Source organism: Roseateles sp. SL47 (assembly GCF_026625885.1).
GTDB lineage: Bacteria > Pseudomonadota > Gammaproteobacteria > Burkholderiales > Burkholderiaceae_C > Roseateles.
Genome location: NZ_CP113068.1, coordinates 457002 through 513835 on the forward strand (window position 1 = coordinate 457002; position 56834 = coordinate 513835).

Annotated in this window: 51 protein-coding genes, 1 pseudogene and 1 riboswitch (2 of these 53 cut by a window edge); of the genes and pseudogenes, 22 read left to right on the forward strand and 30 right to left on the reverse strand. The window is 65.1% G+C overall.

All coding sequences use genetic code 11. The features are described 5' to 3' along the window. From istA to OU995_RS01925, 5 genes and pseudogenes are all read left to right on the forward strand, one after another. A pseudogene (istA, locus tag OU995_RS01905) lies at positions 1-551 on the forward strand (IS21 family transposase); it begins 1001 nt to the left of the window's first position. Between the two features lie 14 nt (positions 552-565). After that, on the forward strand, positions 566-1303 hold the full coding sequence (istB, locus tag OU995_RS01910; protein WP_267830737.1) for an IS21-like element helper ATPase IstB: 738 nt from the start codon (positions 566-568) through the stop codon (positions 1301-1303). A 295-nt stretch (positions 1304-1598) separates the two neighbouring features. After that, complete coding sequence (locus tag OU995_RS01915; RefSeq protein ID WP_267833657.1) at positions 1599-2210, forward strand: PH domain-containing protein; 612 nt, start codon at positions 1599-1601, stop codon at positions 2208-2210. 934 nt (positions 2211-3144) lie between these two features. Further along, positions 3145-5688 (forward strand): P-loop NTPase fold protein, encoded by a 2544-nt coding sequence (locus OU995_RS01920; RefSeq protein ID WP_267833658.1) that lies wholly within the window; start codon positions 3145-3147, stop codon positions 5686-5688. Between the two features lie 37 nt (positions 5689-5725). Continuing rightward, entirely contained in the window at positions 5726-6055 is a 330-nt protein-coding gene (locus OU995_RS01925; RefSeq protein ID WP_267833659.1) for a hypothetical protein, read from the forward strand. Positions 6056-6281: 226 nt separating this feature from the next. Here the strand turns inward: OU995_RS01925 and OU995_RS01930 are convergent, their stop codons facing one another. The 11 genes from OU995_RS01930 to glmS all read right to left on the reverse strand — a co-directional run bounded on the left by OU995_RS01930 (position 6282) and on the right by glmS (position 19890). Next, complete coding sequence (locus tag OU995_RS01930) at positions 6282-6764, reverse strand: hypothetical protein (RefSeq protein WP_267833660.1); 483 nt, start codon at positions 6762-6764, stop codon at positions 6282-6284. 23 nt (positions 6765-6787) lie between these two features. Further along, the gene (gene tnpC, locus OU995_RS01935; RefSeq protein ID WP_267833661.1) at positions 6788-8422 is read right to left on the reverse strand and encodes an IS66 family transposase; all 1635 of its coding nucleotides are present in this window, start codon (positions 8420-8422) and stop codon (positions 6788-6790) included. Between the two features lie 80 nt (positions 8423-8502). Further along, positions 8503-8847, reverse strand: a complete 345-nt coding sequence (tnpB, locus tag OU995_RS01940) for an IS66 family insertion sequence element accessory protein TnpB (protein WP_267833662.1) — start codon at positions 8845-8847, stop codon at positions 8503-8505. 7 nt (positions 8848-8854) lie between these two features. Then, on the reverse strand, positions 8855-9286 hold the full coding sequence (gene tnpA / locus OU995_RS01945) for an IS66-like element accessory protein TnpA (RefSeq protein ID WP_267833663.1): 432 nt from the start codon (positions 9284-9286) through the stop codon (positions 8855-8857). Positions 9287-9342: 56 nt separating this feature from the next. Then, positions 9343-9504 (reverse strand): AbiH family protein, encoded by a 162-nt coding sequence (locus OU995_RS27530; RefSeq protein ID WP_420714795.1) that lies wholly within the window; start codon positions 9502-9504, stop codon positions 9343-9345. A 433-nt stretch (positions 9505-9937) separates the two neighbouring features. Next, a complete protein-coding gene (locus OU995_RS01950; protein ID WP_267833664.1) occupies positions 9938-12490 on the reverse strand; it encodes a S8 family peptidase in 2553 nt (850 codons plus the stop codon). Next, on the reverse strand, positions 12423-13685 hold the full coding sequence (locus OU995_RS01955; protein WP_267833665.1) for an AAA family ATPase: 1263 nt from the start codon (positions 13683-13685) through the stop codon (positions 12423-12425). The genes OU995_RS01950 and OU995_RS01955 overlap by 68 nt, the downstream gene beginning before the upstream one ends. 149 nt (positions 13686-13834) lie before the next feature. Next, a complete protein-coding gene (locus OU995_RS01960) occupies positions 13835-15253 on the reverse strand; it encodes a hypothetical protein (RefSeq protein WP_267833666.1) in 1419 nt (472 codons plus the stop codon). Further along, on the reverse strand, positions 15250-16419 hold the full coding sequence (locus tag OU995_RS01965; RefSeq protein WP_267833667.1) for a caspase family protein: 1170 nt from the start codon (positions 16417-16419) through the stop codon (positions 15250-15252). The genes OU995_RS01960 and OU995_RS01965 overlap by 4 nt, the downstream gene beginning before the upstream one ends. Before the next feature lies 1 nt (position 16420). Next, positions 16421-17500, reverse strand: a complete 1080-nt coding sequence (locus tag OU995_RS01970; RefSeq protein ID WP_267833668.1) for a ComEC/Rec2 family competence protein — start codon at positions 17498-17500, stop codon at positions 16421-16423. 515 nt (positions 17501-18015) lie between these two features. Continuing rightward, positions 18016-19890 (reverse strand): glutamine--fructose-6-phosphate transaminase (isomerizing), encoded by a 1875-nt coding sequence (glmS, locus tag OU995_RS01975; RefSeq protein ID WP_267833669.1) that lies wholly within the window; start codon positions 19888-19890, stop codon positions 18016-18018. Positions 19891-20027: 137 nt separating this feature from the next. On the opposite strand from glmS, the gene OU995_RS01980 reads away from it, so the two are divergent. Then, positions 20028-20507, forward strand: coding sequence for an Lrp/AsnC family transcriptional regulator (locus OU995_RS01980; protein ID WP_267833670.1), 480 nt, complete (start codon positions 20028-20030; stop codon positions 20505-20507). Positions 20508-20546: 39 nt separating this feature from the next. Here the strand turns inward: OU995_RS01980 and OU995_RS01985 are convergent, their stop codons facing one another. Beyond that, positions 20547-21728 carry a class I SAM-dependent rRNA methyltransferase gene (locus OU995_RS01985; RefSeq protein WP_267833671.1) on the reverse strand — a complete coding sequence of 394 codons (1182 nt, stop codon included), beginning with the start codon at positions 21726-21728 and terminating at the stop codon, positions 20547-20549. Positions 21729-21829: 101 nt separating this feature from the next. Here OU995_RS01985 and OU995_RS01990 point away from each other — a divergent pair, with 101 nt between their 5' ends. Then, positions 21830-22381: a cytochrome b gene (locus tag OU995_RS01990; RefSeq protein WP_267833672.1), complete on the forward strand. Its 552-nt coding sequence runs from the start codon at positions 21830-21832 to the stop codon at positions 22379-22381. Between the two features lie 223 nt (positions 22382-22604). Here the strand turns inward: OU995_RS01990 and OU995_RS01995 are convergent, their stop codons facing one another. From OU995_RS01995 to OU995_RS02015, 5 genes are read right to left on the reverse strand one after another with little or no spacing between them, the layout of a single operon-like run. After that, complete coding sequence (locus OU995_RS01995; protein WP_267833673.1) at positions 22605-24308, reverse strand: hypothetical protein; 1704 nt, start codon at positions 24306-24308, stop codon at positions 22605-22607. A gap of 23 nt (positions 24309-24331) precedes the next feature. Then, positions 24332-25261: a tyrosine recombinase XerC gene (locus OU995_RS02000; RefSeq protein ID WP_267833674.1), complete on the reverse strand. Its 930-nt coding sequence runs from the start codon at positions 25259-25261 to the stop codon at positions 24332-24334. Continuing rightward, positions 25239-25937 carry a DUF484 family protein gene (locus tag OU995_RS02005; RefSeq protein WP_267833675.1) on the reverse strand — a complete coding sequence of 233 codons (699 nt, stop codon included), beginning with the start codon at positions 25935-25937 and terminating at the stop codon, positions 25239-25241. Before OU995_RS02005 ends, OU995_RS02000 begins: the two co-directional genes overlap by 23 nt. After that, positions 25934-26800: a diaminopimelate epimerase gene (dapF, locus tag OU995_RS02010; protein WP_267833676.1), complete on the reverse strand. Its 867-nt coding sequence runs from the start codon at positions 26798-26800 to the stop codon at positions 25934-25936. The genes OU995_RS02005 and dapF overlap by 4 nt, the downstream gene beginning before the upstream one ends. A gap of 24 nt (positions 26801-26824) precedes the next feature. Further along, complete coding sequence (locus OU995_RS02015; protein ID WP_267833677.1) at positions 26825-27715, reverse strand: lipid A biosynthesis acyltransferase; 891 nt, start codon at positions 27713-27715, stop codon at positions 26825-26827. A 165-nt stretch (positions 27716-27880) separates the two neighbouring features. Here OU995_RS02015 and metK point away from each other — a divergent pair, with 165 nt between their 5' ends. The 4 genes from metK (at position 27881) to OU995_RS02035 (ending at position 31644) form a co-directional block, all read left to right on the forward strand. Continuing rightward, a complete protein-coding gene (gene metK, locus OU995_RS02020; RefSeq protein ID WP_267833678.1) occupies positions 27881-29059 on the forward strand; it encodes a methionine adenosyltransferase in 1179 nt (392 codons plus the stop codon). 141 nt (positions 29060-29200) lie between these two features. Then, positions 29201-30220: a diguanylate cyclase gene (locus OU995_RS02025; RefSeq protein ID WP_267833679.1), complete on the forward strand. Its 1020-nt coding sequence runs from the start codon at positions 29201-29203 to the stop codon at positions 30218-30220. A gap of 37 nt (positions 30221-30257) precedes the next feature. After that, positions 30258-30398: a hypothetical protein gene (locus OU995_RS02030; protein ID WP_267833680.1), complete on the forward strand. Its 141-nt coding sequence runs from the start codon at positions 30258-30260 to the stop codon at positions 30396-30398. Between the two features lie 136 nt (positions 30399-30534). Further along, the gene (locus OU995_RS02035; protein WP_267833681.1) at positions 30535-31644 is read left to right on the forward strand and encodes a DNA glycosylase AlkZ-like family protein; all 1110 of its coding nucleotides are present in this window, start codon (positions 30535-30537) and stop codon (positions 31642-31644) included. A gap of 33 nt (positions 31645-31677) precedes the next feature. Here the strand turns inward: OU995_RS02035 and OU995_RS02040 are convergent, their stop codons facing one another. Continuing rightward, the gene (locus tag OU995_RS02040) at positions 31678-32604 is read right to left on the reverse strand and encodes an AraC family transcriptional regulator (protein WP_267833682.1); all 927 of its coding nucleotides are present in this window, start codon (positions 32602-32604) and stop codon (positions 31678-31680) included. Positions 32605-32788: 184 nt separating this feature from the next. Between OU995_RS02040 and OU995_RS02045 the strand changes: the two genes are divergently transcribed. Then, positions 32789-33892 (forward strand): aldo/keto reductase, encoded by a 1104-nt coding sequence (locus OU995_RS02045; protein ID WP_267833683.1) that lies wholly within the window; start codon positions 32789-32791, stop codon positions 33890-33892. A 16-nt stretch (positions 33893-33908) separates the two neighbouring features. Here the strand turns inward: OU995_RS02045 and OU995_RS02050 are convergent, their stop codons facing one another. Then, positions 33909-34385, reverse strand: a complete 477-nt coding sequence (locus tag OU995_RS02050) for an Lrp/AsnC family transcriptional regulator (protein ID WP_267836144.1) — start codon at positions 34383-34385, stop codon at positions 33909-33911. A 247-nt stretch (positions 34386-34632) separates the two neighbouring features. On the opposite strand from OU995_RS02050, the gene OU995_RS02055 reads away from it, so the two are divergent. Continuing rightward, entirely contained in the window at positions 34633-36918 is a 2286-nt protein-coding gene (locus OU995_RS02055) for an aminotransferase class V-fold PLP-dependent enzyme (RefSeq protein WP_267833684.1), read from the forward strand. A gap of 141 nt (positions 36919-37059) precedes the next feature. Here the strand turns inward: OU995_RS02055 and OU995_RS02060 are convergent, their stop codons facing one another. Next, complete coding sequence (locus OU995_RS02060) at positions 37060-37929, reverse strand: HAD family hydrolase (RefSeq protein ID WP_267833685.1); 870 nt, start codon at positions 37927-37929, stop codon at positions 37060-37062. A 31-nt stretch (positions 37930-37960) separates the two neighbouring features. After that, positions 37961-38057: riboswitch (S-adenosyl-L-homocysteine riboswitch) on the forward strand. 76 nt (positions 38058-38133) lie between these two features. Here OU995_RS02060 and ahcY point away from each other — a divergent pair. The 4 genes from ahcY (at position 38134) to OU995_RS02080 (ending at position 41998) form a co-directional block, all read left to right on the forward strand. After that, a complete protein-coding gene (ahcY, locus tag OU995_RS02065; RefSeq protein ID WP_267833686.1) occupies positions 38134-39567 on the forward strand; it encodes an adenosylhomocysteinase in 1434 nt (477 codons plus the stop codon). A 42-nt stretch (positions 39568-39609) separates the two neighbouring features. Continuing rightward, positions 39610-40395, forward strand: a complete 786-nt coding sequence (locus OU995_RS02070; protein ID WP_267833687.1) for a TlyA family RNA methyltransferase — start codon at positions 39610-39612, stop codon at positions 40393-40395. Beyond that, positions 40392-41231 (forward strand): methylenetetrahydrofolate reductase [NAD(P)H], encoded by an 840-nt coding sequence (gene metF / locus OU995_RS02075; protein ID WP_267833688.1) that lies wholly within the window; start codon positions 40392-40394, stop codon positions 41229-41231. The genes OU995_RS02070 and metF overlap by 4 nt, the downstream gene beginning before the upstream one ends. A gap of 119 nt (positions 41232-41350) precedes the next feature. After that, a complete protein-coding gene (locus OU995_RS02080) occupies positions 41351-41998 on the forward strand; it encodes an OmpW/AlkL family protein (RefSeq protein WP_267833689.1) in 648 nt (215 codons plus the stop codon). 336 nt (positions 41999-42334) lie between these two features. Here OU995_RS02080 and pepQ read toward each other — a convergent pair whose 3' ends face one another. Next, positions 42335-43681 carry a Xaa-Pro dipeptidase gene (gene pepQ / locus OU995_RS02085; RefSeq protein ID WP_267833690.1) on the reverse strand — a complete coding sequence of 449 codons (1347 nt, stop codon included), beginning with the start codon at positions 43679-43681 and terminating at the stop codon, positions 42335-42337. Then, positions 43678-44241 carry a 5-formyltetrahydrofolate cyclo-ligase gene (locus OU995_RS02090; RefSeq protein ID WP_267836146.1) on the reverse strand — a complete coding sequence of 188 codons (564 nt, stop codon included), beginning with the start codon at positions 44239-44241 and terminating at the stop codon, positions 43678-43680. The genes pepQ and OU995_RS02090 overlap by 4 nt, the downstream gene beginning before the upstream one ends. A gap of 199 nt (positions 44242-44440) precedes the next feature. Here OU995_RS02090 and OU995_RS02095 point away from each other — a divergent pair, with 199 nt between their 5' ends. Next, positions 44441-44902, forward strand: a complete 462-nt coding sequence (locus tag OU995_RS02095; protein ID WP_267833691.1) for a TfoX/Sxy family protein — start codon at positions 44441-44443, stop codon at positions 44900-44902. Here OU995_RS02095 and OU995_RS02100 read toward each other — a convergent pair. Then, positions 44850-45209, reverse strand: coding sequence for a DUF2917 domain-containing protein (locus OU995_RS02100; RefSeq protein WP_267833692.1), 360 nt, complete (start codon positions 45207-45209; stop codon positions 44850-44852). The genes OU995_RS02095 and OU995_RS02100 overlap by 53 nt on opposite strands. A gap of 127 nt (positions 45210-45336) precedes the next feature. On the opposite strand from OU995_RS02100, the gene OU995_RS02105 reads away from it, so the two are divergent. Further along, positions 45337-46332 carry a LysR family transcriptional regulator gene (locus tag OU995_RS02105; RefSeq protein WP_267833693.1) on the forward strand — a complete coding sequence of 332 codons (996 nt, stop codon included), beginning with the start codon at positions 45337-45339 and terminating at the stop codon, positions 46330-46332. Between the two features lie 80 nt (positions 46333-46412). Here OU995_RS02105 and OU995_RS02110 read toward each other — a convergent pair whose 3' ends face one another. Beyond that, positions 46413-47009, reverse strand: coding sequence for a 5-formyltetrahydrofolate cyclo-ligase (locus OU995_RS02110; protein ID WP_267833694.1), 597 nt, complete (start codon positions 47007-47009; stop codon positions 46413-46415). A gap of 11 nt (positions 47010-47020) precedes the next feature. On the opposite strand from OU995_RS02110, the gene OU995_RS02115 reads away from it, so the two are divergent. Beyond that, positions 47021-49084, forward strand: coding sequence for a lytic transglycosylase domain-containing protein (locus tag OU995_RS02115; protein ID WP_267833695.1), 2064 nt, complete (start codon positions 47021-47023; stop codon positions 49082-49084). 41 nt (positions 49085-49125) lie between these two features. Next, positions 49126-49839, forward strand: coding sequence for a glutathione S-transferase family protein (locus OU995_RS02120; RefSeq protein WP_267833696.1), 714 nt, complete (start codon positions 49126-49128; stop codon positions 49837-49839). 271 nt (positions 49840-50110) lie between these two features. Here OU995_RS02120 and OU995_RS02125 read toward each other — a convergent pair whose 3' ends face one another. Continuing rightward, positions 50111-50419: an LPXTG cell wall anchor domain-containing protein gene (locus tag OU995_RS02125; protein ID WP_267833697.1), complete on the reverse strand. Its 309-nt coding sequence runs from the start codon at positions 50417-50419 to the stop codon at positions 50111-50113. A gap of 161 nt (positions 50420-50580) precedes the next feature. Here OU995_RS02125 and OU995_RS02130 point away from each other — a divergent pair, with 161 nt between their 5' ends. After that, complete coding sequence (locus tag OU995_RS02130) at positions 50581-51813, forward strand: multifunctional CCA addition/repair protein (protein ID WP_267836147.1); 1233 nt, start codon at positions 50581-50583, stop codon at positions 51811-51813. A 40-nt stretch (positions 51814-51853) separates the two neighbouring features. On the opposite strand, the gene OU995_RS02135 is transcribed toward OU995_RS02130, so the two are convergent. The 5 genes from OU995_RS02135 to tsaB form a co-directional block, all read right to left on the reverse strand. After that, positions 51854-52939, reverse strand: a complete 1086-nt coding sequence (locus OU995_RS02135) for a class I SAM-dependent methyltransferase (protein WP_267836148.1) — start codon at positions 52937-52939, stop codon at positions 51854-51856. A gap of 77 nt (positions 52940-53016) precedes the next feature. After that, entirely contained in the window at positions 53017-55221 is a 2205-nt protein-coding gene (locus OU995_RS02140; RefSeq protein WP_267833698.1) for a putative bifunctional diguanylate cyclase/phosphodiesterase, read from the reverse strand. Further along, a complete protein-coding gene (locus tag OU995_RS02145; protein ID WP_267833699.1) occupies positions 55222-56256 on the reverse strand; it encodes a uracil-DNA glycosylase in 1035 nt (344 codons plus the stop codon). Beyond that, complete coding sequence (gene rimI, locus OU995_RS02150; protein ID WP_267833700.1) at positions 56253-56750, reverse strand: ribosomal protein S18-alanine N-acetyltransferase; 498 nt, start codon at positions 56748-56750, stop codon at positions 56253-56255. The genes OU995_RS02145 and rimI overlap by 4 nt, the downstream gene beginning before the upstream one ends. A gap of 11 nt (positions 56751-56761) precedes the next feature. After that, a protein-coding gene (gene tsaB, locus OU995_RS02155; RefSeq protein ID WP_267833701.1) for a tRNA (adenosine(37)-N6)-threonylcarbamoyltransferase complex dimerization subunit type 1 TsaB crosses the window boundary here: on the reverse strand, positions 56762-56834 show its end. The gene runs 731 nt beyond the window's last position; the window shows 73 of its 804 coding nt (coding positions 732-804); its start codon lies beyond the right edge, outside the window; its stop codon occupies positions 56762-56764.

The following is a 56834-nucleotide window of genomic DNA, read 5'->3' on the forward strand; positions in this document are numbered from 1 at the left end:
GCTTCAAACGCGCCCGCGTCAATATCGACTACCACGTCGAGCTCGATGGCCATTACTACAGCGTGCCGCACCGGCTGGTGCGCGAGCAGGTCGAGTTGCGCGTCACCTCGACCACGGTGGAGATCCTCAGCCGTCAGCAACGCGTGGCCGTGCACGCCTACAGCGAGCGGCGTGGCGCCCACACGACGGCACCGGAGCACATGCCCGCTTCGCACCGCGCCCACCGGGAATGGACGCCGGCCAAGCTCCTGGCCTGGGGGGAGCGCATCGGCGAGGCCACTGCCGCCGTGGTGCGCTGGCAGATGGAGCACCGGCCGCACCCCGAGCAGGGCTACCGATCCTGCCTCGGCCTGCAGAGCTTGGCGCGCCGATTCGGCCATGAGCGGCTGGAAGCGGCCTGCGTTCGCGCCATGGCGATCCGCTCACCGACCTATCAGAGCATCAAGTCGATCCTCACCACCGGGCTGGACCGGCAAGCCGCGTCGGCTCCAGCCACACAAGCCGCCCTGCCGCTGCACGACAACGTGCGCGGCCCCGATTACTACCATTGAAGAAGGAGAAGCTCTTGCTCAACGAACATACCCTGGATCAACTGCGCGGCCTGCGCCTGGACGGCATGGTGAACGCGCTGGCCGATGACGCCATACGCACGGCGGCGGCCGAGTTGTCCTTCGAGGAGCGGCTGGCCATGTTGGTGCAGCGCGAGGTTGACTGGCGCGACGGCAAACGCCTGGCCCGGCTGCTCAAGGCCGCCAAACTCAAGGTCAGCAGCGCCTGCATCGAGGACATCAACTGGCGCGGTTCGCGCGGCCTGGATCGCAGCCTCATCACCCAACTGGCGGGCTGCGACTGGCTGCGCCACGGCCACAACGTGCTGCTCACCGGGGCCACCGGTTGCGGCAAGACCTGGCTGGCATGCGCACTGGCTCAGCAGGCGGCTCGCCAGGGATTCGCCGTGCTGTACACACGGGCGCCTCGCTTGCTGGAGGAACTCCGGGTCGCGCACGGCGATGGTTCCTTCAGCCGGCGCCTGGCGCAACTGGCGCGCATCGACTTGTTGGTCATTGATGACTTCGCCATTGCGCCGATCACGGCGGCCGACCGCAACGACCTGCTGGAGCTGCTCGACGACCGGGTCGGCAGCCGCTCGACTCTCATCACCAGCCAGTTGCCGGTCTCCAGCTGGCACGAGTGGCTGGACGATCCGACCCTGGCTGACGCCATCCTCGACCGCATCGTTCACTCGGCCCACAAGATCGCGCTCAAAGGCGAGTCGCTGCGCAAGAAACAGGACCCGGCATGAGCATCAAACCGACCAACCCAAGGCCGTCCACGCCAGCCCGGTTCAGGCTGATCGCGGACACCTGAGCTACCATCAACCCAGGCACTTGCGCGCGCCCAAACTGTCCGCGATCAGTTTGAAACGCTGTCCGCCATCACGCTGAAATGACTGTCCGGGATCGCTGAAATCCGCAATCTGACGGCTCGGATGCGTCTGCAGCCTCTGTCCAGCCCCCCTACGGGGGTGCGAAGCCCCGCAGACACCCATGCGAAGATGAAATCGTCAGCATTTGCTGGCGATTTCATGCGGAGTCTCCATGTTCAAGCGTCTCGCGTCCGAAGCCCTCGGCCTGAGTGATCTCGGCGTTATTGTCTCGCCGAAGGATTACGACAAGGTTGATGCCGACGACTACCTCTTCCACGAAGACAACGAAAAGATCTTCTTCCTGATCAAGTCGAAGAAGGACGAATACTGCTTCACCAACCTGGCACTGATCCACGTGGATGGCGACTCCGCCGTGTCGTCCAAGCGCAGCATCCGCCGCTACGACTTCGCCAGCCATCAGGTCAGCAACGTGTCCATCGAGACCGCCGGCACCATCGACCGGGACGTAGAACTGAAGTTCTCACTGGCCGACGGCCCCACCTTCAGTATCGACGTGCGCAAGAACCAGCTGGAGGCGCTGAAGGACATCTACAAGGCCCTGCACACCATCGGCCGTATCCAGCACCGCAATGACCGCTCGCAGGAGAATGTGTTGCCTTGCCTGCACGCGCTGGGGGCCATGCACAAGATCAGCGAGGTGGAAAGCGAAGCCACCATCGTCAAGCACTACCAGGCGCTGCTGCATGCGGTGAACACCATGCAGTTGGATCGCTATCTGAAGCGGGACTTTGGGGACGTGTTCGAAAAGTATCTGCGCAGCTGACACCACTGCGGGAAATCATGGCGGGGCGGGCATGGCCAGGTAAGGGTCTGCCGGCGAGCCGGTGCGGGAATGCGCGGGCAGAGCTCTGCCCTGGCCAAGCGCGTCAATGGCGCCCTCTTACTCACGCACATGCTGGAAAAAGGGCGCTGAGCAGCTCGGTCGTCTACTTGTGCGCAGGCTGATTGTTCCTGACAATTAAAGTCGTAAACGCTAGCCCAACAGCGACAACGACTTAGCGCCGCTTGCGCTCGGACAGCGCGACCACAAAGTCGTAAAAGCCTTTTCGCCCGTGTCTTAAGACGCGAAGTAGTCCTCCTGGGACCCCCACGAGACTGTCCAGCAGATTCAGAGCATACCCCGGCTCGCCTTCGCTAACGCTCGCACGCCCCGGAGAACGATGCGCGAAATTGCCCCTGACAACGCAGGGACGCTCGTCGTGCCCGCTCGCTCGTGAACGTCTCGGGGACACGAAGTGTGGGACATAGGAGCGCTCAGGCTCGGGGAGACATGAACCGCAGCTATCCTCGAAGTCAAAGAATGCCCCAAAGCACCAATAGGAAGGGAGGATGAGATGGCAGTTGCACCAAGCCCCGAGCCGCAGGCCCGAACAGACGCCTCGAAGCAGCCAGGCATCACTGGCGAAAGCCACATCCAACTTGACCCGTTCGTGTCAGGCGTAAGCGCAGCCCCTACGGATGGCGCAGCAACGGAGGGCGGCACAACAGCGCCGGCGACACCGGACGCCCCTCCAGTACCAGTTGCAGGCCCCGACGCTAAGCCCCGCGGCCGAAGGCACATTGAGGCGAGCGTGAGTTCGGGGTTCGGGTCCGCAGTCAAGCCGCCGGTTGGAGAGTCGGGGCCTGTTCCACCATCCCAGGTGCAGCCGGCCCCAGACCCGCCATCCTCTGCTTCCGCCTACCCGTTTCGAACAGGAGTGGCGACGCCAGAAGAAGAATTCGAGGAAGAAGAGTCCGAGGACGACCAGAACGCCGACGACGCATGGCGTCGCAGCGATCCGTTGAGCTCAATCTCTTCCGATAGCTCCCAGGCGGCTCTCGAGGAGGCCGGTCGTCGTATGGCGCAAACGCTTCTTGCGTCACCGCGGAACGACGATCCGATGGATGCAAACGCAATTGATCTGATGGGCTTCGAGGACGACGCCAAAGCCTTCGCGCGTCTCGTTGCGTCCACCGACGTGAAACCGCCTTTAGCAATCGCAATCTTCGGGAGCTGGGGTTCGGGCAAGTCCTTTTTCATGCGTCTAATCCAAGAGCATGTCCAACGGCTTTCGGACGGCAAGGTAGACCGAAAGGCACCCGAAGCAACATCCGGAAACTTCCACACTGAGATTGCTCAAATTCGTTTCAATGCCTGGCACTACAGCGAAACAAACCTCTGGGCTAGCCTCGTGGATCACCTGTTTACGCAGCTCGGAAACTTCGTCAAACCGAAGGATGCTGTCGGACAACCTGGTCCGGAAGAGCCGGCAACCGCGCGCGGCCGCTCCATTCTCGACAACCTCAGTACGACTCGGACACTTACCATCGAGTCCGCCGAAAGACTGGAGGCCCAGCGGAAAACTCAGACCGCTCTCACAGACAAGCTCGCCCAAGCCGAGGCAGACCGCAATAAGTGGGAACGGGAGGTCATGGCGCGCCCCACCACTTACCTAGACGTCGTGCAGGCGGTCATCTCGTCCGACTCGGGAGTTGAAGGGGGCTTGGCTGGAGCAGAGGCGAAGCTGAAAGAGCAGATCGCTGAGGCTGCTCACATGCTCGGTGTCGACGCAGTTGAAGGTGAGGCCCAACGGATTGCTGAAGAGCTGCGCGAGGCCGACACGCTATCCGGCGAGGCACGAGCCGCGTTCAATAGCGTGGCTAAAGTCGCCGGTAGCAAGTTGAGAGCCGCAATGCTGTTTGCCAGCATCCCCCTGGGCCTACTTTTGCTATGGATCGCGGCTCGCATTGCGCAGGCCCTTAACGTTCCTGATGTTTTCGCGCTGGTGGCGCAAGTCGGCACGAGCCTGCTTCTGGTGGGCGAGTCGATTCGCAGACTCAACAAGCTTGCAACTCCCGTCGTGGCGAAGATGAAGGCTGTGAAAAAAGCCGTCGACGAAAAGCTCGCTGCTGGCATCGCCGAACACAGAAAAAACATCGACGCCAATAGAGATGCGCTGCGCCAAGCGGAAGCTCGAGTAGCAGCTGCCAAGCAAGATTTGGCAGCGTCAGCTGCCAGCCTAGTCAGCGCCGTTGAAGACTTCCACGGATCCACAGGCACTGGGCGGCTACTGAAGTTCCTGCGGACTCGGGCCCAAGATGGCCACTACGCCAAACACCTTGGCCTCGTGGCGTCTGTACGCCGGGACTTCGAGGAGCTGTCCCTCGGCATGCAGAGCAGCGGCAAGCGCGTGGAGCTGCCACTCGAAGAGCTAGCCGCTTTGCGAGCACGGCTCTCTGCGCTCACTAGCGCTAGCAGCGCGCTCCTCCCAGAGGATCGAAAGATCCTCGAAGAACTTGAGAAGAGCATCTCCCGGATCTCGGTCGAGAACAGTCAGTTGAAGCCCCCCTTTAGCCGGCTGGTTCTCTACATTGACGATCTTGACCGCTGCCCTCATGAGAAAGTCATCGAGGTACTGCAGGCCGTTCACATGCTCATGGCATTTCCACTCTTCACGGTTTTTGTCGCAGTGGATGTCCGCTGGCTCATCCAAGCGCTCGCGTCGGAGTACGCCGGGATGCTCGCACCCATCGACGAACCAAGCGGCCGACACCGGGCAGCACCCCACGATTACTTGGAAAAAATCTTCCAGTTGCCTTACTGGATCGAAGAGGTCAACGAGAAGTCAGGGGCGCGGCTGCTCAAGGCGCTCCTTCCTGCCGACGATGATGACGATGACCTTCTAGGTTCACCTGCGCCGAACGGCTCGGACGACGAGAATCTCAGCGGGCACGAATTTACTGCGCCTCTGACGGTTCGCTCTTTGACGTTCACGCGAGATCACCGCACCCTTGTCGGACTATTCCTGCCCTTCTTCGTCACATCGCCGCGGAAGCTACTGTGGTTCGTCAACGCGTTCCGCCTGCTAAAGGCCACGTCGTTACCGCTAAGCCAGCAGGACGAAGAGCAGCATGACTTCATGATCATCTTGCAGCTCGCCCTGGCCAGCATCTCCCGAAAAGAGTTTCACAGGTGGCTTGCGTCGTTGGAAGGACTTGACATTCCCACGTCCCTCGTAACTTTTTTCGATGGGTGCGACGGGGTGCGTAGGTCACCACTCTTCTGGGATGCCGCCTATAAGGCTGCGGACGTGGCAGAGGCACGAGGCTTAGCAGTCTTTGACCCGCAGATGTTGAGGCACTACGGCCGGCGAGCTCACCGCTTCTGTTTCACATTCCCCGAAACGCTGAAAAAGCCGCTGTTGCAAATCGAGGCCGACGAGGAGGCCGACAGGTTGGCGAACGAAATGGCTGACGGATGAGAGCTTAGAAGCGGAGAGGGCTAAAGCGAAGATCTCGGTGCTGTCCGAGAACGACCTGAGTGACTTGTCATCGATGAAGGCTGTGCTGCTCACCTTGTTTGAAAGGCCACCAAGCCTGGTGCAGGCCCTTGAAGACGACGCCGTGTATCTCCTCGGGAAGAGTCGGCACCTGCTGGTCCATCGCGCTGGGCATGTGGACAGCAAGTTTGAGCGCGAGACCGCATCCCGCTGGAAGGCAGGGATGGTTTTGACCATCTCTGCGAACGAGTTGGCGGGGTACGCGAGGGCCGTCGTCGCCGTAGCTGAGGCTGCTGTTGATGCCTATTCGGGGAGTGCCCAGGCTGAGCAGAAAGCTCGTCCTGCTTGAACGACGCGCCGATTGCGCAACGCCTGCCGCAGACCGACGACGGCGGTTTGCACCCTCTCAAAGCCTGATAGCGATGCGCCATGCTGCTTTTTCGATGGCGAGGCGACCTGCGGGGCAACCAAGTTCGAAGCCGGCTGCTGCCAACGCAAGCAAAAGCTCTTCGAAGGCGATGCGTGCGGACTGTGAGCGTCTGGAGACGCAACCTTGACTAGGCCCGAAGGCGGGGCTATCTCGCCGCAGCGGTCGATCCGACGAAGGCGATGCACTCCACGAGGTTGAGCGTGGCAAGCACCAGGTACTTCTCAGCCTCGGTACGCACAGCCCAGAGGTCGTGGTCGCCGAGATAGCCGTAGACGAACGCAAGCAGGAAGCGCTCGGAATGCTCGTCACAGAACTGCTGCACGATCTGGGCAACCAACGCGGGCGGCAGCCCCTCGTTGAAGCGCATACGGGCCGTCAGGCGCTGCAGGCATCCTTCCTGGATCGCCTCCGTGACGACGGGCCACTTATGGTCGCTGCGCTTCATCGCCTGGAACGTGACCAGCAGTACGTGTATCGCCACATCCAACTGCTCCATGGCCACGCCCATGCGTGGCAACACCAGGATCGAGGCCAGCAAGGTGGGCTGCTCCTTGAAGATCTCGTCGGTCAGCGCCACCTTCTGCGCCAGGCTCATCCGCTGGACACCGACGTGGGCCTGCGCGATCACAGGGGCCGTGATCCTTCCCATCGTCACGCGGGCCGCCAGCGGTGCGGCAGCAGTTCTTCCAGGAGGTGGTTCGGGTGCGTGTGGATGCGCGCCAGCACGTCGCGCAGGTAGGCCCACGGATCCAGACCGTTGAGCTTGGCCGACTGCACCAGACTCATCACCACGGCCGCGCGCTGGCCCGCCAACGCGCTGCCGGCGAACAGCCAGTTCTTCGCCCCGAGTTTCCAGGGCTTGATCTGCCGCTCGATGAGGTTGTTGTCGATGACCACGGCCCCGTCGTCCAGGTGCAGCGTCAGCGAGTCCCAAGCGTTGAGGCTGTAGTCGATCGCCTCGGCGATCTTGCTGCCGTCCAGCACCTGCGTGCGCTGCAGCTTCAGCCACACCTTGAGCTCCTCCCACAACGGCCGGCTCACCGCCTGGCGGGCCTGGCGGCGTTCCTCGTGGCTCATCTCACTGAAGGCCGCTTCGCAGCGGTAGATCCGAGCCCAGCGCTGCATGGCCTCGGTCGCGACGGCGCTGGCGCTGTGGCCAGCTCTGCCGCCCCGGCTGAGCTCCTCGAAGCGACGACGGGCATGCGCGGCACAGGCCGCCGACTTGCGCTGCGGGTAGCGCTTGGCGTCCAGCACGGCGTTGTAGCCCCCGTACTGGTCCGTGATGAGCGTGCCCTGCCAGGCGGGCTCTCGTCCCGGTGGTCCGTGACCGCCGAGGAAGGCCAGCGGGTACTGCGATCCTCGACCCAGGCAGAACTCGTAGATCACGCCCGGGTGCGGGTCGTGATGGCTGCGCGCCCAGGCCCAGACGTAGGCCTTCTTCGTCTTGCCGGCGCCCGGGTCCAGCAGCGGCACCGGCGTCTCGTCGGTATGCAGCACTCGGCAGGCCAGGATGAAGGCCCGGTGCAGCTCATACAGCGGCTCTAGGCTCGCACCGCCCGCGCCACCCCAGCTGGCCAGCGTGGAGCGCGGCGTGTGCACACCCGAGCGCGCGTTGATCGGCTCCTGGCGGTAATACGGCAGATGGTCGACGAAGCGGCTGATCAGCGTGTGCGCCACCAGCCCGGCCGCCGGGATCCCGCCGTCGATGACGTCGGGCTCGGCGGGCTCCTGGTGCAATTGCTGGCAGCATCGGCAGGCCCACTTGCCGTAGATGTGCCGGTGCACGAAGAACTTGGCCGGGATGATGTCCAGCTTCTCGCTCACGTCCTGGCCGATGCGCTGCATGGGCTGGCGGCAGTTGGTGTTGGGGCAGTGGGTGTCCTCGGGCTCGTGGCGGTGCTCCACGCGCTCCAGATGTGCGGGCAGCGCCTGGCGACGCGGCTTGCGCGGCGGTGCCTTGGGCGCCCTGGGCGCCTCGGGCAGGCCGCGCTGCAGCTCGGCCAACTTCGCACGCAGGCTCGCCTCGTCTTCGGCCAAGGCGTCGGCGAACAGCAGGCGCTGGGCGGCAGTCATGGTCTCGGCCTTGGCGTCGAACTGCCAGCGGCGCAACCGGGCCAGCTCGAAGTTGAGCTTGTCGATCTTGGCTTGCGCCAAGGTGAGCTCACCGCCACGGCGGGCCAGTTCCTGCGCGTCGGCCTTGGCCTGCCGCTGCAGCCGCTCGATCAATGCCGCCACCTCGGCCGGGAGGCTCGTCAGATCAATGGTGCAGGCAGCTTCGCTGGACATGCGCAGCATGGTGCCGCATCGCACAGCGGTCGGCCATTGGCGATTGCGCTGTCAACCGCCGAGCGGGTCACCCGTGATGCTCAGGCGCGGCGGATCGTGGCCAACTCGCCCAGCCGCTGCCAGGGCAGCCCAAGGGTCAGGGCCTCGAACTGCTCGGCGCTGAGCTGCAGGGCTGGGGCCGCCGAGCCTGACTCGCCGGCATGCCAGACGAAGCGGCCGGCATGCAGCCGACGCGTGGCACACCACACGCCGAAACCGTCATGCACGAGCAGCTTGATGCGGTTGGCGCGCGCATTGGCGAACAGGTAGCCCTGGTGGGCGCGGGCCTCGCCGAGTGTGTTGACGACGGCCGTCAGCAACCGGTCGGCGCCGGCGCGCATGTCCTGGGGCTGGCTGCACAGCCACAGAGCGTCGATCCTGATCATGTGCCGATCATTCCTTGAGGGCCACGGCCGCCAACTCGCGCAGCAAGGCGGCGCACGCTGCAGCCTGGACTGACGGCCAGCGCACGCAAAGCTGCGTCGCCCCACGGCGGAGTTCGATATGGATGTCCGGGAGGCTGGCCGCTGCAGCCTCGGCGGGCGCCGCGCCAGCCGCAGCCACAGGCGCCACCTCAAGGGGGATGAACTGCAGCGGCGCAGCCGCCTGCACGACAGCGGCCCGCGGCTTGCGGGTCACCGTCCGGGGCGCAGCCAACCCGGTGCGCTTGATGCCGTGACCTACAAGCCACTTGCGCAGCAGGTTGACGTTGAGACCGTGCGCCAGCGCGATGGCCGCCACGGAATCTCCAGGCTGCTGGCACTCGGCCAGAACCTGCGCCTTGAACTCGGCGCCGTGCACGCGCCTCTGGGATCTGGGTTGCATAGGTGCCCACCTGTTCGTATTGGTGGGCACCATCGTCACGGGTGAATCGACGCCGTTCAAGATGGAATGGCTGGACGCTCACCCAACAACCGTTCAACTTCTCTGACCAAAGAAGGATGCCTGACCTGGGCGTAAGCCTTGAATTGTCGGTACGCAGAGGGGATCCCGTGGTACAGGTCGAAGCCATTGCCGATGATGTAAAGGCGCGAGGGGGTCATCTTTCAACCTATTGTGGGTCGATCGTTCACCGCTGATTCTGGCTGACCGCATTTAGGACGCACGCGATCGGTGGGCCGGAGGCTGGCATGAGTGTCCCTGCAACGCGCGCCAACGCCGTATTGCCAGCTACGTTGCGCTCAGTACCGCAAGAATCGACTCGCCCATGTGCGAGCCGCCTCACTTCCACACCCGCCATCGCGGAGCACAGCGGTTGGCATTCTGAGCAGACCTTCTGAGGCCTTGGACCGCGAACGACTCAGATCAGCCTGGTGCTGTCATTGCGGTAACGGCGGGCAGGTCCGCAGCGGCTGCCGCCCTGCGCCAGCCTGAATTCGACTCCTGCAACTGGTCGTCCAGCTTCAGGGTTCTTGCGCCGCCATTGAGCGCCGCCCACAGCTATCTATGACTTGCGGTGTGTGGTGGCCGCTTGGATCAGCTCTGAATCCGACCACGCAGCGCCGCCCGAATGTCACGCAGCTCAATGCCCGTGCGTCCCAGCGCCAGCCGCATCTCGTCGGCGACGGGAGCAGCACCTGTCGGGTCGCTGATCGTCACGACAACCGCGACCGGCACACCCTCTACCGGCATGTTGGCAAAGGTCTTGTCACGCTCGAGGTACTCCACGCCGAAGCGCCAATTCCTTGACACGCCCTCATTTTCGAGAACGCCTTGGTAAACCTTGATCGGGCTCCACTTCAGGGATTCGTTCATCAGGCTCGCTTCACGGGATTTCCCCTTCGGCGCGGCCTGTGCGTGGACAGGATCCACGCGCCCCTCGAACGACATGTCACCCTTCTTGGTCTTCTTGCCGTTGTGCTGCCGGACGTACAGGTCAAGATTCATCCGCGCGGCCTCAGCGCCGAAGCGATGCGAGGTCGGAGGTGTAGAGACCATGGTGGCGCGCACGACCCCTGTGCATTCGCCCGCGGCATTTGACAGAGATTGCGGCCATTCGAAATCGTGCTTGAACTCTTCATTGACCTTGAGGCGGTCAAAGAAGACGAACGTGAATGAGCTGGGCGAGTTGCTCAGGATCTCAACGGCAGTGCCTGGCAACCCGTATCCCACCAGTTGCTTGGCGGCCGACTTGAGATCCTTGTGATCAAGCGGGGCGTGCAGCTGGGCCGAGTGGTAGAGGAGCGCGAGCAGCACCTCGCGAGGCGCACGGCAGCCTGTTTCCAAGTCAAGCTTGGCCAGCGTCTTGGCGACCAGCGGCGCGGCATAGCTCGTGCCGCAGACATACCGGTATTCCTTGTTCGCATCTGTGACCAACAGGCCCGTCGGCTCGCCGTCGCCACGATGTGCCCCTCCGAATTGGCACAAGTCGGGCTTGACCGTACGCCTGGAGGTGCCTCGCCGGCTATACCTCGCAGGCGCCTTGTCCACGATCCTTGGCAGGCCCGGAGGATTCAATGCTCCGACGGACACGTTGTTCATCGTGTCAGCCGGCTCGAACAACTGGTCGCTGAACCCGATGAGTGTGTTCAGTGCGGCGGTGATAGAGTTGGGCCACTCCTGCCGCATGTCCTGGTCCTCTGCATTCCCTGCAGAGATGACGAAGATCACATCGTGCTTCTGTGCGATCTCGTCGAGCCGCTTGGCCGACTCAGAGATCTTGGCGTCCTTCACCGGCCTCTTAACGTTCAGGCTGAGGTTGACGACGCGAAAGGGCACCTCAGCCTTGACATCGCGGATCAGGCGGTCGAGCTGGTCCAGAAAGCCGGTGACACCGGTCGAGAAGGTCGCTGCCGACGTGCGGCGTGGCGCATTCATCGCGAAGTCGATCAGCTCACAGCCATCGTCCTCCAGATGGGCGGCGAGGGGCTCGTTAAGCTCCTTGCCCGCGACCAGAAGCGAGGCGATGTTGGTCCCGTGATCCTCGTCCCGCACCGCGACGACGTTCTCCCGGTGGATTACCCACTTGTTGAACTCGCTGCTGATCCCTCCGTCGACCAGGCAGATCCGAGGGTGGACCTGATCGGGAGGCATGCCCGGCAGGCGTCGGCGAATCAGCGCCCTCACGGAGGATTTGCTCACCGAGGCGGGTACCGAGTCGCTGCGCGAGGCGGTGAAGTCGTCTGGCTGCTCGACAGGAGCCGGAAGACCGACGGACCTCACGAGCGGATGGCCGGTGAGGAAGCTCAGTAGCGCGTGGTGAGCGTCAGGGGTGAAGTTCGCCTGAGACACGAGCTGGTTGTTCGCGCCCACGAAGTTCCGCTCGGGTCCAAACATCAACTTAGGCTCGCCGCGCAGCAGCGCGACGCCCATTGCAAGGCCATCGCCATCGACGTCATACGTGACCACGATGGCAAAGCGCTGTGCCAGCCGCTTGAGCCTGCGCCAGAAGTCTGAAACCAGGACATCACTGCTGTCCTCGCCATCGACGACGCCATCACTGAGCCCGAGGTCGGCGAACAGCTCGACACGGTAGTAGGCGGCAAGGTCGCGGCTCTTCAGGTGTGTGATGGCCTCGTCTACGGAGGGGGCGTCTCGCTGATCCGCCCCCCAAAGCACGACGGCTTCGATCGCGCCGGTCTCGGATTTGAGTTCGGGAACGATGATCCGGATCTTGCCGGTTTCAGGGTTCTTCTTTTCCTTCACATCCGGCTTGGCCGTCGCCACCGTGTCGGCGATCTTGCGAAGGTTCATCGAGCTGACTCGGAACACGAGATCGGCGATCTCGTTGCCTCCTACCAGCGTGGCCAGCTCCGGCTTGAAAAGCCTGTCGACCGGTCGATGGCTCTTGGCCCACGCATCCTGCGTCAGGCGAACCTCGACGAAGCCCTCGCCCTTGAATGGCGCGTTCTCCTGTTGGAGTTGCTCGCTAATCGCCTTTAGCTCAGAGGACATCTGGTCGCGATGCTTGATGAACTCGGCATCACGACCCTTGAAAAAGTCTTTCTGGTTCCCGCCAGCGTTAACGACGCGTGGCTGCTTTAGACGCTGAGGGTTTGTGACGAGCTGAACTTCCCTGCGGGCGACCATCTATCTCCTCCTTGGGCTGGCTTTCATCTTTTATCCACCGGCTGACGGTGCTGCGGTTGACCCCTAGCGCATCGGCAACTCGCGACTGGGAGCCCCCAAACTCCTTCAGCAACAGATCGGCCAGCGCTTCCTTATCGCTGGACAGCGCCGATCGAATATCAGGGTGCAGCCGATCGCTGTGCGACGCCGCTATGCGCTGAAGGCGTTCTAGGAACAGGGTGTCCGGTTCCAGAACGGAGCTCTTCTTCAACGCGAGTGCGATGTCTTCGATCTCCGAGCCAGAGCAGCCGACGAGCATCCAGGTGAGCAACTGCATTTGTCCTGCCGACATCTCCAGTGGCGGTAGGTAGCGCTCAAGGATCAGCCCACGCTGAATGACGTCGGGGACGGGCAGTTCGAGCTGCAGCTCAAATCGACGCCAGACGGCCGGGTCAAGCAGGCTGGCATGGTTGGTGATGGAAACGGTCAGCCCCAGCGTCCTGCGCCGATCAAGTTCCTGAAGAAGCGTGTTCACGACCCGCTTGAGCTCCCCCATCTCGTTCGGATCGTCACGCAGCTTGGCGATCGAGTCGAACTCGTCGAGCAGGAGCAGCGCGCGATGGCGGTTGGCGAACGCGAACAGGTTGGCAATGTTCCGTGAGGTCGTTCCAAGGTAGGAAGACATCAAGCCGTCGAGTTTGGCAAGGATCACAGGTAGGCCAAGCTGTGACGAGAGCCACAGGGCCAGCTGCGTCTTGCCTGTTCCTGGCGGTCCGAAGATCAGACAGGTCTTCGCTGGCGAGAGGCCCATCCGATCGAGCATCTCGGCGTGCGTCCACTCGTTCAGGACGGACTGAACTGCGCCGAGCACGTGCAAAGGCAATGTCGGCGGCTTGGCGGGAAGCCTGTCTAGTCCAATGACCTCGGCCAACGGGGCGCCCGAATCCTTGTCGACAGGAACATGCTTGTCGGAGACGAGGGGTTCGCCCGGAAAAGCGATGTGGGCTGAGGAGGCCCGGCTGGGCTCGAAGCCACTTCGCCCGCGAAGCCCCGGGGAGTCCAACTCTTTCACCAACCGATCAAGCATGGCCACGTCGTCTGTGGCGCCTTTGCGTTTGAGGGCAGCTTTCAGGCGATCTACTTGATGACGCCCATCCTTGCGATCTCCGGCGAGGGCCGCGCGGCATACGGCGTAAACGACCGAAAAATTGTCCATGGCACCAGCTGTTGCTTTGTTTCCATGGATTGTTGCACATACGAACGCTGCCGTTGCGCAAAAATTGTCAGCATGCTGCACCATTTCGCCGAAGTGATGCAGCACTGAACGGTGCGCCGCGGCGATTTCCGGTGCCAGTCCCCCGTCCGTCACAGGTCTTTGAGGTACGTGAGCCCTAGGGCGCGCATGCCCCGCGCCCTCTTGGCGACGACGGTATCGCCGGCTGACGCCGCGCTGCTTCGACGCATCGAGCTGGCGCTGAACGCGTCGGCGCCTTGATGCGCATTCGCGAACTTCGGGTTGGCGCGCTTGACGGGCGCGGCGGCGACTGAGATCGCCTTCTTCTGTTCGATACGGACTGGCGGGCCTTTGTGTCGCTGCGAGGAAGGTGTGCCCGGGAGGGTGCCGGTGAAGGCGAAGCTCGAGCCGATCCGCACGCGTGCGGACGCCAAATCCCAGCACCAATCGAGCACCATCTGGTAGACCGGGTTGTTCGAATCAGCGAATCGCTGCCTGGAGTTGAGTGCCCCTTGGAGGACGAACAGCATCTCCTTCAGGACACGGTGGCCTTCTTCAAACAGCGGATACCCCCGGACCAATGCTTCCTGAAGCTGGGTGAAGAACACCTCGAACTGCTCAGGCCCGGAGATGCCACTGCGAGCCGTCACCGCGCAACGGATCAGAGCCGCGTCGCTGCTCCAGGGGAACCAGTCGTAGAGATTGTCGAACCACCTGAGATTGGTCTCCTTCCAGCGACCCATGCGCAGCAGGAAATAGGCGCCAATGACGGCGCCGATGGGGTCTTGAACCTTGTCATGCAACAGTTCAGTCGCCACCTTATCGAACTTGCTGACGGAGTCGGCAGCCCGCAACGCGTCCCGTGCGAGAAACTCCAACAGGGTTTCCGCCTCCGGACGGAAGCTGGTGAGGACCACCTTGACAGGTAGGCTCGTGCTGTCTGGATCCGGGTTGGTCGTGAAGTACAGGCGGCAACGGGTCGGCGGCAAGGAGACAAACGTCGCTGGCAGCTTGGCCCCCCCGAACTGCAGCAATCGCGATTGCTTGGGGAAGGCAGCGTCTAGGTCGACCTGCTTGGCGAATTCGTTTGTGCGGGTGTTGGAACTGGGCAGGTCCGCGACAGGCTGCCAGCCTTCCTCGTTCGAGTTGCCCCACAGCCGCAACCACACGTTGCCGAGCTTGGCGAGAGGTTCGGGACTCGCGTGGTTCAGCGCAGATCTTGTCACCGCCCATTTCGCCCAACTGTCACCGGGCAGGCTTTCGTCGCTGATGTCGACCTCCGCCTTGCCCGGCGCTTTCATGTCGATCTGCTTGACGACAGCCTTCCCACCTGGGAAGACGACGCGCACGAAGACGTGCTGCGCGTCAGCTGCGTTCGAGAGCTTCACGCTCGCAGCCTTGGCGCTATCCGCCACCCCTTCGGCCAGAAGCTGTCCTTGGTTGCCCAGCACCTTATACGGGAGTGGGATTGAGCGCTTCGACTTGGGCTCGTCAGCGCGGAATGCCTCGTCAATCGAGGCCATGCGCAGGTGAATTTTTAGCGTCTTCATGGACCAACCTTGAAGGTGTAGTCGTAGAGAGGAGGCATGACTGCTTCCTTCGGCATCAACTGATCGACGAACTGCCCCGCGTAGGCTTCGGCACCAAGGTCATACGACCCAAAGCTCACGTCGGCGCTGAGAAACCCCGCACTGCACTGGTGCAGGGTCTTGGGGTCTGGGGCATCACTCGGCTTGTACGAAATCTGACCGTGGGGCCGCATGTTGTCCGGTTTCAAGTCCAGCACCAGTCGAACCTTTGGAGGAGCGGTCAGCTCGATGATTGCCGCACCCTCTCCCCAACTTTCGTGGCCGCAGTATTGCTTGTTCGACGAAAACTTGTTGTCCAGCTTCAAAAAAGCCGTCACGGCCGTGTAGAGCTCCGTGGAACTGGCTTCCCATTTGTTGCGCGGCATGCTCCTGGCTGCGTAGCCAGAGAGGCTGTGCAGGATGGCCTGCGTGAAGCGCGCCGGGAACCCCTTTTTCGCAAAAGCCAGCTTGCCCTCGCCAGTGGCTTGAAGGAGAGAGGTAGATTGGGCCACGCCCTGATCCATTGCCGAAACGTCCAGCAAGGGATGCGGGCGAATCTTGCGAAACATCAGGTTCGCATCAGCAGCGCGGCACGCGTCGAACCAAAAGTGGATGTGTGAATCCTTGGCCACCTTACCCAGCGAGAACAAGGTGCCATCGACGTCAAAGGCCATTTCATACGCTGTGTCAGGGTCGGAAAGGATGTCCTGGCAGAGCGCGTATTGCGAGCCGTCGCTGATGCCATGGCCGCAAAAGTAGAAGATGCCCGTGCTGCCAGGGTCGTCGACAAGGCGTTGCTTCCAGGCATTGAAGGCGGACTTCACCTGTGAGCGCTTCGCGCCGTCAACCTTCACGTCGCCCGCCGGTGTTTCAACGGACTCCTTCTTCTTTGTGCCGATAAGAACCTCCACAGAGGCCAGCGGCGACGTCGCGTTGTGAAAGCCACCCCGCCCGGGATCGATCAACGGGCCCAGGAACCACGAACACATCGCCTGCGCCGACATGGCAGGCGAGGTGAGCTGGCCCATTCCAAACGTGTCGGCCTGGGCTTTAGCACCGTCCGCCAAGTAGGGGTACGTTTCAATCCCGACGATGAGAACGTGGGTGCCTGGTTTGCCAAGTTGGTCGTTGATGTAGGCGGTCGTCATTTCAGACTTGATCCTCTTTCAGAACGATGCTGTAGCCCGCTTCGTTGATGCCATAGATCGCCGTGTACTTCCAATCTCTCTGCAGGCCTTTGTCCCGCCAGATTCCGTTGATGGTGGTGTCGTAGTTGAAGATCAGCTCGGTGCCTTCGTTGTCCTTGTACCTGCGGATCACCCTCGCCACGGCCTCTCGATCCGGGTGATTGAAGCGCTTTCCGTTGGTCGAGAAAACGATCTTCTTGGCATCCACTACCTTCAGCAGCTCAGAGGTGACATTGGCCTTGCTGCCGTGGTGTGGCAGCTTGAAGACGTCAACCTTCAGAGGCTCGTCACCGCAATATTCGCGGATCCCCGCCAGCAGGTCGTCTGGATGGGCATCGGCTCCCAGCAGGATGCTCCATTTCTCGTACTCGAACAGCAGACCGATCGAGCTGCCATTGGCGGGGGCCTTGTCGTCCTTGCTGTCCGAATCAGCCAGGTTCTTCATGTTGATCGGTCCGAGCGCCTCCTCGCCATCCGCGATCTGCACAGGCTCTGCAGGAGCATTCGGATCCAGGCCGGCCTCCTTGATCGCCTTGTCCCAGGCGCCGAGCATCTCCGATAGCTTCGCCCGTGATGGGGTCAGCAACGTCAAGGTTGCGCCGCCATACAACTCCACCTGCATCGCGGAACCATTGACGGCGCGAGCGACGGGGCCGTTGTCGAAGTGCTCGTTCCACGGGATGCCGCTCTTCTTGATGGCGGTAGTGAGCTTCTCGCCCTGCACGGGACCGAAATCCTCTTCCTCCGTCGCCTCAAGGAGATGCCTGCGCCCGTTGAACCAGACGTGTTCGAACTGCGCAGCCAGCTCCGGGTCTCCGATCAGCCTCAGGCTGCCGCCGATATGGTCTTCATCGACGTGCGTGACTACCAGGAGCTCGTGGCTGGGAACGTCTGATCTGACGGCCTCGAGTAAAGGCTTGAGCCGCTTTAGCGTGCCCGGCGTACCAGCATCCACCAAGATGCGGCTCAGCTTGGCCGGGTCGCCATACTCGATCCACAGGCAATCACCGTAATCTGCACCCAGCACGTGCAGCGTCAACATCTTTGACATCGTCTTCCTCCCTGTCCCTCTCCACCACGGTGGAGGGGAAAACAGCCGATACATCGTCGGCCAGAACTGTGATCCCGTCAGGCTTCCTCTACACGGGTTGCTCAGCCGCGCTGGACACGTCTAATAAGACGTTCCCCGCTGCACGGGGGGCACGCTAGCAACCAATCCTGCCATTCCAACCGAGGGGCAAACAACCCGTAGTCACCCTCTCCGGAGGGTGGGCCAGCGCCTAATTGGGGAGCTCGCTTAGCCGAGCATTGTGAATGGGCCAGGGAGTCGCGCACGGAACGGCCGCAAAGCAGGCGTTGGTGAACTTCCGCTTTCAGCCTATAGCCGCCATCTGTTTGGAGACAAGTTGGCTGAGTTTTCATTGGCATAGCGTGCTCCAAAGCCCAGCACCATAAGAGAGCATCGGCAGCGTTCACCCACCAAGGGCCCACAAGACTCGACGAACCTTATTTTTTCTCGACGAACCTTATTTGCTCCAGTCAGGGCGCCTTTTTTGTTCACTCCACCGTCACACTCTTCGCCAAATTCCTCGGCTTATCCACATCCGTGCCCCGCGCACACGCCGTGTGATAGGCCAGCAACTGCAGCGGCACCACATGCAGAATCGGGCTCAATGCCCCGTAGTGCTCCGGCATCCGGATCACATGCAGCCCGGCCTCACTCTCAATCCGCGTATCGCCGTCCGCAAACACAAACAGTTCCCCGCCGCGCGCACGCACTTCCTGCATGTTGCTCTTCAGCTTCTCCAGCAGCGTGTCGTTGGGCGCCACCGTCACCACCGGCATCTGCGCCGTCACCAGCGCCAGCGGCCCGTGCTTCAACTCACCGGCCGGATAGGCTTCCGCGTGGATGTAGCTGATCTCCTTCAGCTTCAAGGCCCCTTCCAGTGCAATCGGATAGTGCAGGCCACGCCCCAGGAACAATGCGTTTTCCTTGCGCGCGAATTCCTCGCTCCAGGCAATCACTTGCGGCTCCAGTGCCAGCACCGCCTGCACGGCCACCGGCAAATGCCGCAAGGCCTTCAGATGTTCCGCTTCCTGCTCTTCCGTCAAATGCCCTCGCGTTTGCGCCAATGCCAGCGTCAGCAGGAACAAGCCCACCAATTGCGTCGTGAATGCCTTGGTGGAGGCCACACCAATCTCAGCACCCGCACGCGTAATGAATGACAGCGCGCATTCGCGCACCATTGCGCTTGTCGCCACATTGCACACCGTCAGCGTGTGCAGCATGCCCAGTGAGCGTGCGTGCTTCAACGCGGCCAAGGTGTCCGCCGTTTCGCCGCTCTGGCTGATGGTCACCACCAGCGTGCGCGGGTTCGGCACGCTGTCTCGGTAGCGGTATTCGCTGGCAATCTCCACACTGGTGGGGATCTTCGCAATGCTCTCCAGCCAGTACTTGGCCGTCGAGCCCGCGTAATAGCTGGTGCCGCAAGCCAGAATCAGCACGTTGTCGATGTCCTTGAACACCCGGTACGCACCGTCACCAAACAGCTCCGGCGTAATGCCGGTCACCGCATCCAGCGTATTGGCAATCGCCACCGGCTGTTCGAAGATTTCCTTTTGCATGTAGTGGCGATACGGCCCCAATTCGGCCGCGCCGCTGTGCGCATGCACCGTACGCACTTCCCGCTCCACATTCTGGAAACGGCCGGCGGCTTCCGCCCGTGCGGTGATCCAGTAGCGGCCCAATTGCAGGTCCACCACATCACCCTCTTCCAAATAAACGATCTGGTCGGTCACGCCGGCCAGTGCCATGGCGTCGGAGGCCAGGAAGAAGGCACCCGCATGCTCGTCACGCCCCACCCCCAGCACCAGCGGCGACCCCTCACGGGCACCAATCACCCGGTGCGGCTCGTCACGATGGAACACAGCAATCGCGTAAGCCCCCTTCAAGCGGCCCACGGCCTGCTGCACGGCTTCCAGCAGGTCGCCCTGGTAGAGCAGGTCCACCAGGTGCGCAATGACTTCAGTGTCGGTCTGGCTTAGGAACACATAGCCACGGGCCTTCAGCTCGGCACGCAATTCGTCATGGTTCTCGATGATGCCGTTGTGCACCAGAGCCACCCGACCCGCGCCTTGCGGCGCATCCACGCCGGGGCCGTAGGAGAAGTGCGGGTGCGCGTTGTGCACGGCGGGTGCACCATGGGTCGCCCAGCGGGTGTGCGCAATGCCGGTGCCCGCCGCCACACCGTCCTGGGCGGCCAGCGCCTGCAGTTCCGCCACCCGGGAGGTGCTGCGCGCACGGCGCAACTGACCATCCTGATGCACAGCCACCCCGCAGGAGTCGTAGCCCCGGTATTCCAGCCGCTTCAAACCTTCGATGAGGATGGGGACGATGTCCTTTTGGCTGACGGCGCCGACGATGCCACACATGGGGAACTCCCTCGAGATTGCGAATGGTGGAATGCTAGGCAGGACACCCAGCAAGAGGCTTTCAAAATCATGATGAAAATGAAATATTCAATCCCCATCATGCAATGGAGATTGTTTCTTTCATAATCTATCCATCCATGGAATTTTCAATCACCCTCGACGCCATCGACCTCCGCCTGCTGGACCTGCTCCAGCAGGATGCGTCCCTCTCCAACCAGGCGCTGGCGGAGCGCGCGCATGTCTCTCCAGCCACCTGCCTGCGGCGGGTGCGCCGTCTGGTCGACACCGGGGTGATAGAAAAACAAGTGGCCCTGTTGTCTCCCGACAAGTTGGGCAGCGGGCTCAGCGCCCTGGTGGAGATCACGCTGGACCGCCAGGGCGCTGAGCATCTGGATGCATTTGAAACCCTGGCCGTGGCGGCTCCCGAGGTGCAGCAATGCTGGCGGGTGGCCCCGGGGCCGGACTTCATCCTGGTGCTGCAGGTGCCGGACATGCCGGCCTACCATGCGTTGGTGCAGCGCCTCTTCACTCAGCAGGCCAACGTGCGCAACGTCAAGGCCTTCTTCTCCGTCAAGCGGGCCAAGTTCGACCCACGCGTGCCCCTGCCCGGCGTTTGAGGGCTCGCGCCCCCGCCCTGCAACGGGGCCGGCAAGCGATCAGCGCTTCAGAATCAGCAGCCCCTTGAGGTACTCCCCTTCCGGGAAATAGATGGTCTGGGGGTGATCCGGGGAGGCGCCGACGCGGTCCATGATGAATCCGTCCACCCCCGCGTCCATGCCGGCCCCCGCCACAATCTTGTGGAACAGCTCCGGCCCCACCCCGCCCGAGCAGGAGAAGGTGAACAGCAGGCCCCCCGGCTTCAGCAGTTTCAAGCCCAGGCGGTTGATGTCCTTGTACGCCCGCGCGGCCCGCTCGGCATGGGCAGCCGTGGGTGCAAACTTGGGCGGGTCCAGGATGATGGCGTCAAAGCTGCGGCCCTGCTTCAGCATGTCGCGAAGCGTCTGGTTGACGTCGGCGTCCAGCGCCGTGTGGCGGGCTGGATCAAAGCCGTTCAGTTCCACGTGGGCCGTGGCACGCGCCAGCGCCGGTGCGGACGAATCCACGCTCACCACTTCCGTCGCCCCGCCCGCCAGGGCCGCCACCGAGAAGCCGCCGGTGTAGCTGTAGCAGTTCAGCACGCTCTCGCAGCCGTAGTGACGGACCAGATCCGCGAACTTCTTGCGGTTGTCCCGCTGGTCCAGGTAGTAGCCGGTCTTGTGCCCTTCGGCCACATCCAGGCTGAGCTTCCATTCATGCTCGGAGATGACCACGGCCGTGTCGCCATCGCCCCGAAGCCAGCCGGTGACCGGCTCCAGCCCTTCCAGCGTGCGCACGCCGGAGTCGGAGCGTTCATACAGCCGCGTCAGGCCGGTCGCCGCCAGCAGCAGGTCTGCAATGACGCCCTTCCACTTTTCCGTGCCGGCAGAGAGGAACTGCGCACACAGCGTGCTGCCGTAGCGGTCCACGATCAGGCCCGGCAGGCCATCGGCTTCCCCGTGGATCAGCCGCACTGCGTCCGAGGCGATCGGCATGCGGGCCCGCAAGGCAATCGCCGCCTGAATCTTGCGTTGGAAGAAGGCCTCGTCGATGCGCTCATGCTCATCGAAGCTCCAGGCCCGCACCCGGATCATGGAGGTGGGGCTGAAGGACGCCCAGCACAGGAATTTGCCTTCGGCCGATTCCACGCGCACGGTTTCACCAGGGTCCGCCTTGCCCTTGTCGATGGAGCCCTGGAAGACCCATGGGTGGCGGCGCAGCAGCGAGCGGTCCTTGCCCTCGCGGAGACGAATCACTTTCATGCGGCAATTGTCCCCGATACGGCCGCAGCCGCCGCAGCCCGAACCGCCGCGAGTGCGACGACGCTCACGAACTGCGCTGCGCGCGCCGGAGACTGATCGCCATGGACCCTCAACCCTTCCCTGTTGACCGGCGGCGTTATCCCGCCTTCCTCCGCCACACGCACTGGCTGACCGCCTTCCTGGTGCTACTGGCCTACCTCACCATCTACGCGCGCGACTGGCTAGAACGCGGCACGCCCGAACGAATGCTGGTGGGCCAGCTTCACGTCCTGGCCGGCCTGCTGATCCTGCTACTGACGGTGCCACGCATCCTCATGCGGCTTCAGCAGGTGCCCCCACCCATCCTGCCGCCAATGCCGGTGGCCCAGCGTCTGGCCGCAGGCCTGGCCCATGGGGTGCTGTTCATCTTTCTGGCGGTGCAGCCGATGCTGGGCCTTTGCATCCAGATGGTGTCCGGCAAAGGCATCAGCTTCCCGCTGACCAGCCTGAAAATTCCAGGCCTGTCCCATCCCGACCCGGAGCTGGCCAAGGCATTCGCCCGGCTGCATGAGGCGGTGGGCGAGTTGGCGCTTTATGTATTGGCAGCGCATCTGCTGGCTGCCCTCTGGCATTGGCGTATCCGGCAGGACGACGCCTTGCAGCGCATGCTGTGAGTCTGGCCTCACCGCCAAGCGACGCGCAACGTCGCGGCCACTGGCTACCCGCATCGGTATCCCCACGCGGCTACGCTCTGGCATTCGCGAAGGTATCAGCGAAGGTATCAGCGAAGGCATCGGCAACGGCATCGGCATCAGCACTGGGATCCGAGCCGCCCCCCGCGCAGAAACCGTCGTAGTAATCCGCGACGGCCCCCGTGCGGGAATCTGCGCGCAGAGGTCAGATCGCCGACCGCGGCCCCAAGGTTCCGAACGCCCAGCCAATGCTCAGGCTGACCATCGGCGTGCTTTGCTTGGCCCCACCCAGGGCCTTCCACTGCCCTACGCCCAGCTTGATACGCATGCGGTCCTTGGGCTGGGTGCCCTCCCATTGGGCCCACAGTTCTCCCTGCGTGACCGCACCGCCGCCCACGGCCACACCGCCGCCCCCGGCCGCACCCACCAGTGCTTCCGCACCAACACGGAACCCACCCGGGAGCCGTGTGGTCTTGGCACCCAGGCCAAACATGCCGTAGGAGAAAGCACCCGCTTTCCCGAAGGCCGCACTGCCCGCCTGCGCGGCCCCATACCAGGGGCCGCTGAAGTCCCGGGCCATGCCGATGCCCCAGCCGGTCACAGCGTCCTTGCTACCGTCCTTGAACTGGAATTCCTTGAAGCGCGGCATGCTCAAGTACCAGTCTTGTTCCCGCACGGTGCCGGATTCCAGCGGCGGCGTATTGAGCACCCGCGAGCCCTTTTCCAGCGGCAGCGCCAACGTGGCGCGCACCTGCATCGAGTCGTAGTGGCCCCAGGGGGCCTTCAGATAGCTCGCATCAAGCCGCAACGTCGGGCCCCAGGGGGTGATCCAGCGCAGCGTGGGGCCGGCGCGGAATAACCAGCCATTGCCCGTATCCAGATTGCCGCCGCCGCCCAGGCCGGTCGAGATCTGGCCCCCCACCCGCAGACGCGGAGAGAGAACGCCCCAGTCCTGCCCGGCATTGGCGAAGATTTCCATGTAGCCATCGGAGCCCCCTGACGCGGCGCCCGACGCCTCCAGCCCCCACCATGAACCACCGTTGCCAAAGTATTGGCGCAGATCCGCCCCGGCCTTGCCCTTGCGGTTGGTGACCGACTGGCCGTCCCGCGTGATGCTGCCGCTGCGCGGTTTTTCCACTCCGGCGCTGAGGCCGATTTCATCAAAGCCCATGCCGGTGCGGTCGCCCGCGCGGCCGTATAAGCCGGCATCCGACGGCGAGAAACTCAGCAGGCGGTCCATGCGGCCGATTGTCAGAGCCCAGGTCGTGTCCTTGATGTTGCCACTGGGGAAATTCACCTGGGCCACGCCCACGCCCGCATACCAGTTGCCAAACTCACCGCGCAGCGACACCTCTGGCCGCAGCATGAAGCCACCCCCGGCGCGCACGCGTTCGGAACTGACGCCGCCGCCTGCGCCGCCATAGATGCTGGTGGCCACATGCCACTGCTCAGACAGCCGCCAGCGGCGCTGAGCCGTGAAGCCGGCGGTGAACAGGCCCCCGTAGTTGCCTTTGGCCGCGCCGTAGAAGGTCGGGCCCAGGCCCCAGTCCTCATTCACCGCCACCATATAGCTCAGGCCCAGCAATGCTGTGCTTTCGCCGGTGGGCATCTTGAGCGGGGTCCAGTTCAGCTCAAAGGCGGCGGGCCGGCTGTCCGTGGCGGTCACCGGCACGTCGGCGCTGGAGCCTCGTTTGGGGGCTGGCGCCGTGCCGGACAAATCACCACTGCTGCTTGGCCCCAGCAGCGGAGACGCCCCTCGCACAGGCCCTGGCGGCTGCGCCGAGGTCTGGGCCTGAGCGCTGGCCGCCAGCAGCGCTGAACACAGCAGCAGCGGCCGCGCGGGTACGCGGACCCGCATCGAGCCCAGGGCCATCCAGTGAGGAAATGCAGAACGAATGGAGGAACGCATCGGAGATCGCATCGAACAGTCGCTTATTTCTTCTTGGCGCGCGGATGCGCGGCGTCATAGACCTTGGCGAGGTGCTGGAAGTCCAGGCGGGTATAGACCTGCGTGGTGCTGATGTTGGCGTGGCCCAGCAGTTCCTGGACCCCGCGCAAGTCCCCGCTGGATTGCAGCAGGTGCGAAGCAAATGAGTGGCGCAGCATGTGCGGATGGACATGCGTGGGCATGCCGGCGTGCAGCGCACGCTGCTTCAGGCGCGCACGCACCTGATGCGGGGTGATGCGACGGCCCCGCTTGTGCACCAGCAAGGCCGGTTCACCGTCCTGCGCCCATTGAGGACGAACCGCCAGCCAGTCCTGGATCGCCTTGAGCGCGGGCCCGCCCAGCGGCACCGAACGGCGCTTGGCGCCTTTGCCCAGCACCTGCGCCTCCTGGGTGTCCGGTTCAATCCAGCCCAGCGAGCTGGGGACATATCGAAGATCCAGGCCCACCAGTTCGGACACCCGGATCCCGCCGCCATACAGCAGTTCCACGATGCAGCGGTCCAGCGCTTCGCCGACCGGATCGGCATTGGGTTCTTCGTAATCGGCCAGTCGCACGGCATCGTCCACCGCCAGCGCCTTGGGCAGCGGCCGGCCGACCTTGGGCGGCCGCAGGTCCACGATGGGGTTGGCGCTGACCATGCCGTTCTGCCCCAGCCACCGATACCAGCCCCGCCAGGCGGAAAGAATCAGCGCCAGCGTGCGCGGCGAGAGCTGCGCCTGATGCAACTGGGCCAGGAAGCGCCGGGCCTGATGAGCGGTGAGCCGCAGCAGCGGCACATCCCCCGCCAGGGCCAGCGCGGTCAGGCGCTCCAGCGCCTCGGTGTAAAGCGTCAGCGTGCGCTCCGCCAGGCGGCGCTGCACACGCAGATGGTCCAGGTAGCGCTGCTGCTCGTCAGTCAGCTTGGGCGGCTGCATGCGGGTCCGCGGTCAGCAGGCGCGACAGCGCGGCGCTGGCGATTTCGCCCACGCGCGTCAGGAACTCGGTGCCCATTTCAGCCGTATAGCGGGTGGGGTCGGGCGAGCCGAGCACCAGCAGGCCAAACGGCTGCGATGGGGCCCCCACGGTCAGGGGCACCAGGGCCAGCGACGCCACATCCTCTTCCAGCCAGCGGGCCGCTTCGAAGCCGGAGTTGATGCCGCAGTACGGCTGGTTCAGGCTGCTGACGAAGGTCTTCACATCGCTGCTCACCTCCGACGCAAACGGCGCCAGCGCATGGCCGGCATTCACATTCCACAGGCGCAGATTGGCCTGCGGAATCAGGAACTGGTGGCGCAGCTCGCGCAGCAGCACCTCGGGCAGTTGGCCGTCGTCACGGGTGAGCATCAGAGCCAGCGTCCAGCGGTGCAGGCGGTCGGCGATGGCCACGTTTTCCTGGCCATTGCGGATCATCTCGACGATCTTGTGCTCCAGCCCGCGGATCTTGTCGCGCAGCAGCTCGGCCTGGCGCTCTTGCAGCGAAACGGCCCGCTGACCATGCGGATGGGAGATGCGCACATTGGCCAGCAGCTCGGCATGACGCTCGAAGAAGCCTGGGTCTCTCGCCAGATAGTCGGCGATGTCTTGTTCGGTAATGCCTTCGATGCCGCTCACAGTTCGATTTCTCCTTCAAAGACGGTCTGCGCCGGTCCCGTCATGGACACCGGCGCCTGCAGCCCCTGGCTGAGGCCGGCCCATTCGATGCGCAGGTCCCCACCCCGGGTGTGGACCTCCACGGCTTCATCCAGCCAGCCCAGGCGGATGCCGGCCACCACGGCCGCGCAGGCCCCGGTGCCGCAGGCCAGGGTTTCGCCGCTGCCACGCTCGTACACCCGCAGCTTCACTTCGCTGCGGCTGATGACTTGCAGGAAACCGGCATTCACCCGGCGCGCAAAGCGCTCATGCGCCTCCACCTGCGGCCCGATGAGCGCCACCGGCGCATGATCCACATCCTCCACCCGCTGCACGGCGTGGGGATTGCCCATCGACAGCACCGCCACCTCGGACGACATGCCATCCCCCAGCGCCAGCGGCCAGAGCTCAAAACCATTCACCAGACGCGGGGTGAGGCCTTCCGGCTGGAACGGGACCTGGGGCAGATCAAAGATCGGCTCGCCCATGTCCACCGTCACCCGGCCGTCGTCCCGCAGGCGCAGCGCCAGGATCTTGTTGACCGTCTGCACCCGCACCGTGTGCTTGTCGGTCAGGCCCTTGTCGACCACATAGCGGACAAAGCAGCGCGACCCGTTGCCGCAGTGCTCCACCTCGGATCCGTCCGCATTGAAGATGCGATAACCAAAGTCCACCCCCGGAGTGTGGGACGCCTCAATGACCAGCACCTGGTCACAACCCACGCCAAAACGACGGTCCGCCACATGGCGGAGCTGGTCGGGCGTGAGCCGCATGGGGTGCTGCGTGGCATCCAGCACGACAAAGTCGTTGCCGGCCCCATGCATCTTGGTGAAGCGCAATTTCATGAGGGGATTATCACCGGCGCAGGTTCAGCGTTGATACAGCGAAGGCTCGCCGGGCGGGCGCGTCTTGAAGCGCTTGTGCACCCAGAAATACTGGGCCGGGTTCTCCAGAATCCGAGCCTCCAGCCATTCATTGAAGCGCCGCGCATCCGCCTCCAGATCGCCGCTGGGGTAGTGCTCCAGCGCGTCGTAGGCCATCACGCGGATGCCCTGGCCCTTGGGCAGCATGGTCACCACCACCGGCTGCACCACCATCTTCATGGTCTGGGCGATCTTGGCGGGCGCGAGCAGGGTGTTGGCCTGTACTCCGAAGAACGGCACAAAAGCCGAGTCCTTGGGCCCGAAATCCATGTCCGGCAGGTTCAGGAAACCATAGCCGTCGCGGATGTAGCGCAGGATGCTGCGCACCCCCTCATGCCGGTCCGCCAGTTTGGTGGTGCCAAAGCGTGAGCGTGCCCGCCGCAGAGCCACGTCAAAGGTGGCATTGCTCTGGCGCTGGTAGATGCTGCAGCCATGTTTGGACTGGTTGAGCATGATGGCCGGGGCCACCCAGTCCAGGCCCACAAAGTGCGGCATCAGCCACATCACCGGCCGGTCCACCCGCTCGGACAGCCGCATGTTGCCTTCCACCTTCATCATGCGCTGCAGCCGCTGCGGCGATGAATACCAGAGGAAGCCCCGCTCCAGCAGGCTGCGGCCCAGCCAGCCGAAGTGCTCCCGCACCAGGGCTTCACGCTGGGGCAGCGGCATCTCGGGAAAGCACAGCTCCACGTTGCGCAGCGCCACCCGGCGGCGCGAGCCGGCCAACCGGTGCAACACACCGCCCAGGCCCCAGCCCAGGGCTGCCACCCAGCGCAGCGGCAGCCAATGAAGCAGCCACAGCAGCCCGATCAATGCATATGTCGCCAGTTTTCCCATCCGTGCCAATTCCGTACGGCGGCACAGGGCCACCTTTTTTCTATAATGAGCCCCGTCGCCGAGTTAATTTGGACAACTTGCGGGGCGACTCAAAAATCCCGCTAAAGCGTTCGCCGCCTGACTCCCAGCACGGCAACGCCCGTAGACTGAACACAGGAGTTTAAATTGGCGAGCGATTTCCTCTTCACCTCGGAATCCGTGTCTGAAGGCCATCCGGACAAAGTGGCCGACCAGATCTCCGATGCCATTCTGGATGCCATCCTGGCCCAGGACCCCCGTTCCCGCGTGGCCGCTGAGACCCTGTGCAACACCGGGCTGGTCGTGCTGGCCGGCGAGATCACCACCAATGCGCATGTCGACTACATCCAGGTCGCCCGCGACACCATCAAGCGCATCGGCTACGACAACACCGAATACGGCATCGACTACAAGGGCTGCGCCGTTCTGGTGGCCTACGACAAGCAGAGCAATGACATCGCCCAGGGCGTGGACCAGGCCTCGGACGACCATCTGAACACCGGCGCTGGCGACCAGGGCCTGATGTTCGGTTATGCCTGTGACGAAACGCCGGAGCTGATGCCCGCCCCCATCTACTATGCGCACCGACTGGTGGAGCGTCAGGCGCAACTGCGCAAGGATGGCCGGCTGCCCTTCCTGCGTCCGGACGCCAAGAGCCAGGTGACCATGCGTTATGTGGACGGCAAACCGCACAGCATCGACACCGTGGTGCTGTCCACCCAGCATGCCCCGGAGATGTCGCTGGGCGACAAGATGAAGCCGGAGTTCTACGAGGCCGTCATCGAAGAAATCATCAAGCCGGTGCTGCCCAAGGAATGGCTGCAGGACACCAAGTACCTGGTGAACCCGACTGGCCGGTTCGTGATTGGTGGCCCGCAGGGCGACTGCGGCCTCACCGGCCGCAAGATCATCGTGGACACCTACGGGGGCGCCTGCCCGCACGGCGGCGGCGCGTTCTCCGGCAAGGATCCGACGAAGGTGGACCGTTCCGCTGCCTATGCCGCCCGCTACGTGGCCAAGAACATCGTGGCCGCCGGCCTGGCACGCCAGTGCCAGATCCAGGTGGCGTACGCCATTGGCGTGGCCCGTCCGATGAACGTCACGGTCTACACCGAAGGCACGGGCCTGATCCCGGACGAGCAGATCGCCGCGCTGGTGAACGAGCACTTTGACCTGCGCCCCAAGGGCATCATCCAGATGCTGGACCTGCTGCGTCCGATCTATGGCAAGACCGCCGCCTACGGCCACTTCGGCCGCGAAGAGCCGGAGTTCAGCTGGGAGCGCACCGATCGCGCCCAAGGACTGCGCGCCGCCGCCGGCCTGTGACGCCAACTGCGCAACATGTCACGCTCTTCGCCATCCCATGGTGAAGACCTGACATACGTCAGGCTTGTAAGCCCGAAATACCCCTCATCCAGGGCCGCTTCTTGCGGCCCTTTTCATTGGGTGGGTGGGCAAAATCACGGGATGCATGCTGCACCGACTCCCCTGACCATTCTCATCGTCGACGACCAGAACGCCACCCGGGTGGCATTGACGGCAGAACTCGACCGGGTGGGGCATCGGGTGCTGGAGGCCGACAGCGCCGAATGGGGGCTGGAGCTGTTCCGCCGCTACCGCCCGGACGTGGTGCTGATGGATGTGGAGATGCCGGGCCGTGACGGCTACTGGACCGCCCGCGAAATGCGCGCGGCCGAGCCTGGGGGCTGGACCCCCATCATCTTTTTGTCCCAGTTCAAGCAGGACCTGGACATCTGGAAGGGCATCGAATCCGGCGGCGATGACTATCTGGTGAAACCGGTCTCGCCGATGATCCTGCATGCCAAGCTGCGTGCGATGCAGCGGCTGGCCCAGATGCGGCAGCGGCTGGTGACCATGTCGGAAGAATTGCGGGCGGCCAACGCCCAACTGGAAGAGCTCTCCAGCGTGGACGCCCTCACCGGGCTGATGAACCGGCGCGCGCTGGATGCGCGGCTGCAGCAGGAACTGGATCTGGCCCGCCGCGAAAGCAAGCCGCTGACGCTGGTGCTGTGCGATGTGGACCATTTCAAGCGCTACAACGATGCCGCCGGCCATGTGGCGGGGGACGCCTGCCTGCGCCGGGTGGCACAGCTGCTGAAGGAGACCTGCCGCCGCCCGAGCGACTGCGCGGGCCGCTACGGTGGGGAGGAATTCGCCCTCATCCTGCCCAACACGCCACGTTCCGGGGCGATGACCTATGCGCGGGCGCTGATGCGCACCATCGAGCTGACAGCCATCCCGCATCCGGATTCCCCGACGGGGGCGCACATCACCCTCTCCGGCGGCATCACCACATGTATCCCGGATGAAAGCACCAGCGTGGAGGGCCTGATCATCCGGGCCGACGAAGCGCTCTACAACGCCAAGTCCACCGGCCGCAATCGCTTCTTCAGCTTTGAGATGCAGATGGACACCCAGGAACAGAAGTCCGCCTACGGCACGCTGGACACTGGTCGTCAACCGTAACGAATCCCGACGTGACCCACAGCCGCTGCCCCTGGTGTTGGCCGACATTGACCATTTCAGGGCCTCCCACGGCAGCTACGGCCCGCTCGCGGGAGACAACTGCCTCGACATGCAGATGGACTCGCTGGAGCTGGGCCTTTCTTCCGGCTTCGCATCGCTGCAGGCGGGACGGCGTTGAGCGACGGAGCCACGACGTTCGGCCCAGCGACGTCAAGCAGAACGACGTTCGGAACAATGAGGCGAAGCTGACAGAATCTGGCGCCCCCGCGTCGTAAGGTTGAGGCTCCGAGAAGCCTCATTCACCGCCCTCTCCGATGCCAGTGATCGACCACGACACCCTGCGCCGGTACGCCATCGCCCGCACCCTCTTCCCACCCACCACGCTGCTGCGCGCCATCCGCCGGCTGGGGTTTGTCCAGGCCGACCCGATGCGGGCACCCGCTCGGGCACAGGACCTGATCCTGATGCATCGGGTCAAGGACTACCGGGCCGGGGATCTGGATGCGCGGTATCCACGCTTGCCGGTGGAAGAGGACTGCCTGGTCAACTACGGCTTCCTGCCCAAAGAACATCTGGCCTTGCTGCACCCGCGCACCGCCAAGCGGGTCTGGGATGCGGCCACGCACGCACGCGCCGCTGAGGTGCTGGCCTTTGTGCGGCAGAAGGGCCGTACCCACCCCGCCGATGTGCTGGCCGCCTTCAGCCATCACGGCCGGGTGGAGGGTGCCTGGGGCGGTGCACTCAACGCCAGCACGCAGTTGCTGGACGGCATGCATTACCGTGGCCTGCTGCGGGTGGCCCGCCGAGACACCGGCACCCGCGTGTACGAGGCCATCGAACATCCGCCGCAGGACAACAGCCCGGCGGCCCGCCACGCCCGCGCGCAGGCGCTGCTGGATCTGGTGGTGCAACTGTATGCGCCGCTGCCAGCCGCCAGCCTCGGGTATTTAACAACGCTGCTGGCGTATGGCGCGCCCCATCTGCGGACCGAGGCCCGTGCCCTCTGCAAGGCCGCGCCCGAGCGTTATGCCCATGTGAAGGTGGACCGTGAGCGCTGGTTCTGGCCCGCCGACGAATCACCGGCCGCTCGCCGCCATCAGGTGGACATGGAAGGTGTGCGCTTCCTGGCGCCGTTTGATCCGCTGGTCTGGGACCGGCGCCGGTTTGAACGCCTGTGGGGCTGGGCCTACCGATTCGAGGCCTACACACCAGCAGCCAGGCGCACCCGCGGCCACTATGCGCTGCCGCTGCTCTGGGGCGAGCGCATGATCGGCTGGGCCAACCTCAAGGTGGTGAACCGGCAACTGGTGCCGGATATGGGCTTCATCGAGAAGCGCCCTCGGGAGGCAGCCTTCCGGCGAGGTCTGGACGAAGCCTTGCACCAGACCTCGGTGTTTCTCGGGCTTGAGGATTCGCGGGGCTGAGAAAGCACCCGGCGCCCGGTTCAGGCGCAGCGCTCAGCTCGCCCGCAGAATCTGCTCGATGTCCGCTCGCGGCGGCGTGCCGAACAGCCGCCGATATTCCCGGCTGAACTGCGATGCGCTTTCATACCCCACCTGATGGGCGGCGCTGGCCGCATCCAGCCCCTCGGCCAGCATCAGGCGGCGGGCATGCTGCAGCCGCAGTTGCTTCTGATATTGCATCGGCGAGAGGCTGGTCAGTTGCTTGAACCGCTGATGCAGCGTGGACGGGCTCATGTGGGCCACCTCAGCCAGATGGTCGATGCTCAGCGGTTCGTTGAACCGGCGGTTCAGCTCATCAATGGCGCGAGAGAGCCGGCGGGTGGCACTGTCCTGCGAAGCCAGGGAGCGCAGGCGCGGCCCCAGTGGGCCGGTGAGCACCCGGTAGAAGATTTCGCGCTGCAGCAGCGGGCCCAGCACGCGCTGGTCCTGCGGACTGTCCAGCAACTGCATCATCCGCAGGGCGGCGCTCAGCAGGGCGGCATCCACCGGGGCTACGTTCAGCGCGCTTTGGGCCTGCGGCGTGGCATCGCTGCTCATCGGGCCCACTTCCAGCATCAGGTCCGCCAGCGTCTGGGTGTCGCAGCTCACCCGGATGCACAGATACGGCTTCTCCGGCGTGGCGTCGATCACCTGGCCGCGCGGCATCATCGTCATGGAGACCAGCAGGAAGTGCAGCGGGTCGTAGTACAGCGTCTCGTCGCCCAGCTCCACCTTCTTGCGTCCCTGCAGCACGATCACCACGCCGGGCTCATACAGGGCGGGGCCCTTGGGCGAGGTGGTGCACGCGCGGATGAGGTGCAGGCAGGGAATGGCGCTCTGGTGGGAACCTTCGCCGCCGACGTGGCGCAGCGTCAAATCCACCATCTGTGCGCGCAGCGCCTGCAGTTCGTCGGCCAGGGGGAGTGAGGTGGGGACAACCATGCTGCGAATTGTGCAAAGAGAACGCGCGCATGCACAGGGTGCCCGTGAGGGGTCTGGAGGATTGGGCAATGACGGGCGAGCTTTGCGCTGGTTCTGGAGGGGGGCGAATTTCTAAGCTGTCGGACATCGCTGCGGTACCGCACCCTGGGTGCCGCCCCTGCCCCTGAACCCGAGGAGTGCCGCCATGACCGTCTTCACCCGTGAACCCCTCAATCAACTGCCCCAGGTGCCACGTCGCCGCCTGGGCGCTCACGGCCCGGAGGTCTCGGCCCTGGGCCTGGGCTGCATGGGCATGTCCGACTATTACGGCCCGGCCGACGACGGCCATTCCCTGGCCGTGCTGCACCGCGCCCTGGATCTGGGCATGAACTTCCTGGATACCTCCGACATCTATGGCCAGGGTGCCAACGAGCGGCTGCTGTCCGGGCTGCTGGTGAACCGCCGCCGCGAGGTGGTGCTGGCGACCAAGTTCGGCATCGTGCGCAATGCGGAAGGTCTGTCCAGCGGCGTGGATGGCCGGCCGGCCAACGTGCACCGTTCCTGCGACGCCAGCCTGCGCCGCTTGGGGGTGAACCATATCGACCTCTACTACCTGCACCGGGTGGATCCGCAAGTGCCGATCGAGGAAACAGTGGGCGCCATGGCCACGTTGGTGCGCTCCGGCAAGGTGCGGCATCTGGGCTTGTCGGAGGCTTCGGCCGACACGATCCGGCGCGCCCATCGGGTGCATCCGATTGCGGCGGTGCAGACCGAATACTCGCTCTGGAGCCGGGAGGTGGAGGAAGACATCCTGCCCACCTGCCGCGAATTGGGCATTGCGCTGGTGCCCTACAGCCCATTGGGACGCGGCTTTCTGACCGGCGCCATCCGCAGCGCAGACCAACTGGCCGCCGATGACTGGCGGCGGATGAATCCGCGCTTCCAGCCGGCCCATCTGCGGGCCAATCTCGGCCTGGCGGATGCGATTGCCGCGCTGGCGGCGGACCACGGCATGACGGCGGCCCAACTCGCGCTGGCGTGGCTGCTGGACCGGGGGCCGGACATCGTCCCGATTCCGGGCACCCGCAGCCTGGCCCGGCTGGAGGAGAACGCCCGTGCGGCCCGCCTGCGGTTCAACGATGTGTTGCGGGAAGAACTGGCGGCACGGCTGGCGGCTCATCCGGTGTCCGGTCAGCGGTATCCGGAGGTGTCGATGGCGCTGCTCAACGGCTCGACGCCGGTGCGGGAGTCCGCTGAAGGGCGCGAGGCGGGGAACGCGTCGGGCGATGCGCGGTTGAACGTGGCCTGAGGGGAGGGCTGCGCCGCTACGGGAGGTAGGACAGCGGCAGCGCCGTGGTGAATTTGAGCTCCTCCATCGCAAAGCTGGAGGAAACGTCGAACAACTGGGTGCCGGCGATGAGGCGCTTGTAGACCTTGTCATAGGCGGCGATGTCGGGCACGACCACACGCAGCAGGTAGTCCACGTCGCCGCTCATCCGGTAGAACTCGACCACCTCGGGGATGGATTCGACCGTGGCGCGGAAGCGGTTGAACCACTGCTCGGTATGGGTGTTGGTGCGCACCGCCACAAACACCGTGACGGCCACATTGACCTTCTCCCGGTTGACCATGGCGACCTGCCGCGTGATCACCCCGCCGTCCTTCAAGCGCTGGACACGCCGCCAGCACTGCGTGGCGGACAGCCCCACCTCCTCCGCCAGATCGGCCACCTGCCGCTCGGCGTCCACCTGCAGCATCTCCAGCAGCTTGCGGTCGATGGAATCCAGTTTCATCTTTGACATCATCAGCGCAATCAGAACGCAGTTTTCGTTCGCATTGGGCCACAAGTTGGCGTACAGAGCTTGCGCCCGAGGTGCTGGCGGGCTGCTGTTGTCTCACCAGGCCAGTTCGGATGGTCGCCCACCCAGGGGCATAGATAGAAATCTCATTTCCATCTGAGGAATGATTTCGAAATCAAGTTGCAAACATCCGGTACTTTGCACCCCAACTTGCAACTCGTTATCACCCTACCGTTTGGACAATTCCGGGATGGATATCTATCTCGACGCCAACGCCACCACCCCCGTCCTGGAACCGGCTCGTGCGGCCGCGATGGCGGTCATGGCGGAGTCTTTTGGCAACCCCAGCAGCATCCATGGCGCCGGCCTGAAGGTCCGCGCGCTGCTGGACGAAGTGCGCGCCACTGCGCGCCGGGTGCTGCAAGCCCCCACCGGCCGGCTGCTGTTCACCAGCGGCGCCACCGAAGGCATTCAGACCGCCGTCCTGTCCGCACTGGAGCATTTGCGCACCCGTCGCCAGCGCGGCGCCGGAAGCCCCTCCTGCGTGCTGTACGGCGCCACCGAGCACAAGGCCGTGCCGGAAGCCTTGGCCCATTGGAATGCCCTGCTCGGCCTGGATCTGCAGATCCTGCCCATTCCGGTCGGCCCGGATGGCCGCCATGACCTGGCCTGGCTCCAGGCGCATCTCGATCAGGCCGGGCTGGTCTGCACCATGGCCGCCAACAACGAAACCGGCGTCATCACCGATCTGGACGGCATCGCCGCCCTGATGAAAGACCGCGATACCCTCTGGCTGGTCGATGGCGTCCAGGCCCTGGGCAAGTTGCCCCTCCGGCTGATCGAACGGCGCATCGACTACGCCCCCTTCTCCGGCCACAAGCTGTATGCCCCCAAAGGCATCGGCATGCTGTACGTGCGTGAAGGCGCGCCGTTCACCCCCCTGCTGGCCGGTGGCGGCCAGGAAAGCGCGCTGCGCTCCGGCACCGAAAACACTGCCGGCATCGCGGCCTTGGGCGTGGTGCTCAAGGCGCTGGAATCCGGCGGCACCTTTGCAGCGCCCGAGGTGCTGCAGGGCTATCGCATCCAGCTCGTCCAGGCCCTGCGCGAAGCGTTCCCGGGCGTGGTGTTCAACGCACCGTTCGAGACCAGCCTGCCCACCACACTGAACATGTCGGTGCCCGGGCTCAGCGCCCGCACCTTGCTGGACCTGTTCGACGCCGCCGGCATCCGCGCCAGCGGTGGGTCCGCCTGCGGCGCGGCCAAGGCCAAACCGAGTGAGGTGCTGCAGGCCATGGGTCTGCCCGAGGCGCAGACCGCATCCGCTGTGCGGCTGTCCTTCGGCCCGGCCGAGGCCCCGGAGGTGCTGGCGGAAGCCTGCCGCCGGCTGAAGGCCTGCGGCGACGCGCTGCGCAACGCCTGCTTGCCCGCTTCCCGCCATGCCTCCACCGCCGCCACCGACCGCATCACCCGCTGGGTGGTGGACGGCGCCTGCTGCTATGCGGTGTGGGATGCGGCGTCACGTCAATGCGCCGTCATCGATCCGTTGCCGGAATTGAACGATACCCTGGCCCAATGGCTGCGATGTCGCGACGGCCAGGTGGTCGCCGTGCTGGACACCCATGGCCACGGCGACCATGCCTCCTCCGCCCCGTGGCTGCGCGAGACGCTGGCCGACCGGATGACCGACCACCGCCGGCTGGATGCATTGGGATGGCCATTGGAGGCCGATGAGATCTCGGTCGGCGCCTTGCGGATCCGTCGACTGGCCGTTCCCGGCCACACGCTCGATTCCACCGCCTATCTACTGGAAGACTCCACCGGCCTGTGCGCCGCCTTCGTGGGTGACACGGTGATGCCCGGCGCTTTGGGGCGGAGCGATTTCCCGGTCAGCACACCACGCTCCTACTTCGACTCGCTGCATCTGATCCACCAGGTGATCGGCGGCGACACGCTGCTGCTGCCCGGCCACGACTACGACCAGCGATTCGCCACCACGCTGGCGGTCGAATGCAAGGCCCAGCCGCTGGTGGAAGGCGTACTCACGGGCCGTGTGAAGGCGCAGGCCTTTGTGCAGGCCAAGGCCGATCTCGAACGTCATCTGGCGCCCACCGAGTTCCAGACGATGGCCTGCGGTGCCCGCGTGGATACCGGCCATGATGTCGGCAGTCCTGCCAGCGGACCGGCCGACCGAATCGAGATCAGCCAGGCCGACAAGATCGAGATCAGCCAGGCCGACCTGGCGGACGAACTCGCCAGCGCACGCCGGCTGGTGTTGGTGGATGTGCGCGAGGCCTATGAGCAGCAGATGAGCCCGCTGGCACAACGCTGGCCGCTGGCGGCGCAGGCGCACATCGAAGTGGTGCCGCTGTCCACGTTGCTGAATCAGCTCCCCGCCTGGCGCAATCTGCCGCCAGACACGCCACTGGTGTTCTGCTGCCGAAGCGGCAATCGCAGCACCCAAGCCGCCCGCGCCCTGCGCCGGCTCGGCCATTCCCAAGCGTTCAGCCTGGCCGGTGGATTCGCCCTGCTGCCCTGAGGGGGACGCCCTCAGCGTGACGCCTGGCGCTCATGCTCCCCTCGGGGTCGTTTGGCATGCATCGGGCGCTGCGGATGTGGGCGCCGCTGATGTGGGCGCCGCTGATGTGGCCGCTGTGTCTGAGGCTCCCGGGGGGTCGGATCACGCCGCCGTGGTCGCGTCACCTGCGGCCTGGGTGGCCCGGGCGGCCAACAGCGCCTGGACCACTTCCGCAAATCCATCGCCGCGCTCGCCCTCCGTCACATAGGCAGGCAGGTGCGCCAGCACCGGCAGGAAGCGCCGGATGTTGGCCACCCCCACCGTCAGCGGCAACCGTTCAAACATCAGCTGGTCGTTGCTGGAATCGCCGACATACAGCCAGCGCGCCGGATCGAAATCTCGACCGGTGAGCACCGGCACGGCCCACTCGGCGGCGGTCCACTTGTTATGCGAACCGATCCAGCCGTTGATGTGGATGGAGCTGACCGTGGCCTGCAATCCATGGGCGCGCATGATGCCGCACACCGCCTCGATGCCCTCCGGGGGCAGATGGGCATGCTCGCTGTGGTCGATGGCAATGTCGGTCTGGCGGCCCGCACTGTCAGTCGCCAGCCGCGCGCCGGGCACACGGGCCAGGATGTCGTCCGTGCATTGCCGCAAACGAGCGGCATGCTGGCGTCGGGTGGGCGCATCCTGGGTGAACAGCCTCTCCACCGGGCGGTTGGCGCTCGATTCGTGCACCCCGTCGGCATGCACCACGCCGTCGGGTCCGGCGTCGCCCCGCCGCAGCAGCACCCCACCGTTTTCCGCCACGATGCCCAGCACCGGCCAGTCCCTGGCCATCGGCTCGCTCCAGCCGGCCGGGCGTCCGGTGATGGCAATCACCGGAACCCCCGCCTGGGCCAGCCGTTGCAAGGCCTCGCGGGCCGCCGGAGCCAGGCGGCCGTCGGTGGTCAGCGTGTCGTCAATATCGGTCAGCACGCCCTGCACGGCGCGCCATTCCTCACGAGAACAGAAGATCAGAGGCTTCATGGCCGGCGATTGTGCGTCTAGAATCTGGCTTCGTTCCGAGGAGCGTTGCGACCTCTCACCGTCAGAGGCCAGGCTCGGAACCGCTGTGTTCGTACCCTCTCACAGCCCAGCAACCGCGCTCACCCGTTGACCTTTCAGGCGGCCGGGTGGGTGTGCTGTCCCCCGGCGCCAAGTGTCAACGGCTCAACCTACGCAGGAGCCCGTATGAACGCCGTTCTCAAGCCGCTGGCACAAGACCAGTACCTGATCAAAGACCTGTCGCTGGCCGACTGGGGCCGCAAGGAACTCAGCATCGCCGAAAGCGAAATGCCTGCCCTGATGGCCATCCGCGAGGAATACGCCGCCAGCCAGCCGCTCAAGGGCGCTCGCATTGCCGGCTCCCTGCACATGACCATCCAGACCGGCGTGCTGGTCGAAACCCTGCAGGCCCTGGGCGCCGACGTGCGCTGGGCTTCCTGCAACATCTTCTCCACCCAGGATCATGCCGCCGCTGCCCTCGTGGCCCGTGGCACACCGGTGTTTGCCTACAAGGGCGAGACGCTGGAAGACTACTGGGACTACACCCACCGCATCTTTGAGTTCGGCGCCAAGGGCTCGGCGGGCGAAGGCCCCAACATGATCCTGGATGACGGCGGCGATGCCACGCTGCTGATGCACCTGGGCCAGAAGGCCGAGAAGGACCTGTCCGTGCTGGCCAACCCCGGCAGCGAAGAAGAGCGCGTGCTGTTTGCCGCCATCAAGCGCAAGCTGGCCGAAGACAGCAGCTGGTACACCCGCAAGAGCGCCGAGATCATCGGCGTGACCGAAGAAACCACCACCGGTGTGCATCGCCTGAAGGAAATGGCCGCCAAGGGCTCGTTGCTGTTCCGTGCCATCAACGTGAACGACTCGGTCACCAAGAGCAAGTTCGACAACCTCTATGGCTGCCGTGAATCGCTGGTGGACGGCATCAAGCGCGCCACCGACGTGATGGTAGCCGGCAAGATCGCCGTGGTGGCCGGTTATGGGGACGTGGGCAAGGGCTCCGCCCAGGCCCTGCGTGCCCTGTCCGCCCAGGTGTGGGTGACGGAAATCGACCCGATCTGCGCCCTGCAGGCCGCCATGGAAGGCTACCGTGTCGTGACGATGGAATGGGCCGCCGACAAGGCCGACATCTTCGTCACCACCACCGGCAACAAGAGCGTCATCCGCCATGAGCACATGGCCGCCATGAAGCACAACGCCATCGTCTGCAACATCGGCCACTTCGACAACGAAATCGATGTCGCTTCGCTGGAACAGTACGAGTGGGACGAGATCAAGCCGCAGGTGGATCACGTGATCTTCCCGGACGGCAAGCGCATCATCCTGCTGGCCAAGGGCCGGCTGGTCAACCTGGGCTGCGGCACCGGCCACCCCAGCTATGTGATGTCGTCCAGCTTCGCCAACCAGACCATTGCCCAGATCGAGCTGTTCGCTCACCGCGACGCCTACGACATCGGCAAGGTCTATGTGCTGCCCAAGCACCTGGACGAGAAGGTGGCGCGCCTGCAGCTGAAGACGCTGAATGCGCAGCTCACCGAGCTGACGGACGAGCAGGCCGCCTACATCGGCGTGCCCAAGCAAGGCCCGTTCAAGCCCGACACCTACCGCTATTGATGTCCTTCACGGCCTCCTTCGCGGGGGCCGTGCTTCCCACCGATGAGAGCTGACCAGTTGCTGGTGTCCACCGGCTTGGCCCCCACCCGTTCCGCCGCCCAGCGGCTGATCGACCAGGGGGCCGTCTCCTGGCATTCGCCCAAGGGCTGGGTGCCATTGAAGAAGGCGGGCGAAGCCCTGCCTGACCATGCGGAGCTGCGCATCACCGACGATGCGGAGCTGCGGTATGTCTCGCGCGGCGGGCTCAAGCTGGAAGGCGCCCTGAAAGCCACCGGCATCGACGTCACCGGCCTGACCGCGCTGGATGTCGGCCAGAGCACCGGCGGCTTCACCGACTGCCTGCTCAAGTCCGGCGCCACCCGTGTGGTGGGGCTGGATGTGGGGCACGACCAGCTGCATGCATCGTTGCGTCAGGACCCGCGGGTGGCCGCCCTGGAAGGCACCCATGTGCGGGCGCTGGCGGAGTCCGGGCTGCGCGAGCGGGCCCCTGCGGTCGGCTTTGATCTGGTGGTGGGCGACCTGAGCTTTATCTCGATGGTCGGCGCCCTGCCCCATCTGGACCCGTGGCTGGCGCCCGGCGGCCAGGCGCTGCTGCTGGTCAAGCCGCAGTTCGAGCTGGGGCCGCAGGCCATCGGCAAGGGCGGGCTGGTGAAGGATGTGACGCTGTATCCGCAGCTGGAGCAGCAGGCGCGCGATGCAGCCGCCGCGCTGGGCTGGCAGGTGCAGGGCTGGATGGACAGCCCCATCACCGGCGGCGACGGCAATCGAGAATTTTTCCTGTGGGCCCGCAAGCCGGCCCCGCAGCAGAGGGAGGAACCCACCCCATGAGCACACCTGTCAGCATCGAATTCTTCCCGCCCAACACGCCGGTCGGCAGCGAGAAGCTCAAGACCGTGGTCCAGGAACTGCGCGCGGTGAATCCGCAGTATTTCAGCGTGACCTACGGGGCCGGCGGCTCCACCCGCGAGAAGACGCTGGCCACCGTGGCCGACATTGCGAGCCAGGGTTTTGAAGCCGCGCCGCATCTCTCCTGCGTGGGCTCCACCCGCGAAAACATCGCCGAGATCCTGGCCACCTACCGGGCCCAGAACATCCGCCGCGTGGTGGCGCTGCGCGGCGACCTGCCCAGCGGCACCGCCACGGCCGGCGAGTTCCGCTATGCGTCGGAACTGGTGGGCTTCATCCGCGAGACGCAGGGGGCCGACTGGGACATTGAAGTCGCCGCCTACCCGGAATACCACCCGCAGCAGCGTTATGCCGCGCGGGACCTGCAGTTCTTCGCCGACAAGATGAAGGCCGGTGCCAATGGCGCCATCACCCAGTTCTTCTACAACCCGGACGCCTACTTCCATTTCGTGGACGCCGCACGGGCATTGGGTGTTGAGGCGCCGATCGTGCCCGGCATCATGCCCATCAACAACTACGCCCGCATTGCCCAGTTCGCGCAGCGCGACGGCATCGAGATCCCTCGCTGGGTGGCGCTGAAGATGGAGGGCTACATGGACGATGCCGCTTCGGTGCGTGCCTTCGGCCTGGACGTGGTCACCCGCCTGTGTGAACGGCTCATCCAGGGCGGTGCCCCGGGGCTGCACTTCTACACCCTCAACCAGTCGGCGCTGACGCTGGAGTTGTGCTCACGCCTCAAGTTGTCAACTGCGCTTTGACATCCGACAAGGCCGCCAAGCTGGAAGGGTTTTCGCACCCAAACCTTGTGCGGCATCAAGGTTTCTACTGAGCGGCAGGCGTTCAATCCGTGGTGTTCGATACCACGGAGAAACCCTCAATGAACGTCCTTCGCTCTCGTACCGCTCGTGTGTCTTCTGGCCTGGTTGCCACCGCTGCAGCGGTCATGGGCCTGTGCGCACCTGTGATGGTCCAAGCCCAATCGGTGGAAAACCCCTGGCTGGTGCGTGTGCGCGCCCTGCACCTGGACTCCGCCAACAAGGACTCCACCGGGCTGGACCTCAGCATCAACAACAAGACCTTCCCGGAGTTCGACGTCAGCTACTTCTTCACGCCGAACTTCGCGGCTGAGCTGGTGCTGACCTATCCGCAGAAGCAAAAGCTGTATTCAGGCGGTACCCAAATCGGTTCGCTCAAGCATCTGCCGCCCACCCTGACGGCTCAATACCACTTCAACCCGGCGGGCCAGGTGCGTCCGTATGTGGGCGCCGGTGTGAACTACACCAACTTCTCCAGCGTGCACTTCAACAGCGATGTGCAGGCCGCGCTGGAGCCCAGCATCAAGAAGAACAGCTTCGGTCTGGCCGCTCAAGTGGGCGTGGACGTGATGCTGGACAAGCAGTGGTCGCTGAACTTCGACATCAAGAAGGTGCAGATCCGTACCAAGGTGTCGTCCGCTGGCACCGAAGTCGGCAAGTTCAAGGTGGACCCGCTGCTGATCGGCGTGGGCGTTGGCTACCGCTTCTAAGTTGAGCCCACGAAGCACTTGATGCTCGTCACGGGTGCGGCCGCTCTGGCTGGCCGCCCCGAATGCCCCCGGGGCCGAGGTGAGAACAAGCTCACCACAGCGGCCCGGGTGGCATGAACGGTTTCATGGCCGACGCACATTGGATATGGGGCACGCGGCGGCCATGGAAAAGGCGCCTCCTTGACGGGAGGCGCCTTTTTTTCTTGGCGCTCGGCATGCGCTTGGATGACGCCTGCAATGCCGCAGGACATTCGAGTCCGCTCTGGCCCTCCGCTCGGAGAGGCCCGTTCAGGCGCTCAGGCGCTCAGGCGCTCAGGCGTTCACGCATTCACGCATTCACGCCAGTTGGTCGAACGCGTCCCGGGTCAGGTTCTCCGGCGCACCGCTGGCCGTGCAGGCCACGTCGTCTTCGATACGCACCCCACCAAAAGCGCTCAGGTGGCGCACCAGCGACCAATCCACCGACGCCGCTGCGGGCGTGGCACGCAGTTGGTCCAGCAGCATGGGAATGAAGTAGAGACCCGGTTCGATGGTCACCACCATGCCGGGCTGCAGCACCCGCGTGAGACGCAGGTAGGGATGGCCCTCCGGCTTGGGCAGCGTGCAGCCCTCTTCATCCTTCATGAAGCCACCGATGTCATGCACCTGCAAGCCCAGCAGATGCCCAATGCCATGCGGCAGGAAGGTGCTGGTGACCCGTTGCGCCAGCATCTCCTCTTCAGTCATCTTCACGATGCCCAGTTGCCGCAGAACCTTGGCGCATTCGGCGTGGGCGGCCAGATGGATGTCGCGGTAGTCGGTACCGGCGCGCACTTGATCCACCAGGCGCAACTGAGACGCCTCCATGGCGTCCAGCAGGGCCTGGAAAGTGGGGTCACCATGGCCCGTGGTGCGGGTGATGTCCGAGGCATAACCGCAGCTGTGCGCACCGGCATCCACCAGCAGGGACAAGGACTGCGCCGGGGCCTTCACCTCTTGATATTGATAGTGCAACACCGCGCAATGCTCGTTGAGCGCCACGATGTTGCCGTAGGGCAGCTCCCGTTCGGCCAGGCCTACGGCAGTCAGGTAGGCGCGGTGCACGTCAGCTTCAGAGCCGCCGTCGCGGAAGGCGCGCTGCGACGCCAGATGCCCCTGGGCCCCCAGCACCGATGCTTCGCGCATGCGCAGCAGTTCATACGGGGTCTTCACCGCCCGCGCATAGTGCAGCGCATTCAGCACTGCCGGCGGGTTGTTGGGCACCAGCTCGCCCAGCGCGGCATCGGCCTCACCGACGATGGCCAGACGGCCCGGTACCTGAAGATGCGCAGCGGCATCGGCGGCCTTGCGCACGATCACCAGCTCAAAATGCTCCACCCAGAAACCGCTCGGCGCGGCCGGGGGCACATGCCAATAGTCCTCAGGCTGGCAATACACCAGCCGGGGCTTGTGACCCGGGCGGATCACCAGCCAGCTGTCCGGATGCTGCACCAGCGGCACCCACAGCTTGAAATGCGGATTGGGTTGGAAGACGTAGGGCCGGTCATCCAGGAAGGCGAACTTCTCGATGCCGGAAGCAATCACCAGCGCATCAAAGCCGCCGCGTTGCAGCGCATGTTCAGTACGCCGTTGCTGCTCGGCAAGATGGTCGGCATACAGCGCCGACAGGTCGGCCGCAGCGGAGGAAGGGGGGAGGGCAGTCATGCGCGGGGATTCTCCCAGACCAGACCCATTTCGGTCAGCATGGCGTCCAGCCGTACATCGTTCGGCAGTGCGGTCAGCGTGGGTTGGAAGCCGTGGCTGTAGCCCACCCCCACCACCAGCGGCTTGGGGCTAATGCGCGCGATGGTGCGTTTCATGAAGCCGCCCCCATAACCGAGGCGGATGCCACCGGGCCCATAGCCCAGGCAGGGCAGCAACAGGAGTTGCGGGTCGAAGGCTTCGGTGTCCTTGGGTTTGGTGATGCCGGTGCCGTCTTCTTCCATCGGGCAGCCGGGGTACCAGATGTGAAAACGCAGGCGGTTTTCATCACGGTCCACCACCGGAAGGCCAATGCGACGCTGGCCATCGACTTCGCTCCAGCGGTAGAGCGCCGGCATGGGGTCGAATTCCCCCTTGATCGGCCAATAGGCGGCAATGCGCGATTCTTTGCGGGCCACCAGCCACACGCGCAGCACGCGCTGCAGTTGTTCGGCCAGGGTGAGACGGCCCGGCAGGTCCAGGCGCTCCTGGATGAGCCGGTCGCGCAGCGCCCGCCGTTCCACCAGCGCTGCGGAGGCGGCCGAGGCGCCCTCGCTGGCGCTGCCGTCCTGGCGCGTACCTGGCGCGCCATGTGCCGACGCCTTGGAGGTGTCATCCGGCGTGTTGTCCTGAGAATCCATCCCGCTCCCGCTTTCTCGGGCCCCGTGGCCCTGGCCGCGTCGATTGTGGCCGCCCGGCGTGGGGCGCGCTAGAGTCGCCGTCATGGGAACGACTCCTCTGGACAACGGCTTTGTCGCGCACTGCATGGAACTGCTGGACATGCTGGGGCCGATGCGGGCCAAACGGATGTTTGGCGGGTATGGGCTGTATGCGGAGGACCTGTTTGTGGCCATCATCACGTCCGACCAGCTCTATCTGAAAACCGATGCGCAGACCCGCCCGCGTTTTGAAGCCGCCGGGTGCGCGCCGTTCCGGTATGAAAGACGCGCCAAGGATGGCAAGGTCACCGTGGCGGCGCTGGGATATTTCCAGCCGCCGGAGGAGGCGCTGGAATCAGCAGCGCTGATGGCGCCGTGGGCACGGTTGGCCATGGAGGCCGCATTGCGGGCTGCCAATGACCAGCAAACGCTGAAGGCGAGCGCACCCGCTCGCTCGCGCGCTACGGGCACTGTCAAGCCGTTGTCAGGCGCGGCAGCAAAGTCGCGAGCACGGAAGGCCGGCTGACCGCCCGACGCAGAAGGCGATTCGGGCACGCCTGCGGCGGCACCAGCAGCTGAAACCGCGCGGTGGGCCAGGCTTCAATCACCAGTTCTGCCCCGCTGGGCAGGTTCAGCGCATCCCCGGCCTCCAGCCAGTAGTCGTCCGACGGAAGCGACAGTTGGCCCCGCTGGGTCACCCAGATCCGCCCTTCCAGCACCCGCAGTTCGCGCTGACCGGGTCCGATGGGCAGACGCATGGCCTCGCCCTCCTGCAACTGCCAGGCGGCGTCCCGATGGGTGGGCTGGATTGATGACAAATTGGTGACCGACATGATGCTCTCCCCATTGCCTCGGCCACCCGACCGGGCAGCCCTGTTCCTCGAAGGCATGGGCGAATCCTAGGGTTGTCCCGGACACCGGTCCAATGAGACTTGCGGCGCACATTGATACCATTTACGCATGAATACCCCCCGACAGCGCCCATTGGGTATCGGCCCGCTTCGCGCGTTTGAAGCGGTCGCCCGCCGGCTGAGCTTCAGCGCGGCAGCGGAGGAGCTGTTCCTGACCCAATCCGCTGTCAGCCGTCAGATCCGCGCGCTGGAGGATGAACTGGGCATCAGCCTGTTCCATCGCGGCACCCGCCATGTGGCGCTGACCGCCGACGGTCAGTTGCTGCAAAGCACGGTGGCGCCATTGTTGGACCGCCTGGACGGCACGGTGCGCCAAATGCGCCAGGCGCGTGGCCGGCGGGTGGTGAATGTGACCACCTTTGCGTCCTTTGCGTCGCTGTGGCTGATTCCGAGGCTGGAGGCTTTCCAGCGCGACCATCCGGACATGGACATCCGCGTCTCCGCCCATGACCAGTTGGTGGATCTGGAAGACAGCGAAATCGACCTGGCCTTGCGCTACTGCCCGCCGCGCGGAGTCCCCCCCACGGCGCAGCGCATGTTCGGAGAGATGCTGACGCCGGTCGTCAGCCCGTGGATGGCGGGCCAGGCCGCTGCCGGACAAGTGCCGCCACTGAACACAGCAGCGGATTTGCGCCTGCACACCCTGGCGGAAGAAGACGACCAGCGGCCCAGTGGCCTGTTCCTGAGCTGGCGGCGGTGGCTGGCAGAACGCGGGCACCCGGATCTGCAGCCCCGGCGCTGGATGTACCTGAATTTCACCTACCAGCAGGTGCAGGCGGCGGTCTCTGGGCAGGCGGTAGCGCTGGCCCGGCTGCCGCTGGTGGCAGAGGCCCTGCAGCGGGGCGAGCTGGCGGAGCCCTTCGGCGCTGCCGGACGCATGGGCGCCCCAACGGTCTATTGGCTGATGCTGTCCCGCCAGGGCCGTGCCCGGCCGGAAGTGGTGGAATTTGCCCAGTGGATCCTGGCGCAGGCCGCAGGGACGCGGCGGGCGATTGGCGAGGCGGACCCTCCAACGGCGCAAGCCGTGCTGCAGCCCTTGGCATGAGCGCCCTCACCGCCCCGCCGAGGTCGACACCAACGTCGTCTCGGTCCCGGTGGTGGATCCACTCTCCGTCGAGGTCACCCTCAAGGCGCAATCACTTCCTTCTCGGTCAGCACAATCGTCATCGGCTGATCGTGCGGCTGCACTTCAAACGGCAGCTCCGTGCAGGCCCATGCCAGGCCAATGGTGGTCACGCCAGGATGCGCCTCAAGCCATCGGTCGAAATAACCGCCGCCATAGCCAAGCCGATACCCCTCACGGGTAAAACCGAGGCAGGGCACCAGCAGCACCTCCGGCACCAGCACCGGCCCGGTGGCGGTGGGAATGCCGCATTCGTCCTTGACGGTGGGGGTCTGTCCATCCCACCGATGAAAACGCATGTGCGCTGCCCCCCCGCTGTCCCCCCCTTTTCGGGCGAACGGGAGCGCCAGTTGCAGGGATGCGTCGAGTTTGTGGGCACGAGCCCAGTCCGCTGCGTTAAATTCTCCTTCCAGGGGCCAGTACAGCCCGAGGCTCAGAGGTTCGAGCTGGCGCAGCAGGTCAAGCAGCTGCTCACCCAGCCGGTCCTCCGCAAGGCGGGCTTCGGGGCTGGCCCACCAATCCCGGCGGCGCGCCCGCAAGGCGCGGCGCAGCTCGTTTCTCTCATGGGGCCAGGTGTTGTCCGTGGGGGAGGCATTCATCGCAGTACGGCATGAAGTTCGCTCGGATCACTGTAACCGCCCTGGCGCTTGGCGCCATCGGCTTGTCGCCTCTCAGCTCCACCGCGCAGGCGCCCTCGCCGTTTGCGGTGGTTCCCAATCCGCCCCCACCCAATGCCGACCTGGTGCTGGACGCCCGCGACGCCTGGCAAAAGCGCGACCGCGCCCGCCTGGCCGCCGACCGCCAGACCGCTCTGGACCAGCAACATCCCCTGGCCCCCTGGTTCGATTATTGGGACCTCAACAATCGGCTTTCCGAGGTCACCCAGGCGGAGGTCAGCGCCTTCTATGCCCGCTGGCCCGGCAGCTACGTGGAAGACCGGCTGCGCAATGACTGGCTGCTGGAGCTGGGCCATCGCCGTGACTGGGCCAACTTCCGGCGCGACCATGCCAGCTACAAGATGCAGGACGACCGTGAAGTGGTCTGTTATGCGCTGCTGGCCGACCCGGCCCTGGAACGCAGCAAGGAGCTGCGTGAACAGGCCCGCGCCGCCTGGCTGAACCAGCGCGACATGGATGAAGCTTGCCACCTCCTGGCCACCACGCTGCTGGAGGGTGGCAAGCTCAAGGAGACCGACGTCTGGCTGAAGATGCGCCAATCGGTGGAAGCCAACCGCCCGCGGGCCATCAAGCAGGTCAGCGGCTTGCTGACCAAGGCCGAAGGGCAGGCCCTGACCGAGCTGATGGACAAGCCGGCCCCCTACCTCAAGCGCAAGGCCGCCGCCAAGCCACGGGCGCAGGCCGAGCTGACCGCCCTGGCGCTGCTGCGCCTGGCCGTTCAGGACCCCTCCACCGCCGTGGACGACGTGCAGGCCTGGGCCCCTCGCCTGCCGACCGACCTGGCCGCCTGGGTCTGGGCCCAGTTGGGCCGCCAGGCCGCGCTGCGTCAGCAGGACGTGGCCAGCGACTATTTCGACCGTGCCCTGCGCCTGCAATCCCGCGCAGGGGGAGCGATGGAATGGAGCGACGACACCCTCAGCTGGATTGCCCGCTCCGCGCTGCGGGCCGATGGTGGCGCGGGACGGCCGGAACAGTTGCTGGAAGCCATCGCCTTGATGAAGCCGTCGGAGCAGCGAGACCCGGCCTGGGTCTACTGGAAAGCCAAGGCGCAGCAGACACTGGCCGCCAAGGGTCCTGCGGGCGATGTCCAGCGCAAGGAAGCGCTGGAGTCCCTGCGCGGCCTGGCCTCCCCGCTGAACTACTACGGCAAGCTGGCCGCCGACGAACTGAAGCTGCGACTGCCGCTGCCGCCGCAACCGGCGGAGCTGACGGCGCAGGAACGGGCCCAGGCGTTGGCCCTGCCCGGTGTCTCCCGCGCCCTGCAGTTGCTGGCGGTGGGCCTGCGCAGTGAGGGTCAGCGGGAGTGGAACTTCAGCATGCGCGGCCTCGGGGATCGCGAACTGCTGGCCGTGGCGCAGACCGCCTGCGAACGGGAGCTGTGGGAGCGCTGCATTTCCACCAGTGAACGCACCCGCCAGGAGATCGACCTCAACACCCGTTATCCCATGCCCTATCGGGCGGAGGTGTTCCGCACGGCGGCAGCGGCGGGGCTGGACCCCACCTATGTCTATGGACTGATCCGCCAGGAGTCGCGCTTCATGATGGATGCGCGCTCCCATGTGGGGGCCTCCGGTTTGATGCAGGTGATGCCGGCCACCGCCAAATGGACAGCGAAGAAGCTGGGCATGGATGTGAAGCCCGAGCTGCTGCACGACCGCGACGTGAACCTCCGCCTGGGCACCGGCTACCTGAAGCTGGTGCTGGACAGCTTCGACGGTTCGCAGGCCCTGGCTGCGGCGGCTTACAACGCGGGCCCCAACCGTCCGCGCCGCTGGCGGGAAGGCGCCACGCTGGACGCCGCCATCTGGACCGAGAACATCCCCATTTATGAAACCCGCGACTACGTGCGCAAGGTGCTGTCCAACGCCACGGTGTATGCCCAGCTGATGGGACGTGAAGGCGGCACGCAGCTGCGTGAACGCCTGGGGCGGGTGATCGGCCCGGCTGGCAGCAACACGGCGGCCGTGACGCAGGACCTGCCCGCCAACGGCAACTGACCCGCAAGCGCGCCCCATCGTCCCGGCAAAGGAAAACTTCCATGGCCCTGAAACTGCTGATCGGCAACAAGAACTACTCGTCCTGGTCGATGCGCCCCTGGGTGCTGATGAAGACCCTGGACATTCCGTTCGAGGAACAGGCCCTGCGTTTTGATTTCTCGCCAGGCTCGGCGTTTTATCAAGCGGTGCGCGCGGTGGCGCCGACCGGCAAGGTGCCGGTCCTGGTGGACAACGGCCTCGCGGTGTGGGACAGCCTGGCCATCGTGGAATACCTGGCCGAGCGGTTTGCCGAGCGTGGTGTCTGGCCGGTCGAGCAAGCCCTCCGTGCACGGGCACGCACCGTCTGCGCCGAGATGCACAGCGGCTTCAACGCCTTGCGTTCGCTCTGCCCGATGAACATCGATGCGGACCTGGCACCGGTAGGCCACGTGCTGCTCGAGCGGGAAGCCGGGTTGCGGTCGGACCTTGACCGGCTGGCGCAGCTCTGGACGGACGCATTGCAGTCCAGCGGCGGCCCCTTCCTGTTTGGAGGCTTCAGCGCAGCGGATGCCTTTTTTGCACCAGTGGTGATGCGAGTGACGCGTTACGGTTTGTCACTACCGGCCGGGGCGCAGGCCTACGTCAAGCGGCTGGAAGCGGTGCCGGCGGTCCAAGCCTGGACGGCGGCAGCAGTGGCCGAGAAGGACTTTTTGGACTTCGAAGAGCCCTATCGCGACGTCTCAGGGCCGGTGCCGGTCATCAAAACGGCGTTCTGATCGGTGGAAGGGCGGCGCGGGGGAGGACGTTGGGGCAGTGTCCCCGGAGCACCGCCCGGGCCAACGACACGGCAAAGCTGCATTGATTTAACGCTTGCTCAGCCCGACATCCGCCGCTTTCCAGCGCAGGCAGCCGGCTATGTTCGCTACCGCACAAATCAAGGAGACGTCCAAGCGCGGCGCGCCCCGAGGGGGGCTCGGGTCGACCCGGGTCGGCCCCAGGTTTGAAACAGACCGGCGCCAGAGGCTGGCACCCGTCCGGCCGGATGGCTTATTCCTCGCGGCGGCGGCGGACGAGGAAGCCCATGGCCAGCAGGCCACCCAGCATCAACGCTTGTGTCTGCGACTCATTGGTGAAGGACGGCAGCAAGGAATCGACGCCTTCCTGTTCATTCACGTCCGGCAACTGAACCGGCTCTGACTGGCTACGCTGACTGAAACTGGTGTCGGCCACCACAGGCTCTGCGGCGAGCTGTGGCGCGGCGCGCCCTACCGATGTCAATGGCGTTTGGACCTGCTGTTCTCGGGCTTGGGCTGTGAGACTTAACAAGACCAATCCGAGAGCGACTACTGCTTTCATTCATACACTCCCTACTGCTTGTCGCCTGCCTGGCTCGGTGTCTCTCTCGGCCCTTTGGCCCGCTGAAGCGGGCACTCATCTGCAGGTGACATGGGTGAATATACCTACGTAGCCTAAATTAACTACCCCCACTGTTGGGGATGCTGCACCGCAACATGAGTATGCAAATGTATCTAGTCGGGGGCGCCGTCCGGGATGCGCTGCTGGGTTTGCCGGTCCAGGATCGAGACTGGGTGGCCGTCGGCGCCGACCCGCAGTCCTTGCTGGACGCCGGCTATCTGGCGGTGGGCAAGGACTTTCCGGTGTTCCTGCACCCGCAAACCCATGAAGAGGTGGCCCTGGCCCGGACCGAGCGTAAGACCGCGTCCGGCTATCACGGATTCCAGGTGTATGCGGCGCCGGATGTGACGCTGGAACAGGATCTGGCCCGAAGGGACCTCACCATCAATGCGATGGCCCGGGCGGACGACGGCACCTTGGTAGACCCCTACGGCGGGCAGCGGGATCTGCAGGCCCGGGTGCTGCGGCATGTGTCCGAGGCGTTTGTGGAAGATCCGGTGCGCATCCTGCGGCTGGCCCGATTCGCCGCCCGCTTCAGCGATTTCAGCGTGGCGCCGGACACGATGGCGCTGATGCGCGAGATGGTGAGCAACGGGGAGGTGGATGCGCTGGTGCCGGAACGTGTATGGCAGGAGGTGGCCCGGGGACTGATGGAAAACCGGCCGTCGCGCATGATCGAAGTACTGAGGGACTGCGGCGCACTGGCGCGGCTGGCGCCCGCTGCGGACCGCCTCTTTGGTGTGCCCCAACCGCCGGCCCATCATCCCGAGGTGGATACCGGCGTGCATCTGCTGCTGGTGCTGGACCAATGCGCCCGGATGCAAGCGCCACTGCAGGTGCGTTTTGCCGCGTTCTGCCATGACCTGGGCAAGGGCGAGACGGACGAGGCGCAATGGCCGCGCCACATCGGGCATGAGGGGCGCAGCGTGCCCCTGGCAGAACAGCTGTCGGGCCACTGGCGCGTGCCGACCGAGTGCCGCGAACTGGCGGTGCTGGTGGCGCGTGAGCACACGCATGTACACGGCAGCCTGAACTTCACCGCCGAAGCCCGTATGCGCCTGCTGGAGCGCTGCGATGCGCTGCGCCGGCCGGAGCGTTTTGCCCAGTTGCTGCTGGCCTGCGAATGCGATGCGCGCGGGCGCACCGGGCTGGAGAACCGGGACTATCCGCAGCGGCCCCGGCTCATGCAGGCCCTGGCGGCCGTGCAGTCGGTGGATACGGCGGCGATCTCGGCGGCAGCGCTGGCGGCGGGCCGCAAGGGCCCCGCCATCGGACAGGACATCCATCTGGCGCGGCTGAATGCGCTGCGGGCGATGGACGAGTCGCCGGCCTGAGCGGCCGCCGCCTCTCGCAGCGGCGGGGCCGGCTCGCCGATCACAGCATGTAGGAGCGGTCCCCGGTGCTGAAGCCGATGGCGTCGAACTCTTCCCCCGGCACAAAGCCGATGACCTTGAAGAGTTCGCCCATTTCATGCTCGGCCATCAACCGGTGAGCCATGGCGCGCTCGCCCAGATCGGCCGTCTCCATCAGGTCCACCAGCCCGCAGTTGATGAGGAAGTGCGCCTGGCTGGTGTAGCCCAGCACGGTCAGGCCCGCGTCCTGCCCGGCCAGGGCGATGCCGGTGAAGTTGACATGGGCGGTGATGTCCTTTTGTCCCGGCAGGGCCAGTGGGTCCGGATCCGCCCGGTGCAGGTGGTGGCACATCAGGGTGCCGCCGGTGCGCTGCGGGTGGTAGTACTCCGACTCCGGGAACCCGTAATCAATGAAGAAGGCCGCGCCACGCTTGAGATGATCGGCCAGCGTCCGCACAAACGCTTCCGCCTGCACATGCACTTCGGTGACCGTGCCCGGCACGAAGCTCACGTCGGCTTGCGCAGGCGTGGGCGGCCGCGCAGCGGTTGGACGGTCCGAGAAACTCAACATGCCCCGCGCATCCATCTCCACGCCCCGCTCGCGCCAGTGGGCGCCGGTCCAGTGCAGCAGTTGCACCGGCATCGCATCCAGCAGTTCGTTGGCCACCAACACCCCATGGATCTCATCCGGCCAGCGGTCCAGCCATTCCACCCGGGGGGCGAACCGCTGCAGGCGCTGCGCCTGACGCTCACGCAGGGTGCCCGACAGGTCCACGATCTGATAACGCGCCACCGGCGTGCCCAGCACCTCCAGGGCGTCGATCAACTGCTCGGCCAGTGCGCCACTGCCGGCCCCGAATTCGATGACCGTGTCGGTACCGCTGACCCGCAGCGCCTGCGACACCTGGCGGGCCAGTGCCCGCCCGAACAGCGGTGAGAGTTCCGGCGCGGTGACAAAGTCGGAGCCTTGCTGCGGCATGGTGCCGAACTTGCGCAGGCTGTTGGCGTAATACCCCAGGCCCGGCGCATACAGCACCAGGCTCATGTAGCGGTCAAACGGCAGCCAGCCACCGGCATCGTTCATGGCACGGCGCAGCAGCGTGTGCATGGCGTCGTCACTCGCGGGCGCAAGCGTCGGAGCGTCGGCAGTCGGAAGGGAAGTGCCAGCGGCAGAGGAAGAGGCAGTCATGAGTCGATCCTGGGCAGCGTCGGCCGGCCACGCCGTGCCAGCCACGCTTCAAATGCTTCCGCCGGCATGGCGGTGGCGATGACCTCGCCCTGCAATTCGTCGCAGCCCCACTCGGCCAGCAGATGCCATTGCCGGGCATTGCGCACGCCCTCGGCGCCCACCCGCATGCCCAGGCCCTTGGCCATTTGCACCACCGCGCGGGTAATGGCCGCTGCGGGTCCGTCGTCGGGCAGGCCCGCCACAAAGCTCTGGTCGATCTTGAGCTTGTCCAGGGGCAGCCGGGTGAGCTGGTTGAGGGCGGTGTAGCCTGTGCCGAAATCGTCAATGGAAATGGCCAAACCCAGCGCTCGCAGCGCCTGCAGGAGTTCCGGCAGACGTTCGATTTCTTCGGTGAGCATGCGCTCGGTCAGTTCCAGTTCCAGCCATTCCCCCGGCACCCCGGCGGACTTCAGCACCTGGCTGACGGATTTCGCAAAGCTGTCCAGACGGAACTGCATGCTGGAGAGGTTGACGGCAATGGGCACGGCCGCCACGCCACTTTCATGCCAGACGCGGCTTTGTCGAGCCGCCTCGGCCATGACCCATTCACCCAGCGGCAGCATCAACCGGTGGCGTTCGGCCACCAGGATGAAGGCATCCGGGGTCAGCAGCCCACGCGTCGGATGGCGCCAGCGCAGCAGCGCCTCGGCGCCCACCAGTTGCCCGGTCTGCGCGTCCACCTGCGGCTGGTAGAACAGCACAAATTCATCGGCGGTGAGGGCCTGCGCCAACTCCCCTTCCAGCACCAGATCGGCATAGGCCGTGGCCGCCATCACGGGTTCGAAGAACCGGTAGGTGGCGCGGCCAGCGGACTTGGCCAGGTACATCGCCGTATCCGCATGCTGCAGCAGATCTTCGGGCGTGTCGCCATGGTCGGGGTACAGCGCCACGCCGATGGACGGCGTCACCGACAGGTCGCGCCCATCGGCCCGCACGGGCACTTCCACGACGCTCAGCAGCGCCTTGAGCACCACCTGCACATCCTTGCGGGAATGCACCTGTTCCAGCAGGACCACAAACTCATCCCCGCCAAAACGCGCCACCAGGTCGCCCGCGCGCAGGCCGGCCCGCAGGCGGTCGGCCACGGTGCGCAGCACCTGGTCCCCTTCCAGATGGCCCAGCGAATCATTCACGCGCTTGAAGTTGTCCAGGTCAATGAACAACAGCGCCGCGCCTTCGCCACCGCGGGCGAGGCACTCACGCAGCCGCTCCATGAAGGTGTTGCGGTTGAGCAGGCCGGTCAGCGAGTCGTGATGCGCCAGATGCTGGATGCGGGCAGTGGCTTCGCGCTGGGCCCGGATGTCCCGCACCACCACCATGCGCCGATGTTCCCCTTGGCTCCAGAAGCTGCGAACAATGAACTCCACCGGCAGCCGGTGGCACTGCGCATCGATGACTGCCGTTTCATAGTGCGTCTCGACGCCGGCTTCCATCACCGCCCGCACCACCTCCACCTGGTCCGGCGCCACCAGCGCCAGGGCCTGTCGGCCGATGAGCGATGTCAGGGGCATGCCGAGCAGCTCGCACAGGGCCGGGTTGGCATCGGTGATCACGCCATCGCGGTGGAAGACGATGCCCTCCATCGAGGCCTGCATGAACTTGGCCATGCGCTCTTCCGACTCCCGCACCGCCTGCTCGGCTTCGCGGAAGCGGGTGATGTCGCTGATGAGCACAAACGCGGACTGCACCTCGCCATCGTCGGGCGAGAGATGCGGGATGAGGTTCACCTCCACCCAGCGCACTTCGCCGTCGTGGCGCTGCAGGCGACGCTCGTAGTTGACACTGACCCGCTCGTCCAGCACGCGGCGGACCTGCGGCTGGATTTCGCGGGCGGCCTCTTCCCCGATCACCTGGCTGACGGTCAGGCCAATGATGGCCGCCTCGTCCAGGCCGAAGGCGGAGGCATATTGGCGATTGGCAAACAGGCAGGTGAGATGGTGCGCGTCAAAGACGGCAATCAGCACCGGCACGTTGTCCGCCAGCAGCCGGAACTGCGCGGCCGGGTCCTGCGCCGACAAGGCGGATGTTGTCGATAAAGCCGATGCAGCCGATTCAGCCGATGGGGCCGACGGCGCTGATGAAGCCGATGTTGCGGAAACCGCCGATGGGGTCGTGAGCCCCGACGTCGGCGTGCGCAGCGAAGGCGGGACCGGCTTGTTCATTCAGTCCGCCGATGGTGTTGTCGGGTCCAGGGTCTGACGCGCCAGGCACAGGTCTTCCCACGCGCGGGCCTTGTCCGGCAGGTTGCGCAGCAGGTAGGCCGGGTGATAGGTGACGACCAGCGGCACCCCCTGGTAACGATGCACACGGCCACGCAGGCGACCAATCGCCTCCTGGCTTTGCAACAACTGCTGCACCGCAAAGCGGCCCATGGCCAGGATGATGCGCGGCTGGATCAGCTCGATCTGGCGCTGCAGGAAGGGTTCGCACTGCGCCAGTTCGGCTGGGTCCGGATTGCGGTTGCGCGGCGGGCGGCACTTGAGGGTGTTGGCAATATAGACCTGCTGCTCTGGTGGACCTTCGCCCCGGCTGAGGCCAAGCGCCCGCAGCATGTTGTCCAGCAGCTTGCCGGCATTGCCGACAAAAGGCTCGCCCTGCAGGTCTTCCTGTTCGCCGGGCGCTTCGCCCACGATCATCCAGTGCGCCTGCGGATGGCCGACGCCAAAGACAGTGTTCTTGCGCGACTCGCACAAGCCGCAGGCCCGACAGTCCGACACGGCGCTGCGCAGGCCGTCCCAGTCCAGCTGGGCGATGGCTTCGCGTGTCAGGCCGTTGCGTTGGTGAATGCCGACTTCGGTTTCAGCCGTGGGGGTGGTTGCCCCTGGCAGTGCTCGTGAGAGGACGTCCGCCACGCGCTGCGGGGCTGGTGGATCCACGCGGTCGGCACGGGGGCGCGCAGCCCCGGCACCTTCACCGGCACTCACGTCCACAGCGCCCGGACCGCGCCCCGCCTTGGATGGGGCGTCTTCCACGGTGGCCGCACGCAACGGGGCCACCGGCGCCCGTGGCCGCTCGGCCACCGCGGTCTGCCCGCCCTGCGAGGCGTGCGCCAAGTCCTCAGCGTGGCTCGCGGCCCCGGCACGTGCCTGCACCGGCGCCGGTTCCTCACGGCCCACCGACGGCGGCAGCCAGATCTTCAGGCCCATGGCCTCCAGCATCAGGCGCTGACGCTCACTCCATCGATCATTCCAACTCATGCGGCGGCTCCTGTCAGTCGAAGCGTCATGAGAATGGCGTCCTCGCGGCCTTCGGCGCAGGGGTAGTAGCCACGACGCAGCCCACTCTGCACAAAGCCATATCGTTCATACAGCCGGCGTGCGCGCTCATTGCTGATGCGCACCTCCAGCCAGATCTGCTCGCACTCCCGGGCCCTGGCCAGCACCGACAAGGCGTCCAGCATGCGGCGGGCCAGCCCCAGCCCCTGCAGGTCGGGTGCGACGGTGATGTTGAGCAGATGCATTTCATCCACCACCTGCATGGCCAGGAAGTAGCCGCACAGCCGGGCTTGCGCATCTCGCAGCACAAAGCCCACATACCCGGCGGACAAGGAGTCGATGAAGTTGCCACGGGTCCACGGATGGCTATAGGCCACGTTCTCAATGGCCATCACCTCGTCCAGGTCCATGGTGCGCAGCGGCTGCAGCGCCTGCAGCAGCGGCGGGAGGAGGACGTCCTTGGGTTGTGCGCTCATGCCAACGCTCCTCAGGCGCTCGCCGGGCCGGGTGCGGCCGTGGCTGTGGCTGTGGCTGTGGCAGTGGCCGTGGCCGTGGCCGGC

Excerpts from the sequence above, each read along its gene's own strand:
- tnpC (WP_267833661.1), bottom strand. The coding sequence starts at position 8,422 with ATGTCCAGCGAAGCTGCCTGCACCATTGATCTGACGAGCCTCCCGGCC.
- tnpB (WP_267833662.1), bottom strand. The coding sequence starts at position 8,847 with ATGATCAGGATCGACGCTCTGTGGCTGTGCAGCCAGCCCCAGGACATG.
- OU995_RS27530 (WP_420714795.1), bottom strand. The coding sequence starts at position 9,504 with ATGACCCCCTCGCGCCTTTACATCATCGGCAATGGCTTCGACCTGTAC.
- OU995_RS01970 (WP_267833668.1), bottom strand. The coding sequence starts at position 17,500 with ATGTTGACGCTGCACGTGCTGGGTGCAGATTACGGTGATTGCCTGTGG.
- OU995_RS02130 (WP_267836147.1), top strand. The coding sequence starts at position 50,581 with ATGCAAATGTATCTAGTCGGGGGCGCCGTCCGGGATGCGCTGCTGGGT.
- OU995_RS01960 (WP_267833666.1), bottom strand. The coding sequence starts at position 15,253 with ATGAAGACGCTAAAAATTCACCTGCGCATGGCCTCGATTGACGAGGCA.
- OU995_RS02120 (WP_267833696.1), top strand. The coding sequence starts at position 49,126 with ATGGCCCTGAAACTGCTGATCGGCAACAAGAACTACTCGTCCTGGTCG.
- OU995_RS02070 (WP_267833687.1), top strand. The coding sequence starts at position 39,610 with ATGAGAGCTGACCAGTTGCTGGTGTCCACCGGCTTGGCCCCCACCCGT.
- dapF (WP_267833676.1), bottom strand. The coding sequence starts at position 26,800 with ATGAAATTGCGCTTCACCAAGATGCATGGGGCCGGCAACGACTTTGTC.
- OU995_RS02035 (WP_267833681.1), top strand. The coding sequence starts at position 30,535 with ATGCCAGTGATCGACCACGACACCCTGCGCCGGTACGCCATCGCCCGC.
- OU995_RS02055 (WP_267833684.1), top strand. The coding sequence starts at position 34,633 with ATGGATATCTATCTCGACGCCAACGCCACCACCCCCGTCCTGGAACCG.
- OU995_RS02000 (WP_267833674.1), bottom strand. The coding sequence starts at position 25,261 with ATGCAGCCGCCCAAGCTGACTGACGAGCAGCAGCGCTACCTGGACCAT.
- glmS (WP_267833669.1), bottom strand. The coding sequence starts at position 19,890 with ATGTGTGGCATCGTCGGCGCCGTCAGCCAAAAGGACATCGTCCCCATC.
- OU995_RS02025 (WP_267833679.1), top strand. The coding sequence starts at position 29,201 with ATGCATGCTGCACCGACTCCCCTGACCATTCTCATCGTCGACGACCAG.
- OU995_RS02080 (WP_267833689.1), top strand. The coding sequence starts at position 41,351 with ATGAACGTCCTTCGCTCTCGTACCGCTCGTGTGTCTTCTGGCCTGGTT.
- OU995_RS01915 (WP_267833657.1), top strand. The coding sequence starts at position 1,599 with ATGTTCAAGCGTCTCGCGTCCGAAGCCCTCGGCCTGAGTGATCTCGGC.
- OU995_RS01980 (WP_267833670.1), top strand. The coding sequence starts at position 20,028 with ATGGAATTTTCAATCACCCTCGACGCCATCGACCTCCGCCTGCTGGAC.
- OU995_RS01950 (WP_267833664.1), bottom strand. The coding sequence starts at position 12,490 with ATGGTCGCCCGCAGGGAAGTTCAGCTCGTCACAAACCCTCAGCGTCTA.
- metF (WP_267833688.1), top strand. The coding sequence starts at position 40,392 with ATGAGCACACCTGTCAGCATCGAATTCTTCCCGCCCAACACGCCGGTC.
- OU995_RS02140 (WP_267833698.1), bottom strand. The coding sequence starts at position 55,221 with ATGAACAAGCCGGTCCCGCCTTCGCTGCGCACGCCGACGTCGGGGCTC.
- OU995_RS02115 (WP_267833695.1), top strand. The coding sequence starts at position 47,021 with ATGAAGTTCGCTCGGATCACTGTAACCGCCCTGGCGCTTGGCGCCATC.
- rimI (WP_267833700.1), bottom strand. The coding sequence starts at position 56,750 with ATGAGCGCACAACCCAAGGACGTCCTCCTCCCGCCGCTGCTGCAGGCG.
- OU995_RS02135 (WP_267836148.1), bottom strand. The coding sequence starts at position 52,939 with ATGCACACGCTGCTGCGCCGTGCCATGAACGATGCCGGTGGCTGGCTG.
- OU995_RS02015 (WP_267833677.1), bottom strand. The coding sequence starts at position 27,715 with ATGGGAAAACTGGCGACATATGCATTGATCGGGCTGCTGTGGCTGCTT.
- OU995_RS02045 (WP_267833683.1), top strand. The coding sequence starts at position 32,789 with ATGACCGTCTTCACCCGTGAACCCCTCAATCAACTGCCCCAGGTGCCA.
- OU995_RS01985 (WP_267833671.1), bottom strand. The coding sequence starts at position 21,728 with ATGAAAGTGATTCGTCTCCGCGAGGGCAAGGACCGCTCGCTGCTGCGC.
- ahcY (WP_267833686.1), top strand. The coding sequence starts at position 38,134 with ATGAACGCCGTTCTCAAGCCGCTGGCACAAGACCAGTACCTGATCAAA.
- OU995_RS02060 (WP_267833685.1), bottom strand. The coding sequence starts at position 37,929 with ATGAAGCCTCTGATCTTCTGTTCTCGTGAGGAATGGCGCGCCGTGCAG.
- tnpA (WP_267833663.1), bottom strand. The coding sequence starts at position 9,286 with ATGCAACCCAGATCCCAGAGGCGCGTGCACGGCGCCGAGTTCAAGGCG.
- OU995_RS01965 (WP_267833667.1), bottom strand. The coding sequence starts at position 16,419 with ATGACGACCGCCTACATCAACGACCAACTTGGCAAACCAGGCACCCAC.
- OU995_RS02125 (WP_267833697.1), bottom strand. The coding sequence starts at position 50,419 with ATGAAAGCAGTAGTCGCTCTCGGATTGGTCTTGTTAAGTCTCACAGCC.
- OU995_RS02105 (WP_267833693.1), top strand. The coding sequence starts at position 45,337 with ATGAATACCCCCCGACAGCGCCCATTGGGTATCGGCCCGCTTCGCGCG.
- OU995_RS01990 (WP_267833672.1), top strand. The coding sequence starts at position 21,830 with ATGGACCCTCAACCCTTCCCTGTTGACCGGCGGCGTTATCCCGCCTTC.
- OU995_RS02040 (WP_267833682.1), bottom strand. The coding sequence starts at position 32,604 with ATGGTTGTCCCCACCTCACTCCCCCTGGCCGACGAACTGCAGGCGCTG.
- pepQ (WP_267833690.1), bottom strand. The coding sequence starts at position 43,681 with ATGACTGCCCTCCCCCCTTCCTCCGCTGCGGCCGACCTGTCGGCGCTG.
- OU995_RS02050 (WP_267836144.1), bottom strand. The coding sequence starts at position 34,385 with ATGTCAAAGATGAAACTGGATTCCATCGACCGCAAGCTGCTGGAGATG.
- OU995_RS01995 (WP_267833673.1), bottom strand. The coding sequence starts at position 24,308 with ATGCGTTCCTCCATTCGTTCTGCATTTCCTCACTGGATGGCCCTGGGC.
- OU995_RS01955 (WP_267833665.1), bottom strand. The coding sequence starts at position 13,685 with ATGGACAATTTTTCGGTCGTTTACGCCGTATGCCGCGCGGCCCTCGCC.
- OU995_RS02095 (WP_267833691.1), top strand. The coding sequence starts at position 44,441 with ATGGGAACGACTCCTCTGGACAACGGCTTTGTCGCGCACTGCATGGAA.
- OU995_RS02145 (WP_267833699.1), bottom strand. The coding sequence starts at position 56,256 with ATGAGTTGGAATGATCGATGGAGTGAGCGTCAGCGCCTGATGCTGGAG.
- OU995_RS02100 (WP_267833692.1), bottom strand. The coding sequence starts at position 45,209 with ATGTCGGTCACCAATTTGTCATCAATCCAGCCCACCCATCGGGACGCC.
- OU995_RS02110 (WP_267833694.1), bottom strand. The coding sequence starts at position 47,009 with ATGAATGCCTCCCCCACGGACAACACCTGGCCCCATGAGAGAAACGAG.